Raw genomic sequence first — 56,610 nt, 5'->3', positions numbered from 1 at the left:
CGTACGGTGCACGCGTCGCCCACGGCCTCGACCGCGGAGGCGGCGAGCGCGTCGTTGGTGCGCCGGGCCCGGGCCTCGAACGCGCGGACGTCGGCGTTCATCTTCGCGAGGATGCGGCGCGGGTCGGGCAGGGGCGGCGGGTTCGGCGGTGTCGTCACGCCCGGCAGCCTAGGTCAGCGGGGGCGCAGCCAGCGGGGCGGACGCGACGCATATCCGCCGCGGGCCAGGTCGGCCGCGCGCTCGAACGGGTTGTGGGCGGCGCGGTCGCCGCCGACGGCGACCGAGGCGATGACCGCGAGTCCATAGAGGGGGAGGAACGGCAGCCCGAGGCAGGCCATCCACTGCCACGCGTGCTCGTCCTCGTGGCGCAGCGCGTCGGGGTGCCAGCGGGCCAGCGCCGCCAGGTCGCCGCGCACCACGACGACGTTGCCGACCGTGAAGGCCCCGGCGTACGGGAAGGGGAGCCGATAGCCCTCGGCGATCAGGAGGCCGCGCGGACCCGGGCGTACGCGGGCCCCGCCCGCTCGCGCCACCAGCAGCCCGAACGGGGTGGCGAGGTTGAGCAGGTTCGCGGCGCGACGCGCGCGGAGCGGGAGGGACAGGTGGGTCACGGGGCCATTCTGGTCGCCCCCAACTGTTTGCACTCGCAGGGGGCGAGTGCTAAAAATGGGGTTAGCACTCCCCAGTGGAGAGTGCCACCGTCAAGTGGGGTGAGGCGCCAGTGCGCCGTCCGTCGCGGGCATCGCCTTGGCGTACGACATGTTGACCACCGGGGCCACAGGCCCCCGAGGGAGGACTCCCGGAACACCATGGCAAAGCTCATCGAATTCAACATCGAGGCCCGCCGCGGGCTCGAGCGTGGCATGAACACGCTCGCCGACGCGGTCAAGGTCACCCTCGGCCCGAAGGGCCGCAACGTCGTGCTCGAGAAGAAGTGGGGCGCCCCCACCATCACCAACGACGGCGTCTCCATCGCCAAGGAGATCGAGCTGGAGGAGCCGTACGAGAAGATCGGCGCCGAGCTCGTCAAGGAGGTCGCCAAGAAGACCGACGACGTCGCGGGTGACGGCACCACCACCGCGACCGTGCTGGCCCAGGCGATGGTGCGCGAGGGCCTGCGCAACGTCACCGCCGGCGCCAACCCGATGGGCCTGAAGAAGGGCATCGAGACCGCCACCAAGGCGATCTCCGACCAGCTCCTCGCGATGGCCACCGACATCGAGACCAAGGAGCAGATCGCCGCCACCGCGTCGATCTCCGCCGCTGACACCACCGTGGGCGAGATCATCGCCGAGGCGATGGAGAAGGTCGGCAAGGAGGGCGTGATCACGGTCGAGGAGTCGAACACGTTCGGCCTCGACCTCGAGCTCACCGAGGGCATGCGGTTCGACAAGGGCTACATCTCGCCCTACTTCGTCACCGACGCCGAGCGCATGGAGACGGTGCTCGACGACCCCTACATCCTGATCGTCAACTCGAAGGTCTCGGGCCTCAAGGACCTCCTGCCGGTGCTTGAGAAGGTGATGCAGTCGGGCAAGCCGCTCGTCGTCATCGCCGAGGACGTCGAGGGTGAGGCGCTGGCCGGCCTGATCGTCAACAAGATCCGCGGCACCTTCAAGTCGGTCGCCGTCAAGGCCCCGGGCTTCGGCGACCGCCGCAAGGCCATGCTGGGCGACATCGCGATCCTCACCGGTGGCCAGGTCATCTCGGAGGAGGTCGGCCTCAAGCTCGACGCCGTCACAGTCGAGCTGCTCGGCCAGGCGCGCTCGGTGCTCGTCACCAAGGACGAGACCACCATCGTCGAGGGCGCGGGCGACTCCGACCAGATCCAGGGTCGCGTCCAGCAGATCCGCAACGAGATCGAGAACAGCGACTCCGACTATGACCGCGAGAAGCTGCAGGAGCGCCTCGCCAAGCTGGCCGGCGGCGTGGCCGTCATCAAGGTCGGCGCGGCCACCGAGGTCGAGCTCAAGGAGCGCAAGCACCGCATCGAGGACGCCGTCCGCAACGCCAAGGCGGCCGTCGAGGAGGGCATCGTCCCCGGCGGCGGTGTCGCGCTGATCCAGGCGGCCAAGAAGGCCGACGTCTCCAGCCTCACCGGTGATGAGGCCGTGGGCGCCCAGATCGTCTTCACCGCGTGCTCCGCGCCGCTGAAGCAGATCGCCATCAACGCCGGCCTCGAGGGCGGCGTCGTGGCGGAGAAGGTCGCCGGTCTCGAGCCGGGCCAGGGCCTCAACGCCGCGACCGGCGAATACGTCGACATGCTGAAGGCCGGCATCATCGACCCGGCCAAGGTGACGCGCTCGGCGCTGCAGAACGCGGCGTCCATCGCGGCCCTGTTCCTCACCACCGAGGCCGTCATCGCCGACAAGCCGGAGAAGACCCCGGCCATGCCGGCCGGCGCCGACGGCGGCATGGGTGGCATGGACTTCTGAGTCCGGCACCACCAGCGAAACCAGGAGGCGGTCCCCGACAGGGGGCCGCCTCTTTTCGCGCTAGCGTGCGGCCATGGAGCTGACCACCGCCGAGCGCCGCGCCGTCGACGCGATCGACCACGAGGGCCTCATCGCGACCCTCGTGGATCTCGTCCGCATCCCCTCGGTGACCGGCACCGACGCCGAGTCCGACATCCAGCACGACCTCGCCGAGCGCCTGCGTCGGCTCGACCTGGACGTCGACGCGTGGAAGATCGACCTCGGCGAGGCCATGGGCGACCCGGGCTTCCCCGGCACCGAGGTGGACCGGAGCGAGGCGTACGGATTGGTGGCGACGGCGGGGGAGGGCGACCCGGCGCTGGTGATGCAGGGCCACGTCGACGTCGTGCCGATCGGCGACCCGGCCAAGTGGGGCGGGGCCGACCCGTTCGCCGCGCGGATCGTCGACGGCGTCCTGCACGGTCGCGGCGCCTGCGACATGAAGGGCGGGCTGGCGGCGATCCTCGCGGCGACGAAGGCGCTTCAGGCCTCGGGGCTCCGGTTCGAGCGGGCGCTCGCCGTGCACTGCGTGGTGAGCGAGGAGGACGGCGGGCTCGGCGCGTTCGCGACGCTGCGCCGCGGACACGGCGGCGAGGCCGCGATCATCCCCGAGGCGACGAGCAACCGAATCGTCACCGCGACGGCCGGCGCGCTCACGTTTCGGCTCGAGGTGCCCGGTCGGGCGGCCCACGGATCGGCCCGGCTGGAGGGTGTGTCGGCGGTGGAGGCGTACTGGCCGCTGCACCTCGCCATGCGCGAGCTCGAGGCGCGGCGCAACCAGGACATCGACCCGCTGTTCGCGGGAAACCCCTTGCCCTATGGCATTTCCGTCGGCCACGTGCACGCGGGCGACTGGGCGTCGTCGGTCCCGGACCTGCTGGTGGCCGAGGGGCGCTACGGCGTGCGGCTCGGCGAGGACCCGGCCGACGCGCGCCGGGACTTCGAGGAGGCGATCGCGCAGGCCTGCGCGCGCGACCCGTGGCTGAGCGAGAACCGCCCGCGGCTGACGTGGCCGGGCGGCCAGTTCGCGCCGGGGCGTACACCGGACGGGCACGGGTTCATCGAGGAGACGAGCGCGGCGATCGAGACCGTGACGGGGCAGCGGCTGGAGCGCGCGGCGGGCCCGTACGGGTCGGACCTGCGGCTGTACGCGGGCGTCGGGGGCATCCCGACGCTGCACTTCGGGCCGGGCGACGTACGCATGGCCCATGCGCCGCGCGAGCAGGTGCCGCTGGACGAGGTGGCGCGGACGGCACAGGTGTTGACGGTGCTGGCGGTGCGGAGGCTGGAGGGGCACGTGTGAGGACGGCCGTGGGCTGGGGAGGGCGTTGGCTGAGCGAGCGCCAGCGAGTCGAAGCGCCCCCCGTGGTCATGGCGGCCCGAGGGTCCGTCGGCGCAGTCAGCGCAGGGACGTGACCTTCCCATCGGCGTCCGCCTCCCCGACCAGCCGGCCGAGCGGGGTCTCGGCAGTGAGCTGATAGCCGAAGGTGCCGCGGGTCATGGTGCCGCGGGCGGAGAAGTAGCGGGCCAGTGGGTGCTTGTGCAGCACTTCGAAGGTGATGCGCATCAGGGCAGCGCCGGTCACGAGGTGACTGGGGAAGGACTCCCCGCCGCTGCCCTCGGCCGGCGCTGTGTGGAGGGGGAGGGATTCGGCTTCGATCCAGCGGACACCCGAGATGGCGTCCATGGACATGACGATGTCGAACTTCTCGTTGACCACGAGCTGGCGCAGGTCGAAGGCGAATCCGTTGATGGTCGGCCCCGAGGCTCGGGCGAGTTCGGCGAGTCCGGATGTCAGTCCTGCGGGGGAATCGAGTCCGTGAGGCGCAAAGCTTCGCCATCCCGTCAGCCACGTCTCCTGCACATCCGCCACGACCTCGTTCGACAGGTCCAGCGACGCCAGCCCCGTCCCGAACTGGAGCGCAGGCCCCTCCACGGTCACGGTGCGGACCATCGCCTGTCGCCCCGGCTCGGCGCGCAGGCGGCGGCGGAGTTCTGGGAGCGGGAACGCGCCCAGGTCGAACGGGGTCCTGCTGCCGTAGGGGACCATGACCGCGTTGTCGGTGAGCCGCTCGACCGCGCCGCCGCGGAGGCGGTGGGCCGTGCCACGAACATCGCGGACGAACAGCGACTCGCCGTCGATCAGCAGCAGACCGACCTGGTCGCCGACGGCCTCCCGCAGCGTCGCGGTCTCGGAATCGTCGTCGGCGTGGCGGGCCCTGCCCAGGGGAGTCGGCCTCGGGTGGGTGCGGGCCGGCCGGGGGTCTTCGCGCCCGTGCCGGTGCAGCCGACGACCGCCAGCGGGGCCAGCGTCAGACCCGACAGCAGGGCGCGTCGGCCGATGAGTGTCATGGGGTGAGCGTACGAGTCGCGCGGTGAGCGCGTCCGAGGCGTGTCGGATCGCACGCTCGATGAGGCCCGGAGGCGCCTGGGGTGCTCGAGACCGCATCGAGCGTGCGATTCCGCACGCTCCTCCTGAGCCCCGATCGTGACCTGCCCGCCCTGTGCCAAGGTGGGGCCATGGAACTCATCGGCATCGTCGACGGACACAACGACCTCCCCTGGGCCCTGCGGAAGGGCTATGGCTACGACCTCGAGGCGTGCGACGTGGGAGCCTCCCAGCCCCAGCTGCACACCGATCTCCCGCGGCTGGCCGAGGGCGGCGTACGCGGCCAGTTCTGGTCGGTGTTCGTGCCGGGCGTGCATGTCGCGCCGACCACGGGATCGTTCGCCGGCGACACGCTCGAGCAGATCGACTGCGTCCACCGCCTCGTCGAGCGCTATCCCGACCGGCTGCGCCTGACCACGACGGCCGACGGCCTCGCATCGCTGTGTGAGCAGGGATCCGGGCCCATCGCCTCGCTGCTCGGCGCCGAGGGCGGCCACTCGATCGACAACTCCCGGGCGGTGCTGCGGTCGTTCCACCGGCTCGGGGTGCGCTACATGACGCTGACCCACAACGAGAACAACGACTGGGCCGACTCGGCGACCGACGAGCCGCGCCACGGCGGGCTCACCGGCTTCGGCCGCGCGGTCGTCGCCGAGATGAACCGCATCGGCCTGATGGTCGACCTGTCCCACACCGCGCCGTCGACGATGCACGCCGCGCTCGACGCCTCGCGGGCCCCGGTGATCTTCAGCCACTCGTCGGCGCACGCCGTGAATCCCCACCCACGCAACGTTCCCGAAGACGTGCTCCAGCGCATGGCCGCCGGCGGCGGCACCTGCATGGTCACCTTCGTGCCGAAGTTCGTCTCGCCCGACGCGGCCGCGTGGTCGGCCGAGCTGATGGCGGCGGCCGAGGCCGAGGGGCTCGCGTGGGGCGACCCCGCGTACGACGCCTTCACCGAGAAGTTCACCGCCGCCAACCGCAAGCCCGAGGTGACGATCGACGATGTCGTGGCCCACGTCGAACACGTGCGCGAGGTCGCGGGCGTCGACCACGTGGGTCTGGGCGGAGACTACGACGGCGTCGCGAGCCTGCCGACCGGCCTCGAGGACGTCGCCGGCTATCCGCGCCTGATGGCGCGGCTGGCCGAACGCGGCTGGAGCCGCGACGACCTCGAGAAACTCGGGTGGCGCAACATCGTCGCCACCTTCCGCCGTGTGGAGGAGGTCAGTGGCACACTCGTGCCATGACGGGGTTGTTGGAGGTCATCGCCCTCCATGCCGATGACGCGCGCCGGGCCGAGGCCGGGGGCGCGGACCGCGTGGAGGTCGTCGGCACGATGGAGAATGACGGGCTGTCGCCCACGCCCGACGTGGTGGCGCAGATCCGTGCGGCCACGTCCATCGAGGTTCGCGTGATGCTGCGGCTCCGCGAGGGGTTCGGCACCGACGGCGGCGAGTTCACCCGCCTCCGCGGGCTGGCCGCGAGCTATGTCGACGCGGGCGCCGACGGCCTCGTCCTCGGCTTCCTCAACGGCCACGGCGAGGTCGACCTCGAGGTCTGCGGCGCCCTGGTCGCCGACGGCGAGTGGCCCTGGACCTTCCACCGGGCGGTCGATTCCGCGTTCGACACCGACCGCGCCTGGCGGGCGCTGCGTACACTGCCGCGGCTCGACCAGGTGCTCACCGCGGGCTCGGCGCGCGACGTCGACCACGGGCTGGACGACCTCGTGGCGCGGGCGAAGGCGTCGCCGCAGGAGGCGGGGTTGGTCATGGCCGGTGGGGGACTGCTCCCCGAACACGTGCCGTGGCTGGCGCGGTCCGGCGTCCGCGCGTTCCACATCGGCTCGTCCGCGCGGCCGCAGCGGTCGTGGAAGGCCTATGTGGACAGCGATCTCGTGGGTTCGTGGCGCTCGCTCGTCGACGCGGTGGCGCGGTGACCGAGCCCTGTGACCTGTCGGCCGACGAGCTGGGTGCGGCGTACGCGAGCGGAAGCTTGGACCCGCGCGAGGTCGCGGAGTCTGTCCTGGCCCGGGTGGCCGAGCGTGACGACGAGCTGAATGCGCTGTGGCGCTGCGAGCCCGACCGGGTGCGGGCCGAGGCCGATGCCGCATCGCTGCGGTGGAAGAAATCGCGACCGCTGTCGCGCCTCGACGGCGTGCCGGTGACCATCAAGGAGAACGTCGCGCGACGGGGCTGGCCGCTGGCTGCGGGGACGGCGCTGCCCGACCCGCTGATCGCCACCGCGAACGCGCCGATCGTCGACCGACTGGAGGAGGCGGGCTGCGTCATCGTGGGCTCGACGACCATGCCGGACTGGGGCATGTTGAGCTCGGGCGTCTCCTCCCGCCACGGCATCACCCGCAACGCGCTCGATCCGACGCTCACCGCGGGCGGGTCGTCGGCCGGGGCAGGCACGGCCGCGGCCGCGGGCTATGGGCCGATGCACGTCGGCACCGACATCGGCGGGTCCATCCGGCTTCCCGCGACGTGGCAGGGATTGGCGTCGCTCAAGCCGTCGGAGGGGCTGGTGCCGCTCGACGTGCCCTACGTCGCACGGGCGGCCGGACCACTCGGGCGTCGCGCCGGTGACGTGGCCGCCCTGATGGAGGTCATCGCGGTGCCCGACGCGCGCGACCACAGCGCGCGGCCCTATCCGCCGATGGACTGGAACCGTGCGTTCGATCCCCGCGGCGTACGCGTGGGCCTGCAGCTCGACGGCGGTCAGGGGACGCCGCCGGACCCGGGAATCCTCGCGGTGGTGGAGAACGCGGCGGCGGTGCTGCGTGCGGCCGGGGCCGTCGTCGAGCCGGTCGGGCCGTTCCTCACCGAACGGGTCCTCGCCGGCATCGACGCCTTCTGGCGCGTGCGTTCCCTGGCCGACCTGCGGCGGCGTACGCCTGCGGAGCAGGACCTCGTGCTGCCGTGGGTGAAGGAGTGGGCCGAGGGTGGTGACGGCATCGACGGGCCGACGACGGTCGACAACCTCGCGTGTTTCGGCGAGCTCGCGAAGGCGACGCGGGCGGGAACGGAGGCGTACGACCTCGTGCTGTCACCGGTCGCCCCGATGGCCGCATTCCCTGCGGAGCAACCGATGCCGTTCGACGACGTGACGCTGCCCATGCAGCACATCGCGTTCACCGTGCCCCACAACGCGGCCGGCCAGCCGGCCGGCACGGTGGACGCGGGCGCCCTTCCCGACGGTCGGCGCGTCGGCGTCCAGGTCGCCGCGCCGGTGGGCGCCGACGACGGGGTCGTGGCGGCGCTGCGGTGGCTGGAGGCCGCGCTCAGGGGCGGATGATCGCCATCTTGGTCACGGTGAACTCCTCCATGGCCCAGCGGGGTCCCTCGCGGCCGATGCCGGAGTCCTTGACGCCGCCGTAGGGCATGACGTCGGAGCGGAACCCCGGGATCTCGTTGACGACCACGCCGCCGACGTCGAGGCGATCCAGCACGGCGAAGGCGGTGGCCAGCGAGGCGGTGTACACCGACCCCTGCAGGCCGTAGCGCGAATCGTTGGCGACGTCGATGGCCTCGTCGACGCTCGCGACGGTGCGTACGCAGACCACGGGTCCGAACACCTCCTCGCGCCACAGGTCGGCGTCGCCGGGGACGTCGGCGACCAGGGTCGGGCGGAACGCGCCGGTGCCCTCCGAGCCGTCCTCGCCGGCGATCACGCGGGCGCCGGACTCGACCGCCGCACGGACCCAGGACTCGATGCGGCGCCGCGACTTCTCGTCGATCACCGGGGCGACGCGCGTGGCGGTGTCGCGCGGGTCGCCGACGACGACCTCGGGCAGCCGCTCCTCCAACCGGGACAGGAAGTCGGCGGCGACGGCGTCGTGGACGAGCAGTCGCTGCACCGAGATGCAGGCCTGGCCGTTGGCATAGAACCCGCCGCGCACCACGGCGTCGACCGCGCGGTCGAGGTCGGCGTCGTCGGCGACGATGAGGGCGGTGTTGGACCCGAGCTCCAGCAGGGCCTTGCGCGGAGCGGCGTTCTTCGCGATCAGGTGGCCGACGGTGGCCGAGCCGGTGAACGACACGATGGCCGCGCGCGGGTCGGTGACGAGCGCGTCCCCCACCTCGACGCCGCCGGTGACGAGCTGGCAGGCCGACTCCGGCAATCCCTGCGCGGCAAGGGCCTCGCGGACGACGCGGGCGAGCCACAGGGTGGCGAGCGGGGTCTGGGGGGCGGGCTTGCCGATCACCGGGCAACCGGCGCCGATCGCGGGGGCGAGCTTGTGGGAGGCGAGCAGCAGCGGATAGTTGAACCCCGCGATGCCGACGACGATGCCCGCCGGGCGTCGCGTGTAATAGCCGACCATGCCGGCGCCGGCCGGCTGGAGGTCGAGCGGAACCGTCTCTCCCACGAGGTGGGAGACCTCGTCGGCCGCCGCCTCCCACGTCGACAGCGTGCGCGCCACCTCGACGCGGCAGTCGACCAGCGGCTTGCCGGTCTCGAGGACCAACAGCTGTTCGAGGGCGTCCACGTTGTCCCGCACGGCGGATGCGACGGCCTGCAGCACGGCCCGGCGTACGCCGACGGTGGCCTTCGCCATGGCCGGGCGGGCGGCCTCGGCGGCGTCGAGGGCCGCGTACGCCTGCTCCGTGGTGCCGACGGGCGCCTCGGCGACGGTGGAGCCGTCGAACGGGAAGGTGACCGGCGCGGTCGTGGGCGTGGTGACCCAGTCATCGCCGACGGGGAGGCCGGACGGGAGGTTGTCGATCAGGGCGTTCATGGTGCCGAGCGTAGGCCGCGCGGACGGGGGAGGGGAATCGTCTTGGGGGTGGTGGCGCGAGCGATGTGGTTCATGGCCTTCCGAAGCGGGTCGGCAGCACGAAGGTGGGTGGCTGCCAATCGGGACGCAGGAGGGTGATTGCCCTCACGGCGCGCCGACGATTGGGGAGTGGTGACAACGACCACGCTTCCACTCGCTCCAGGCCGACGATGAGGCGATTGACGTTGGATCGCATTGACTTGGAAAGTTCGAGTGTGCGGCCATCGCTACAGGCGAACAGAGTGACGCCGTCCTGCAGGTGCCGCACCACGTTGTGCGACGGCTGACCGTAGGCAGCCCCTTTCAAAGAGAGTGCGGAACCCAGATCCGGAAGGCGTAGGGCGACGTGACCGGGTGCGGAGTAGTCCACAGTGCGTTTGAGCGCCGATCGTGAACCGGGAACAGACACCACCGGTCGTCCCGCAAATCGAACGGACTGTTGTTCCGGCGCCATGAGATCGACATGCTCTCCCTCAGCCCGTGTGAAGCGGTGGAAGGGTGACCTATGGTCCAGTGACGTGTGTTGCCGGTAGCCGAGCCTCTGGATTGTTGCCGCTGCTGCGTCGTAGCTGCCAGCTTGGAGTGCCACGACGAGGTCGGCGTCGTCGGTGGGGCGATTGTGGACGACGCCAGCTTTGAGGGCGTGGCAGTGGACCATGAGTCCACCCACCAGCATCCAGCGGCTCGAGGGAAGCGCCTCGGCGATCTCATCAAGCCGGTCGAAGGGGTCAGAGGTCACGGGCGCGTTCCTCGAGAAGCGAAGCGGCCGCAGCACTGGATCTCCCGTCTCCCAGGAGATAGGTGTCCAGGAGGACTCGGGCCCACCTGAGGTCACTGGCTCCACGTTCGAGAACTCCCAGGTCACCATCGGCGTCGAGCATGACGTCGTGGGACATCTCGAAGTCGTCCAGATCGGGGACGGCGAGGAACGACATCCATGATGCTCCCTCGACTATTCCCAGTTCTTGGAGCGAGGCGCTGCTGGGACCCACGGGTACGCCTGAAACCTCGCCGTGCTTTCGATAGCGCGCCCACCGTCCCAATCCGCCGCTCGCGTGGGCCATCCGGGCTGCGGTCATCGTCCTGAGGCTAGACCGGAGTCGGGAGAGTTCAGACCCGACGAGTGCGGTGGTGGTCCTGGTGGTCAAGAGGTCGAGGGCGGCCTCTCTCGTTCGAGTCATCCACGCGCGTCCACGCGTGGATGAGCGCGACCACGCGACCGCAGCCACATCATCGATCACGATCTGCCGTCCGACCAGGCGCAGTGGTGATAGCTGCCCTCCGGCAATCGACCGCTGCACAAGGCGCACGCTGCGGTCGTACTGCTGCGCGACCTGGGCGATTGTCATCTCCATACACATATGTTCGCCAGTGCGAACATATGTGTCAACATGGGCTATTGGAGAATCCTCGGACTGGGCGGGTGGTCGTGGCTCGACGAGCGTGCAGCGGCCTAGGCACCCAGCTCGTCGGGCAGGTCCTGCCCGTGCAGCACCACCAGGGACGTGACCGCGCGGGTCAGGCAGACATAGAGCCGGCGCAGCCCCGTGACCCGGTCGGGTTCGCCCGCCACGATGGCCGCCGGCTCGACCAGCACCACGTGGTCGAACTCGAGTCCCTTCGCCAGTGACGCCGGCGCGACCTGCACGTGGGAGGTGAACCCGTCGTCGGCGCCGAGCAGCTCGTAGGTCACTCCCGCCGCCTCGAGCGCCGCCCGCGCCGCGGGCACGTCGGCGTCGGCGACGATCACCCCCACGGTGCCCTCGGCGGCGTCGAAGCGCCCGGCGGCGGCGCCCAGATTCGCGTACGGATCGCCGGGCCGCAGGTCGAGCTCACCCCGCGTACGCCGGATCGAGTGGGGCGGCGTCAGCCCCGGCGCGATGACCGGCAGCAGCCGCGCGGCGTAGTCGATGACCGCCCCCGGTACGCGGAATCCCGCGACCAGCTCCTCGACGTCGGCCTGCGGCTTTCCGAGGTGGGACAGGGAATCCGCCCACGTCGTCGTCGCCCACGGCGTGGTCGCCTGCGCGAGGTCGCCCAGCAGCGTCACCGACCCGGTCGACACCCGCCGCCCGATCGCCCGCAGCTGCATCGCCGACAGGTCCTGCGCCTCGTCGATGATCACGTGGCCAAGGCTGGGCGTGCGGGACAGCACGTCGGCCGCCTCGTCGATGAGCACGACATCGGCCGGCGTCCAGGGCGCGGTCTTCACCGAGCGTGCGGGCTTCGTCATCAGCAGGGCCGCCTGCTCGTCGTCGGTGAGCACGCCATTCGCAGCACTGGCAAGGAAATCGGCGTCCGTCAGCAGGCGCAGCACCAGCTTCGCGGCGTCGACGACCGGCCACACCCTGTCGATGTACGCCTTCATGGGTCGCGTCCGCGCCACGGCGTTCTGCACGCGGTCGTCGGGGGAGTCGCCGGCGGCCTCCATCTTCAGCAACACCTCGTGGGCCAGGCGTTGCGGCAACAGGTCGCGCCCGGCCGCATACCGCACGCCGCGGTCGCGGATCGCCGCCATCGCCTCCTCCGCGACGTACGCGGGCACGCGCCACTGGTGGGCTCCGCGCGGCACGACCAGCGTCGTCGTCGGCTGCGCGAGGTGGGACCACACGGCGTTGGCGATGACGGTGGCCAGGCGCGGATCGCCCTTGAGCACGGCGATCGCGGGGTTTTCGTCTGTCCGGGCGGTCACCCCGGTCGCTCGCTCCACCAACGACGTCACGGTTTCGGACCGCGCGTCGATCTCGCCGAGCGCCGGGAGCACGTCGCCGATGTAGCCCAGGAAGGAATCGTTCGGTCCCACCACCAGCACGCCCGACCGCGCGAGCTGCGACCGGAACGCATAGAGCAGGTACGCCGCGCGGTGCAGCCCCACAGCCGTCTTTCCGGTGCCGGGGGCGCCCTGGATGCACAGCGACCGGGCGAGGTCGGCGCGCACGAGTACGTCCTGCTCCGGCTGGATCGTCGCCACGATGTCGCGCATCGGACCCGTGCGCGGGCGCTCGATCTCGTCGTCGAGGATGTGGGAATGCCCTTGCTGGGCGGGGTTCGCGAGGTTCTCGTCCTCGTACGCCGTCAGCTCGCCGTGGGAGAAGCCGAACCGCCGGCGCCGGCGTACGCGCATGGGCTCGCCGGGGCGCGCGCGATAGAACGGGAGCGCCATGCCGGCGCGCCAGTCGATGACCAGGGGCTCGCCGCCGGCCTCGCCGACGACGTGGCGACGGCCGATGTAGAGCCGCTCGTCATGGTCGGCGCCCAGCGCGACGTCATAGTCGAGGCGCCCGAAGAACAGGGGTACGCCGGGGTCGTCCTCCAGCGCGCGCATGCGCCGCCACAGGGCCTCCTGCAGGATCTCGGTCGACACGCGGTCACCGCCGTCGGCCTTCAGGCGCGTGGCGGATTGGCGCATGCGCTGCAGGGTCGCGCGCGACTCGGTCAGGTGGGCGCGTTCGTGCGCCAGTTCGGGGTCGGTCATGGGGACTGCTTCCATCCGCTCGACACGTGACAGCGTGCCGACGCCGGGGAACCGGCGGGTCCAGCAGGGAGAGGGGCGACTCTAGCAGTCCGCGGGGGTTGGGGACGCAGCGTTCTCCGAGCGAGGCGGCCGGGGCCGAGACGGCTCCTCGACTCGCTGGCGCTCGCTCGGAGAACGTTCGGGGTGCGGTGCTCGCTCGGAGAACGTTCGGGGTGCGGTGCTCGCTCGGAGAACGTTAGGGGTGGGCGGCGCTCGCTCGGAGAACGTTCGGGGTGGGCGGCGCTCGCTCGGAGAACGTTCGGGTCAGCGGCGCTTGCCGCCCCCCATGCCGCCCATGCCCCCGGCCGGGGCCTGCATCGCCTGCACGGTCGCGGCCGAGGTGCCGTTGACCTTCACCTCATAGGACGCTCCCGTCTTCACGTCGGGGGAGCTGAAGATCACCGACGAGAACGCCTTGGGCGCGGTGTAGGTCGCAATGACGCTGCCGTTGCTGACCACCTCGACCTTCGCTCCCGCCTGACCCTGGGCCGTGGCCGCGATCCAGGCCTGGCTGGACGTCGTGGCGGGCGCCGTGACCATGCCGGACGACCCCACGGCCAGCAGCGTGCCGCCGGTCGTGGTGAACGAACCGTCGACGTCGGTGGCGGCGTTCCCGTTGTCTGTCGGTCCGGCGACGGTCACCGTGCCGCCCGAGATGATCGCGGACCCGTTCGCGTCGAGTCCGTCGCCCGCGGCGTCGACCGTCACGGTGCCGCCCGAGATCTTCAGCCACTGGCCGTTGTCGACTGTCGAGGCCTGACCGGGCCGGCCGCCGCCCCCGCTGGAGTTCGCCGCGCCCGAGACGGTGATGCCGTCGTCGGCCGAGACCACGTTGATCGTGCCGCCACCGAGCAGGATGGTCGCTGATTCGACACCCTCGTTGGACTTCCGGACGTCGACGGTGCCGTCGTCGATCGCCAGCAGCGTCTCGGAGTGGAGGCCGTCATCGCCCGCCGTCACCGCCACGCTGCCCCCGCTGACGAGCAGGTCGGTGAACGCCTGGACGCCGTCCTGGCCCGCGGTGATGTCGACGGCGCCCCCACTGACGAGGACATAGCCGCGCTCGACCACCTCCTCGTTGTCTGACTTGATGCCGTCGCCGCTGGCCTTCGCCGTCACGGTGCCGCCCGTGACGATCACATAGTCCTTGCCTCGGATCGCGTCGTCCTTGCCGGTCACGGTGACGTTGCCCGACTCGATCAGGACGCCGTCGGCGCCGTTGATCCCGTCGTTGTACGCGCCTGTCACCGTCAGCGCACCGGTGCCGGTGACCGTCAGGTCGGCCGCGGTCCAGAGGGCCGCGTTCGGCGCGCCCTCGGCCGTGTTGGCGTACGCGGCGCCGTCGGTCAGGCTGTTCGTCGTTCCCTCGGCGATTATCACCGAGACCTCGTCGGCCTTGTCGACCTGCAGCGCGGGCCCGGTGGACGAGCTGATCGACGCGTTGTCGAGGACGACCTTGACCGTCCCCTCGGCCTCGGAGGCGACGACGACCCGGCCGTCGGTGAGCGATCCGGACACCACGTAGGTGCCCGGGGCGGTGATCGTGACCACGCCGCCGTTCGCCGTGGCGCCCTGGCCCGTGACCGTGGCCGCCGATCCGGTCAGGGCGATGGTGGTGCGGGTGGCGTCGAGGGCCGAATCCTCGGCCGACGCGTGTGACTTCTGGTTCTGGGCCAGGGCATCGGCGACCGACGTGGCGGTGCCGCTGGTCCCGGACTGGGTCGAGGTGACGACGGAGCCCGACGTCGAGCCGGTGGTCGACCCCGCCCCGGTCAGCACTCCGGTGGAGCAGCCGGTCAGCGTGGCGGCGAGGGCGAGGGCGGCGAGGGACTTGCGCAGGGAGAACATGGGATTCCTTCGGTGGTGGGGATCGCGGTGATGGAGGTCGGTGGTGGATGGGGGAGATTCAGGCGGAGAGCCGTCGCAGCGTTCGCGCCCACCGCGCGTGCGGCAGGTCGCCGTGGAGCGCGGCGAGTCCCGTCGCGTACTTCGAAACGCGGACCGGACGGTGTCCGTGCGCCCACAGGGCGCGATCGGCGGCTCCCGGGGCAGTGACGGTCTTGGTCTCGACGATGGCGACGTGGCTGGCGCCCAGCGCACCGCCGGTGCTGCGATGGCTTCCCCAGCACAGATCGCGGTCGATGGTGACGCGTCCGCCCGAACCCGGAAGGAGCAGCGTCGAGCGACGGTAGGTGGTGGTGAGGACCGGCTTCAGGCCCGAGGGCACCTCGTCGATGCCGGCGGCCGCCAGCGCGCCGGTCACGAACGCGAGACCGTGGCCGTCCAACCGGCCCCCCGCCATGGGAGTCCGCTGCTTAAGTGTGCGTCCGTGGCGCGTGGTCTTCACCTCGAGGTACGCATGGCCCGAGTCCGCGTACGTCCGCACGCGGACCTTCCACCGCCGGCGGCGGCCGCGGGCCGCCAGCAGATAGCTGTCGACGCCGTCGGTGTCGTAGTAGCGGGAGTGGTAGCCGAACCCGCGTACGTCGTCGATCTCCAGGACCCGGGTGTCCCCGGGAAGCATTCCCAGGAAGGAATCGAGGTCGGCGAGGTCGACCAGATATTTGCGGTCGGTGCGCTCCTGCAGGGAGGCGCGGGCGTCGAGCTCGGCCAGTCCCACCGGTGCGAAGTGACGCAGCAGGTCGGGTGCGGTCACGGTGGTCACGCCGCCTCCACGAGCTCGGTGCGCGTGCTCCCGGCCCCGCGCGGCGGCGTCGGGGTGTGGCGGACCTCGATGGTGGTGGTGTCGTTGACGTGGTCGATGCGCTGGACGGTCACGCCGTCGATGCGAGCGCCGAGGCGTTGGGCGAGGTGGGCGCTGAGCGCGGCTTCGTCGTCCCACGCGCGGTCGAGCACCATGATCGTACGCCGCGTCGTGCCCAGCACCGATGGATGGTCGACGGCGAACATGACCAGGACCAGCAGCCCCATCAGCGCGAGACCCAGCCAGGCGGGGTTGGTGCCGAGCCCGCTGAGCAGTCCGATCGCGAGGGCCGCGAAATAGTACGCGACCTCGCGCTGGGACAGTTCGTCGGAGCGCAGGCGGATGATCGACAGGACGCCGAACAGGCCGAGGCCGAGGCCTGCTGCCACCGTGGCGTTCGCGAGCGCCGCGGTGACCCCCATGACGCCGACGTTGACGCCGAAGTAGGCGACCACGAGGTCGCGCCGGCGGTGACGGGGGTAGTAGACGCCCAGGGTGAGGACGGAGATCGCGACGAGGTCGGCGACATAGGGGAGAAGGTTCATGCGGGGCTCCTTGGCTGCGGTGATGTCCTCACTGAATCGGGCGCCGCTGTCCGTTTCCTGTGAGCGGATCCTGACCTCTCTGTGAAGGGGGATCGGGCTACGGTGGACTCATGAGCACCGGCTCCGAGAACCCGAACGAACCCTTCCGCGACCGCCGCTATGTGCCCCTGCCGCCGGAGGACCGGCCCCACAAGGTGCGCACCGCCGTACGCATCGTCGTGCTCGCCGGCGAACGCGTCCTGCTGTTCGCCGACTCCGACCCCGGCCTGCCGGAGCAGGGGTGGTGGGTCACGCCCGGCGGCGGCATCGACCCGGGCGAGACGCCGGCCCGGGCGGCCGTACGCGAGCTCCAGGAGGAGACGGGCCTGGTCATCACCGAGGACGAGCTCATCGGGCCGGTCGCCCGCCGCGTCGCGGTGCACGGCTATTCGGACCAGGTGCTCGAGCAGGCCGAGGACTTCTATGTCGTGCGCACGCACGAGTTCGAGGTCGACGAGGCGGGCCACACCGAGGACGAGAAGCTCACGCTGCAGGGCAGCCGCTGGTGGCCGCTGAACGAGCTGGTCGACACCGACGAATGGATCTGGCCGAGCTACCTGCTGGAACTGATCGAGCTCGCGGACGACCCGGAGGCATGGGTTGTGGACAAGGGCCGCGAGGTGGACGAGTCGACGCTGGGGGTGTGAGCGCCCACAGGGTTGTGGACGATGTGCAGAGATCGGCCGTCAGGAGGCCCAGAACGGGGTTTGCGAGCCGATCTCTGCAGATCGTCCATAGTGACCACTCGGATGGCGAGCAGATGCCGGGAGTACGCGGCACCGGGTCGCCACCCGGGCGGTCAGGACGGCGCAAACCCGGGCAACCCCCGCCTGATCCAGCGAACCCCCAGAACTGTGGGGGTTTCGTCGCCCGAATGGGGGTTGCGTCAACGAACCCGGGGTTGGGTGGCTTCGACTCGCTGGCGCTCGCTCAGCCAGCGTGGAAGCGCTCCTCGTCTCGCTGGCGCTCGCTCGGAGAACGTCCCCGGCGCCACCCACCGCCGGCGAGCGTCGGTGCGGCGCGCCCCCTGTCTGGAGGACCACCAAGGAGACGGACCGCGGACGGCCCACGCAACCACCCGCGTACGCGCCCGCGGTCCGTCGACGACTGGTCCGAAGCCAGGGGTAAAGCGCCGCGCGCGAGCCGGCCCTAAGGAATGTCCACGATCACCAGCGGGTTGATGCCCTCGTCCGACACCACGAACAGCGTCTGGCCCGGCGGCATCTCGATCGACACCCAGCCCGTCACCGGCTGCTGGCCCGGGCGTACCTCCCCGTCCGGGATCGGGTCCTTGCCCGACCCGATGCCGGGGAGGTATTCCTTCTTGGCCAGGTCGTAGGCCGCGTACTGGTTCTTCGACAGCGTCAGGATTCCCTCGCTGCAGTCGTAGCGCAGCTCGACGTTCAGGTAGCGCTTGCCCTCGCCCGGCGGCAGGTCGCCCTTGTCGGACCACTCGGTGCGGGTGATCATGACCGATCCCTTGCCATACAGGCCGACGATGTTGGTGCGCTGGCCGACCTTGACCTCCTGGACGGGGGCGGGCGTGCCCGAGCGCGGCGTCAGCGTCGGGGTCGGGGTGGCCTCGGGCCCTTCGAGGCGCTCGGTCGAGCCGCCCGAGAACCGCCACAGCAGCAGCCCCACGAGCACCCCGATCACGATCAACGCAGCACCGGCCGCCGCGACGATCGTCGGGATCTTCCCGCGTCCGGCCGCCCGCTGCGGGGCGGCGTCGGCCGGTTCGGGCTCGGCCACTCGGCGGGCGGGTTCGTCGCGTCCGAAGCCGCCGTCGCCTGCGTCGACGGGCTCGAAGTCGGGTCCGGGGGTGTGGGTCACGGCGAAGATCCTACGCGCCGTCGGTCGACTGGGCTCCCACCTCGGGGAGGTCGTCGGCGTCGACGATGCGGTACGCGTACCCCTGCTCGGCGAGGAATCGCTGGCGGTGCTGGGCGAAGTCGGCGTCAGAGGTGTCGCGGGCGACGACCGCATAGAAGCGTGCGGTGATGCCGTCCTTCGGCCGCAGCAGACGGCCGAGGCGCTGGGCCTCCTCCTGGCGCGACCCGAAGGCGCCCGACACCTGGATCGCGACCTGGGCGGTCGGCAGGTCGATCGAGAAGTTCGCGACCTTCGACACCACGAGCAGGTCGATCTCACCGGACCGGAACTGGTCATAGAGCTTCTGGCGCTGCTTGTTGGTCGTGTCGCCCTTGATCAGCGGCGCGTCCAGCCTCGCGGCCAGTTCCTCGAGCTGGTCCACGTATTGCCCGATCACCAGCCGCGGGACGCCCGCGTGGAGGCGTACGAGGTGTTCGGTCACCTGCGTCTTCGACTCGGCGGTGGCCGCGAGGCGATATTTCACGTCGGTCTCGCCGGTCGCGTACGCGAGCCGCTCACCCTCGGTGAGCGTGACCCGCACCTCGACGCAGTCGGCGGGCGCGATGTAGCCCTGCGCCTCGATGTCCTTCCACGGCGCGTCATAGCGCTTCGGCCCGATGAGGGAGAAGACGTCGCCCTCGCGGCCGTCCTCGCGCACCAACGTCGCCGTCAGCCCCAGGCGACGCCGCGCCTGCAGGTCGGCCGTCCGCCGGAACACCGGCGCCGGCAGCAGGTGGACCTCGTCATAGATCACCAGTCCCCAGTCGCGGGCGTCGAACAGCTCGAGGTGCTGGTGTACGCCGCCGCGCCGGGTCGTGATGACCTGGTAGGTCGCGATCGTGACCGGGCGTACCTCTTTGCGGGCGCCCGAATATTCGCCGATCTCGTCGGCCGTCAGGCTGGTCCGCCGGATCAGCTCGTCGCGCCACTGGCGGGCCGACACCGTGTTGGTCACGAGGATGAGCGTCGTCGACTTCGCGAGCGACATCGCCGTGGCGCCCACGATGGTCTTGCCAGCGCCGCAGGGGAGGACGACGACTCCAGATCCGCCGTGCCAGAACGACTCGGCGGCCTGTTTCTGGTAGGGCCGCAGCTCCCACGGCTTCGCGCCGGGGTCGGATCCCGAGGTGTCGAGATCGATGTCGTGGAGTTCCCCGTCGACATAGCCCGCGAGGTCCTCGGCCGGCCAGCCGAGCTTCAGCAGGACCTGCTTCAGGTGGCCGCGCTCGCTCGAGTGGACGACGACGGTGTCGTCGCCGATCTTCTCGCCCAGCAGGCCCTTGACCTTGGCCGAGCGCGTGACCTCGGCGAGCACGGGCGCGTCGGTCGAGATCAGCACCAGCCCGTGGGTGGGGTGTTTCTCGAGCCGGAGCCGGCCGTAGCGCCCCATCGTCTCGGCGACGTCCACCAGGAGCGACCCCGGCACGGGATAGCGCGAATAGGTCATCAGGGCGTCGACGACCTGCTCGGCGTCATGGCCGGCGGCCCGCGCGTTCCACAGCCCCAGCGGCGTCAGCCGATAGGTGTGGATGTGCTCCGGAGCGCGCTCGAGCTCGGCGAAGGGGGCGATGGCGATGCGGCACGCGTCGGCGTCGGGGTGGTCGACCTCGAGCAGCAGCGTCCGATCGGACTGGACGACGAGGGGACCGTTCATCGGGTGTCGGACACGGCGCGGGCGCGGGCCTCGGCGCCACCCATGGGGGCGCGATAGTCGACCGTGATGGTGCCGGCCTCGGACTGGCGCACGCCGGTGTCGTCCTCGCCGACCACGGTGAATGTCATGGCGCCGGTGGCGGTCGGGCACGACAGGGTGGCCGCGTTCGTGGTCGTGGTCACCGTGCTGCTCAGGCCCGCGCCGCTCACGCTGACCTTGTAGTGCGCCGCCGGCGCCACGGGGCTCCACGTCAGCGTGAAGCTGGTGCGCTCGGTGTTGCACACCTCGTTCAGCTGCGGGTCATGGACGGTGACGGTGTATTTCTCGATGCCGTGGGTGGGCGTCGCGCTCGGGGTGGTGGCTGGCGAGGTGGAGGGACTCGGCGTGGCCGACGGCGTCAGCGACGGCGTCGCCGGCGGGGTCACGGGGGTGGCGCTGGGCTCCGGCGAATAGACCGGGCCATAGACGGGGCCGGTGGGCTGACCGGCGCGGGGTGTGGCCGCAGCGCGCTGGGACCGGGTCGGGGTCGTCGTGGGCCGTGTCGTGGAGGGGCGAGGGCTGGCCGACGGCGTGGGGGAGGACGACGCCGACGGGGTGACCGTCGGCGCGGCGGACGTGGTGGGGGCGGGCGGCGCGTGTGAACCGGCCTGCGTGGAGATCTGGGGCCGCGGGGCCGCGGGCGCCCCCGCCGGCCCGGACGCCGGCACCGAGGCCGTGCCTCGGCCGAGGACGAGGGCAAGAGCCAGCACACCTAGGCACGTTCCGCACCCGGCGACAAGTCGACGAATTGTCCTCGGCTCCACGGACCTCACCCTACCTGACTGCGGGCATCATGCCCCGGACGTCGAATCCGCGTCCTCGACCTCGATGATCCGCGCGAGCGGCAGCGTCAGGGCCTCGCCGGCCCCCACGAGGCGGGCCATCCCCGCCCCCAGGTGGACCGGCACGAGGCGGCGCCGGTCGCGCAGGCCGGTCCCGTCGACGAAGGCGATGTCGACGGCCCGCCCCGTCTCGAGCGCCGCCTGCAAACGGGTGAGCGTCGCCGCGGTGTCCCCCCGACGGCGCGAGGCATGCCGGGCGCGCTCCGCGAGTCGGGCCGCCACCTGCCCCGGGTCGGGCGGGGCGGGTTCGCTCGACGCGCGCGCCGGCGTACGGGTGGGGGAGGGGGCGTGCAGGACGCCGCCCGACGCGTCCTCGGCGGCCGGGGCGAGGCCGAGCGCGCGCAGCAGCGCCACCACCTCGTCGGGGTCCGCATCGGCGACCAGCGCGCCCGGGCCCACCTGGCGCAGCCCGAGCGTCGCCGCGTCGGGGTGGCCGAGGATGCTGGGCACCTGGGCGTGGTCCTCGACCCGGACGTACGCGGACGCGCGGCCCACGCGGATCGCGCCGTGGACGCGGCCCACGTCGCCGATGAGGTAGGCCAGCGGCTGCGGCACGCCGGTCGTCGAGTGGTCGGCGAGCCACCGCTCGATGGTCTCGGCGTCCCAGCCGGCGTCGAAGGCGCGGCGGACCGACGCGGCGGTGAAGCGGAACACGCCCGCCCCGCCGCGCGACTCCTGGTCGGCGAGCAGGCGCAGCACCCGCCCGACGCCGTGCTCGAGGGGGCCGCCCGCCACGGCGGTCAGGTCGGCCTGCACGACGAACCGGTCGACGGCGCCCGGGAACAGCGCGGCGACGTCGTCGGGCAGCGGCGCGTCCCGCAGGGGCGCGAGGAGTCGCGTGACCGTCGAGAGTGCCACGACGCCGAGCGCACCCAGCTCGCGGCCGACGGCCGACACGACCGCGTCGGGGGCAATGTGGCGGACGAGGCCCGGGCGGGCGTACGCGATGGTCTCGGCCCAGGTCTCGGCCTCGGCGCGACGGCCCGGTTCGAGCGCCGCGAGCGCGACCGCGCGCGCCTCGGTCGCCCAGCGCACGTCGCCGGCCTCGCCGAGCGCACGGCCCTCCAGGGCGGCCGCGGGCCAGCGGCGCGCGTCGCGCCACGCGCGGGCGAGGGTGAGCCAGCGGTCGACCGGGGCGGCGGACAGCCAGGCGTCGTACGCCGTGGTCGCCGTGACGCGCCCGCCCGAGGTCGACGCGAGGGCCGCCGCGACGGCCAGTTCGACCAGAAAGGCGGCGCGGTCGCCGTCGAGCCCGTGGCGCCGGGCGAGCTGGGCGAGGTCGCGGGTGCCGAGGCCCCCGCTGCGCAGGAGGGCGGGTTGGGTGCCGCCGAGGTCGTCGACCACGGCCTCGACGTCATGGACGAGCTCGTACGCGGCGCCGGCCCCGGCGTGGTCGACGAGCCGCGCGCCGTGGGTGGCTTCGGGCAGGGGTGGGGGCGTACGCAGGGGCTCGCGCAGGAAGCCGCCGCGTGCCCGCAGCGCGACCTCGCGGGGGAGCACGACGGTCTCGGGTCCGCTGGCCCGCAGCAGGCCGGCGGCGAGCAGGTGCTCCACGGGCGAGCGTTGGTCGGCCGGCGGCAGGGGGCGGTCGGCGCCGCGGACGGTGCCGGTCGGCGGGCCCCACTGCAGGCGCTCGAGCACCGAGCGGCCCGCAGGAGCGACGCCGGCGAGGGCCCGGTCGACGGCCTCGGGGGAGAGGGCGGCGTGACCCGGGTGGGCGAGCCCGCCGGGCCAGGGCCCGAAGGCCGACCGGACGGCGCGCAGCACGTGGAGTTGGTCGTCGACGCCCCAGACCAGCGCGGCGTCTCGGAGGGCCGCGACACACTCCGCGGCCTCGGCCGGGGGGAGGCCGACGAGTTCGGCGACCTCGGGGACCGACGACGGGTCGCCGAGCGCGGCCAGCCCCTCGGCGACCGCGAGGTGGCGGCGGTCGAGGCGGTCGAGGGCACGGCGGGCGGAGGCCTCGGTGGCGGCGCGGGTGGCGAGGTCGGCCACGTCATGGGGCGCGGGCAGGCACAGGTCGGGGCGGCGGCGCAGCAGGCGTTCCAGCGAGGGCGCGTCGCGGGCGGCGATGGAGGCCGCGAAGGTCTGGGGCTCGGGAGCCGGAGAGTCGGGGGTCGGCGTGTCGGCGGTCAGGGCGTCTTGCCCCTCACTGCTCGGGCTGTTCGCCGCGGGCGAGGCTGAGCCCCACGGCGGCTGCGATGGCGGCCAGGGTCAGCCAGCAGACGACGAGCGACACCTTGCCCAACAGGTCCCAGGTCGCCCAGAGGTCACCGCCGCTCATCACGGCTCCGAGCACAGCGGCCACGCCCAGCATGCCGGCGCCGACCATGACGGCGTTGCGGACCCACTCGGAGCGCTGCCGCACCTGCCACGCCGACCACGCGGCGCCGGCGAAGCAGAGCGGCGAGATGATGAAGAACAGGCCGCCGAGCGCCAGCAGCGCGACCGTGGCGGGCTTCATCGCGTTCAGCCAGCCACCCGCGGTGAAGCGCACGGGCTCGGGCGGGGCCCACATCGGCGGGCCGCCGGGCGCGCCCGGCGCGGGCATCGGCGCGCCCTGGGGTGGCGGGAACGCGGGCCCCTCCCCGGGGCCGCGACGACCCTGGGTAAGGGTGATGGGGCTCATGGGGTCCGCCTGGGGCGGGCCGATGACGGCGTCCGGGTGGGGGACGGCCTGGCCCGGCCCGGCGACGACGGGGGCGCCGCCGGGCGGCGCGAAGCTCGCCTGGCCGGACGTCTGGGCGGCGGCGCGGTGGGCGACGGCGCCCCAGGCGGTCTCGGCGCCCCCGGCGCCCCCGGACTGGGTGGTGGCCCCGGAGTCGAGCCCGAACATCGAGTCCTGCTCGGTCATCACGCTGCGAGCCACCTCGAACGCCTCGTGGGGGTCGCGGGTCGGGCCCGTCTCGGGGGCATAGGTCGTGAGCGGCGGCAGCGGCTCCTGGCGGAAGTCGGGCGCGACGGCGGGCGCACCGGCCGAGGGCTGCGGGCGCGGCGGCGCCGCGTCCAGCGGCGCGACGTCGGGGGAGTCGAACCCGGCGGGGCGCTGCCTGGGCGCGTACTCCGGTCCGTCCTCCCATGTGGCCATGCGCCCCATCGTAGTCGCCAGCCGGCCGGGCGCGGGGCCGAGACTAGGCTGGAGGGCATGACCTCGGACGAGCCCGACCCCGGCGTACGCGCGCTGCTGGAGCGGCTGGCGGCCCTCCCCGGGCTGGTCGTCACGTTCTCCGGCGGGGCCGACTCCGCCTTCCTGCTGGCCGCGGCCGTACGCGCCCTCGGGTCCGACCGCGTGCTGGCGGTCACCGCCCACTCCGACTCGCTGCCGGCGGTCGAGCGCGACCCCGCAGCGGCGTACGCGGCCTCGCTCGGCGTCGCCCATCGCGTCGTCGAGACCCACGAGATGGACCGCGAGGGCTATCGGGCCAACGCCGGGGATCGCTGCTATTTCTGCAAATCCGAGCTCATCGAGGTCGTCGCCCCCGTCGGCGACGAGCTCGGCTGGCCGGTGGCGACGGGCACGAACGCCGACGACGTCGTGGCGGGGTTCCGCCCCGGCATCCGGGCGGCCGCCGAGCGCGGCGCGCTCACACCGCTGGCCGACGCCGGCCTCGACAAGGCGACCGTGCGCGCCCAGTCGCGGCGCTGGGGCCTGCCCACGTGGGACAAGCCGGCGGCGGCGTGCCTGAGCTCGCGGGTGGCGTACGGGCTGGCGATCACGCCGGCGCGGCTGGCGCGGGTCGAACGCGCGGAGGCCCGCGTACGCGAGGCCCTGGCCGACACCGGACTGCGCGACCTGCGCGTCCGCGACCTGGGGGAGGGGCGCGCGCGGGTCGAGGTGGACGCGGCGACGCTCGCCCGGCTGGCCGAGCCGGGGGCCGGGGCCGTCCGGGACCGCGTGCGTGCCGAGGGGTTCGATGTGGTTGAGTTGCAGGCGTTCCGCTCGGGGTCGATGAACGACGCGTTGGCGACCGATCCGACCCGCTGAGCGACCAGCACACAGCGATGGCTGAGCGAGCGTCAGCGAGTCGAAGCCTCGGCAGAAGTCAGAAAGCCTTGGAGAGAAGGAGATCCCGGTGGAGGTCATCGTCTGCGAGTCGGTCGACGACGTCGCGCGCGTGGCGGCGGCGAAAATGGCGCGCGTGTGCCGCGACGTGGTCGGCGAGGGCAGGCCCCAGCCGGTGCTGGGCCTCGCGACCGGCTCGTCGCCGCTCGGCGTCTATGCCGAGCTGCGCGGCATGGTCGAGGACGGGTCGCTGGATCTCTCGCGTGCACACGGATTCGCGCTCGACGAATATGTCGGGCTGCCTGCCGGCCACCCCGAGAGCTATGCGCAGGTGATCCGCCGCACCGTGACCGACCCGCTGCAGATGGACCCGGCCCGCGTGCACGTCCCCGACGGGTCGGCCGACGACGTGCCGGCGGCCTGTGAGCGTTATGAGGAAGAGATCCGCGCCGCCGGCGGTGTCGACGTGCAGATCCTCGGCATCGGCGCGAACGGCCACATCGGCTTCAACGAACCTGGCTCGTCGTTCGGCTCCCGCACGCGCATCAAGACGCTGGCCACCGGCACCCGGCTGGACAACCAGCGGTTCTTCGCGAGCCTCGACGAGGTGCCGACCCACTGCCTGACCCAGGGGCTCGGCACGATCGCCGACGCCCGCGAGGTCGTGCTGGTGGCGCAGGGCGAGAAGAAGGCCGAGGCCATCGCGGCGATGGTCGAGGGCTCGGTCACCGCGATGTGCCCCGCGTCGGTGCTGCAGTTCCACCGCCGCGCCACCGTGGTGATCGACGACGCGGCGGCGTCACGGCTGCGGCTGGCTGACCACTACCGCGAGGTGTATGCGGGAAAGCCTGCCTGGCAACGATTCTGAGGGTTCGCCACACTCAGCGCGTCGAGTGCACGATGTGCACCATCGGCGCGAACCGGTGGCGGCGCACGGCCAGCGTGAGGTGGGACTGATAGGCCATGCCGATCGCGCACACCGAGCCGAAGATGATCACCGCGAGGCCGTTCATCATCATGCCGATGCGGGCGCCGTACGCGTCCACGATCTGGCCGACCAGCAGGCCGCCGATCGTCTGGCCGCCCAGCAGCACCAGCACATAGACGCTCATGATGCGGCCGCGCACGTGTTCGGGCGCCGCCATCTGCACGAGGCTGTTGGCCGACAGCAGGAACGTCAGCGTGAGCACGCCGACGGCCACGAGCAGGGCACAGAAGACGACGGGGTTCGGCGCCATCGACGTCACGACGAACAGACCGCCGAGCGCCGCGATCACCAGCGTGAGCTGGCGAAGGCGCATCGTCGTGCGGCGGCGGGCGCCCACCAGCGCGCCGGTCACACAGCCCACAGCCACCAGCGCGTTGAACGTGCCATAGCCGGAGACGCCCGTGCCGAACTCGAGGGTCGAGAAGGCCGTGAGCAGGACGGCCATGTTGCTGCCGAAGATGCCCATCACGGCCACCAGCGCGATCGACCAGGCGATCTCGGAGGTGCGGAACACGTGGCCCAGACCCTCCTTCAGCTGGGCCACCTGGCTGGGTCGCTGGACGTCGGCCGCCACGGCCGCGCGCGCCGGCGTACCGGTCCTCATGAGGGCGCAGGCGGCCACGACCACGGCGCAGCTGACCATGTTGATCACGAAGCACCAGCCGAGGCCGAGGGTGTGGATGACCACGCCCGCGAGCAGCGGGCCCACGAGGCCGGCCGACTGGAAGGCGGTCGAGTTGAGGCCGAGCGCGCTGCGCAGGCGCGACATGCCGACGAGCTGGGTCACGAGCTGCAGGCGCGCGGGCTGCTCGACGACCGAGCACAGACCGATGCCGAGCGCGAGCGCATAACAGGACCACACCGTGGCGGTGCCGGTCAGCACCATCACCCCGAGGGCGGCGGCCATGAGCGCGGCGATCGTCTGCGAGATGGCGAGCAGCCGGCGGGGGTCGAACCGGTCGACCAGCACGCCGCCATAGAGGCCGAACAGCAGCACGGGGGCGAACTGGAGCGCGACCGCCACACCGACGGCAGAGGCCGATCCGGTGAGCTGGAGGACGAGCCAGTCCTGGGCGATGCGCTGGACCCAGGTGCCGAGGCCGCCGAGGAACAGCGAGGCCACATAGACGCGGAAGTGCTTGCTGGTCAGCGCGACGAGACCGATGGGAAGCTTGGTGGGGAAGGGATTCTGCTGATCTGCAGTGCCTGCAGGCATGACGAACTGATCACCGTTTCAGGTGTTGGATGATGGATTGAGGAGCGGGCAGCGCTGCCGGGAAGCAACTCTAGGTCGGACTCCCTCATTTCCGCGCGCTATGGTGGCTATATATTCGATAACGCATCGTGATGACTGGGTGAGGTGGGCCACATGGCGCCGACATTCTACGATCCCTCGCTGCTGCGGACCTTCCTCGCGGTGGCCGACACGCTGAGCTTCACGCGCGCCGCCGAGACGCTCGGCATCACCCAGCCCGCGGTGTCCCAACACGTACGCCGGCTCGAGACCGCCGCCGGCCGCCAGCTCCTGGTGCGCGACACCCGCTCGGTGTCCCTGACCGACAACGGCGAGGCCATGCGCGGCTTCGCCCGCCAGATCATCGCGGCGCAGGACGAGGCCACGGCGTACTTCTCGGGCAAGGCCATGCGCGGCCGCCTGCGGTTCGGCGCGGCGGACGAGTTCGCGCTGTCGGAGCTGCCGCGCATCCTCCGCGACTTCCGCGTGCTCTATCCCGGCATCAACCTCGAGCTCACCGTCACCCAGTCGGGCGTCCTGCAGCGCCGACTCGAGTCGAACCACCTCGACCTGATCTTCATCAACCAGCCGCCCGACACCGACGAGGGCCGGCTCGTGCGCCGCGACCGGCTCGTGTGGGTCGGGCTCGAGGGCACGTCGGTCGACCCCAACCAACCCGTGCCGCTGGTGACCTACCACGCCCCGAGTTTCTCCCGCACGGCGGCGATCGACGCGCTGGGTGGGGTGGAGCGCAGCTGGCGCATCACCTGCAACACGCGCGAGATCAACGGCATCCTCGCGGCCGTCCGCGCGGGCCTCGGGGTCTGCGTACTGTCCCAGTCGCGCGTGCCCGCCGACCTCCGCGTACTCACCGGGCGCTTCGGGCTGCCGGAGCTGTGCGACATCGAGATGGCGCTCCAGTCGAACCCGCGCGCGGCCCGCGAACCGGTCGAGGCGCTCACCCGGGCGATCATGAACCTGCCGATCGCGGCGATCCGGCGCTAGGATCGGGTGTCCCGTCGTCGCGGCGGGGCCCGATCACGAACGAGCGAGGTTGCTGTGCCGGTGGGCAAGGTCCGCTTCTATGACGCGGAAAAGGGATTCGGCTTCCTGACCAAGGACGGCGGGGGCGATGTCTATGTGCGCGCGAACGCGCTGCCCGCGGGCGTGACGGCGCTCAAACCCGGCCAGAAGGTCGAGTTCGGCGTGATCGAGGGCCGCAAGGGCGAGCAGGCGCTGTCGGTGACCGTGCTGGAGACGCCGCCGTCGCTGTCGAAGGCGACGCGCAAGAAGCCCGAGCAGATGCAGCTGATCGTCGAGGACCTGATCAAGATGCTCGACCACGTCGGCAACGGCTATCGCCACGGCCGCCACCCCGACCCCAAGAACGCCGAGAAGGTCGCCCAGGTGCTGCGCGCGGTGGCCGACGAACTGGAGCTGTGATGCCGCCCCTGAAGATCGATCCGGCCTGCGCCGACGCCGTCGACCTCGCCCGCGAGGCGGCGCTAGAGGCGTCGTCGACCGACCAGTCGGTGGGTGACCACCTCGGGGCCGTCGCCGAGGGCGACCGCGTCGTCACCCACCAGTTCGCCTGCACCCACCCGGGCTATCGGGGCTGGGTCTGGTCGGTGACCGTGGTGCGCGCCTCGCGCGCCAAGAAGGTCACGATCAACGAGGTCGTGCTGGTGCCCGGCCCCGAGTCGCTGCTGTCGCAGCCGTGGGTGCCGTGGGCCGATCGCATCCAGGGCGGCGATGTCGCGCCCGGCACCCTGATGCCGACCCCCGACAACGACCCGCGCCTCGAGCCGGGCTTCACCGGCGGCGAGCACGCCACCGACACCGACCCGGCCGAGGCGTCCCAGATGAGGGCCGTCGTGGCCGAGCTGGGCCTGGGGCGCGAACGCGTCCTGTCGGTCGCCGGACGCGAGGACGCCGCCGAGCGCTGGCTCGCGTCCGACGCCGGGCCCGACAACGAGATGACCCGCCAGGCGCCGGGCCACTGCCACACGTGCGCCTATTTCGTCCGCCTGCAGGGCAACCTCGGCATGCTGTTCGGCGCCTGCTCGAACCAGTGGTCGCCGTCGGACGCGTCCGTCGTCTCCATCGACCACGGCTGCGGGGGGCATTCCGACGTCGTCGCCCCCGAGCGCGGCGTCGAGCTGCCGGCGCCGGTGTTCGACACGATCTCGGTGGACGAGGGCCTGTTCGACTGACACTAGGATCTCGCCCATGAGTTCCACCGCACCTGACGTCGTCCCTGCCGGCCCCCTCGATCGCTGGTTCGACATCAGCAGGCGCGGCTCCACCGTCGGCCGCGAGGTGCGAGGCGGCCTAGTGACGTTCTTCACGATGGCCTACATCATCGCGCTGAACCCGCTGATCATCGGCACGACCGCCGACCGCAACGGCATGTTGATCTCGGGCCTGCCGAAGACCGGCGAGAACATCGGCACGACCATCGCGATGGTCGCCGCCGCGACCGCGCTCATCGCCGGGCTGATGACGATCCTCATGGGTGTCGTCGGCCGCTATCCCCTCGGCCTGGCCACCGGACTCGGCCTCAACGCGCTGCTCGCCTTCGTGATCGCACCCAAGATGACGTGGCCGCAGGCGATGGGCCTCGTCGTCTGGGAGGGCGCGCTGATCACGCTGCTGGTGTTCACCGGCTTCCGCACCGCGGTGTTCAAGGCGGTCCCGCGCTCGCTGCGTGCCGGCATCGCCGTCGGCATCGGCCTGTTCATCGCCTTCGTCGGCCTCATCGACGCCGGCATCGTCCGCAAGCCCAAGGGCGCGCCGCCCGTCGAGTTCGGCCTGAACGGCTCGCTGCTGGGCTGGCCGATGCTGGTGTTCGTGATCGGGCTGGTGCTCGCCGCAATCCTGTACGCCCGCCGCGTCCCCGGCGCCCTGCTCGTCTCGATCACCGTGACCACGGTGCTCGCCGTCATCATCGAGTCGGTCGCCCACGTCGGCGCCATGACCAACGACAAGGGCGAGGTAGTGAACCCGACGGGCTGGATGTTGAACGTCCCGACCGTCAAGGACCTCATCGCCCTGCCCGACCTGGGCCTGCTGGGGCGCGTCGACCTGTTCGGGGCCTTCACCCAGTACGGCGCCGGGTTCGCCGGCGCGCTCACCCTCGTGCTGCTCGTCTTCTCGCTGCTGCTCGCCGACTTCTTCGACAGCATGGGCACCGTCGTCGCCGTGGGCGCCGAGGGCAACCTGCTTGACGAGGACGGTACGCCGCCCCACCTCACCTCGATCCTCGCCGTCGACTCGGTCGCCGCCATGGCGGGCGGGTTCGGGTCGGTGTCGTCGAACACCTCCTACATCGAGTCGGCCGCGGGCGTGGCCGAGGGCGCGCGTACGGGTCTCGCGTCGGTCGTGACCGGCGCCGCCTTCCTGGTCGCGGTGTTCTTCGCGCCGCTGGTGAACGTGATCCCGTCGGAGGCCGCCACCCCGGTGCTCGTGTTCGTGGGCTTCCTGATGATGGCCCAGGTCACCGGCGTCGACTGGGACAACATCGAGGAGGGCCTGCCGGCGTTCCTCACGCTCGCGCTCATGCCGTTCACCTATTCCATCACCGTCGGCATTGGGGCCGGCTTCATCACCTTCGTGCTGATGAAGGTGGCGCGGGGCCGCGCCCGCCACGTCCACCCGCTGATGTGGGTGGTGTCGGCGCTGTTCGTCATCTATTTCGTCCAGGGCCTGCTCACGCGGCTGGCGGGCTGAGGCGTACGCGGGGGATGGACGCACGCGCGCGGGCCCGCGTACGCGGACACCTCCCGCCGTGTCGGACCCAGCCGCTAGCCTCGGGGCCATGTTCTCCAAGGTCCTGGTCGCCAACCGTGGCGAGATCGCCGTCCGTGCCTTCCGCGCCGCCACCGAACTGGGGGCGCGCACCGTCGCGGTGTTCCCCTACGAGGACCGCAACGCCGAACACCGCATCAAGGCCGACGAGGCCTACCTGATCGGCGAGGAGGGCCACCCGGTCCGGGCCTACCTCGACGTGGCCGAGATCATCCGGGTCGCGACCGAGTGCGGCGCCGATGCGGTCTATCCGGGCTACGGCTTTCTGTCCGAGAATCCCGACCTCGCCGAGGCCTGCGCCGCGAACGGGCTGACGTTCATCGGCCCGCCGGCCGAGGTGCTCGAGATGGCCGGCAACAAGGTGCGCGCGCTCGAGGCGGCCCGCCGGGCCGGCGTGCCGACGCTGAAGAGCTGTGCGCCGTCGACCGACGTCGACGCCCTCGTCGAGGCGGCCGACGAGATCGGCTTCCCCGTCTTCGTGAAGGCCGTCGCCGGCGGCGGCGGGCGCGGCATGCGCCGCGTCGACGAGCGTGACCAGCTGCGCGACGCGCTCGGCGCGGCCATGCGCGAGGCCGAGGGCGCGTTCGGCGACGCCACGGTGTTCATCGAGCAGGCGGTGCAGCGCCCGCGCCACATCGAGGTCCAGATCCTCGCCGACGCCGCCGGCAACACCATCCACCTGTTCGAGCGCGACTGCTCGATCCAGCGGCGCCACCAGAAGGTCGTCGAGATCGCGCCGGCGCCCCACATCTCCGACGAGTTGCGCGCGCGCCTGTGCGCCGACGCCGTGGCGTTCGCCGAGTCGATCGACTATTCGTGCGCCGGCACCGTCGAGTTCCTCCTCGAGACCGAGGGCGAGCGCGCCGGCGAGCACGTCTTCATCGAGATGAACCCCCGCATCCAGGTGGAGCACACGATCACCGAGGAGATCACCGACGTCGACCTGGTCCAGTCGCAGATGCGCATCGCGGCGGGGGAGACGCTGGCCGACCTGGGCCTGGCGCAGGAGGACCTGCAGATTCGCGGCGCGGCCCTCCAGTGCCGGATCACGACGGAGGACCCGACCAACTCCTTCCGCCCCGACACCGGCATGATCACGACCTACCGCTCGGCCTCGGGCGCCGGCATCCGCCTCGACGGCGGCACCGTCGGCACCGGCGTCGAGATCAGCCCCCACTTCGACTCGCTGCTGGTGAAGCTGACCGCCCGCGGGCGCACGTTCGACATCGCGCGGGCGCGGGCGAGGCGCGCGCTGGCGGAGTTCCGCGTACGCGGGGTCGCGACGAACGTCGCGTTCCTGCAGGCGGTGCTGGCCGATCCCGACTTCGCGGCGGGCAACCTCGCGACCGACTTCATCGACGCGCGGCCCCAACTGCTGACGTCGCGGACGCCGGCCGATCGCGGCACGCGCATGTTGCGGTGGCTGGCCGACGTGTCGGTCAACAAGCCCCACGGCGAGGCGCCGACGCGGCTCGACCCGCGCGCCAAGCTGCCCGACATCGACCTGTCGGTTCCGGTGCCCGACGGCAGCCGCCAGCGGCTCGAGGCGCTCGGCCCCGAGGGGTTCGCGCGGGCCCTGCGCGACACCGCGCACGTCGAGGTCACCGACACGACGTTCCGCGACGCCCACCAGTCGCTGCTCGCGACCCGCGTACGCTCCCGCGACCTCCTCGGGGTCGCGCCCCACATGGCGCGGCTGCTGCCGGGCACGTTCTCGGTGGAGTGCTGGGGCGGCGCGACCTACGACGTCGCGCTGCGGTTCCTCGGCGAGGACCCGTGGGAGCGGCTGGCGCGGCTGCGGGCGGCGATGCCGAACCAGGCGCTCCAGATGTTGCTGCGCGGGCGCAACACGGTGGGCTACACGCCCTATCCGACGGCGGTGACGCAGGCGTTCGTGGCCGAGGCGGCGGCGACCGGCATCGACATCTTCCGCATCTTCGACGCCCTCAACGACGTGGAACAGATGCGGCCCGCGATCGACGCGGTGCGCGAGACCGGCACGAGCGTGGCGGAGGTGGCGCTGTGCTACACCGCCGACCTGACCGACCCGCGCGAGCAGATCTACACGCTCGACCACTGGCTCGGCCTCGCCGAGCGCATCGTCGACGCCGGCGCCCACGTCCTCGCGATCAAGGACATGGCTGGCCTGCTGCGGCCGCCGGCGGCGCGCACGCTGGTCACGGCCCTGCGCCGCGAGTTCGACCTGCCGGTCCACCTCCACACCCACGACACCGCAGGCGGCCAGCTCGCGACGCTGCTGGCGGCGATCGACGCCGGGGTCGACGCGGTCGACGTGGCGTCGGCGGCGATGGCCGGCACGACGTCGCAGGTGCCGGCGTCCGCGCTGGTCGCGGCGCTGGAACACACCGAGCGCGCCACGCGCCTGACGGGCGGCGACGGGTCGGACGACCTGCGCCGCACGATGGACATGGAGCCCTACTGGGAGGCCGTGCGCCGGGCGTACGCGCCGTTCGAGTCGGGCCTCCCGGCGCCGACCGGCCGCGTCTATGACCACGAGATCCCGGGCGGGCAGCTGTCGAACCTGCGCCAGCAGGCCATCGCGCTCGGGCTGGGCGACCGGTTCGAGGCGATCGAGACGATGTACGCGGCCGCCGACAAGATCCTCGGCCGCCCGACGAAGGTGACGCCGTCGTCGAAGGTGGTGGGCGACCTGGCGCTGCACCTGGTCGCGGTGGGGGCCGACCCGAAGGAGTTCGAGGCGAACCCCGGGCGCTTCGACGTGCCCGACTCGGTGATCGGGTTCCTGGGGGGCGAGCTGGGTGACCCGGCGGGCGGCTGGCCCGAGCCGTTCCGCACGAAGGCGCTGGCCGGCCGCACCGTGCCGAAGCGCGAGGAGACGTTGGCCGCTGAGGACGAGGCGGCGCTGGCCGAGGGCGGGCGTACGCGGCAGCAGACGCTGAACCGGCTGCTGTTCCCGGGGCCGACGAAGGAGTTCGAGGCGGCGCGGGAACAGTACGGCGACCTGTCCGCGCTGCCGACGCTCGACCACCTCTATGGCCTCGAGCCGGGGGAGGAACACACGGTCGAGCTCGAGAAGGGCGTCACGCTGATCGTGACGCTGCAGTCGATCGGCGAGGCCGACGCGAAGGGCATCCGCCAGGTGATGTGCCAGCTGAACGGCCAGCTGAGGCCGATCCGCGTGCGGGACCGGTCGATCAAGGTCGAGTCGGTCGCGGCCGAGCGGGCCGACACGAGCAACCCGGGCCACGTCGCGGCGCCGTTCGCGGGGGCGGTCTCGGTGACAGTGGCCGTGGGCGACACTGTCGAGGCGGGCGGCCAGGTGGCGACGATCGAGGCGATGAAGATGGAGGCGGCGATCACGTCGCCGATCGCGGGGACGGTGGAGCGACTGGCGGTGAAGGGGATCCAGTCGGTGGAGGGTGGAGACCTCGTGGTGGTCGTGAAGGGTTGAGCGTGGTGGGTGGCGCGGGGTGGGTTGAGCGTGGTGGGTGGCGCGGGGTGCGTGTCCGGGAGCTTCGGCTTGCGGCTGGGACGCCGAGCCGTGAGTTCGTTGGTTGGGTTCGGTCCGCGGCGTCTTTACGCCGCTTCACCGAACTCCCGGACACCCACCCGACACCTCGCGTTCCCCCGGAGCGGGCGGGTCGATGAGCGGCGACCGGGTCGCTGAGTAGCTGACGTTCTCCGAGCGAGCGCCAGCGAGACGAGGAGCGGCGGCTGCCCGCTGACCCGTTGACGTGCTCCGATCGAGCGCCGGCGAGACGATGAGCGGCGGCCGCCCGCTGACCCGTTGACGTTCTCCGAGCGAGCGCCAGCGAGACGAGGAGCGGCCCCTTCCGCGTTTGAGTCCCGAAAGGTTGTTTGAGGCTGTTCGGACCGACTCGAACCACTTTTCGGGACTCAAACGTGACGGGGAAGGCGCGTTCGCGAACGCTCGTGCAGTTCGCGAGTCGGATTTGCGTTGGAGAGTGCTGCACCGTTCGCGAGGACAACTACCGTTCGCCAACTGCAGGACGGTTCGCCAACGGCACCCGCGGCCGTCATTCGGGGCCGTCATTTGCCTGACGGCCGCGTACGCGGGTGGCGGCCTGCATGCAGGCCGTCATCGGTACGCGGGGCCGCCATGTGGATGACGGCCTGGAATGACGGCCTGTGGGGCTCCTCGTCTCGCTGGCGCTCGCTCGGAGAACGTGACCCCGTCGATCCTCCTCGTGTCGCTGGCGCTCGCTCGGAGAACGTCCATGGCCAGCCGCGCCTGGACTCGCGCGCCCGGTGTCTGGAGGGCCGATGAGCGGCGCGGCCCTGCGGGCGAACCGCAGTGTTCGAGCCGAGCCGGGCCGCGTCGCGAGGAGTGTCCGAAGACACCGGATTGTGCGCGAGGGGCCGATCGCGCCGCGGAGCGGCGCAATGTACACAGCGTCCCGATCGCGCCGCGGAGCGGCGCAATGTACAGAGTCAGACCCCCCGCGCCGCCAGGGCCCCGCGTACCTCTTCCGCCACGCCCGCTCGCCCGCCCAGCGGGATCAGCGCGCCCTCCGCCGTCGCGCTGTCGCGCAGCTCCAGGTGGTTGTCGAAGAAGGCCGTCCGGTCACGCGGGACCAGCAGCAGACCCGCCTTCCCCGCCGCGTCCACCACCTCGACCCGCGCGAGCTCGCTCCAAGCGACGCGCGTGACGACCCGCGTCCAGCGTTCGACCACCAGTTCCTCGCGGTCCGCGACGACCCTCCGGGCGCGCCTGTCCGGGCCCCCCGCGAACAGCAGCGCGGCGCTGGCGACCGTGAGGACGGCGGCGGCGCCGACGCCGTGATAGGCGTGCGCGCCCACCTGCATGAAGACGGCGACCGCGACGGTCACCACGAGCAGCACGACAGCGAAGCGGCGGCGGTCGAACCCGCGCGTCAGCACCGTCGTCTCGGGGGTCCCGGCCGGCCGGGACGCCGCAGGGGTCGTGAATGCCACGCCGACAGCCTACCGGGCGCGTGCCCCAGTCAGCCCGTGAAAGCGACCAGGTCGGCGTCGGGCCACTGGCCGAACCCCGCCAGGAACGAACGCAGCCGATCCGCCAGCTCCCGATGACCGCGATCCGCGATGTCCAGATCCGCCAGCAGCGCGGCCCCGCGTACGGCATCGGTCCCCGGCAGATAGCACGCGCGGCGGCCCGGCGCGGGCGCGAGGCCCAGCCGTGCGTCGGCCCGCAACAACCGGCCCAATCCCGCCTCGGAGGGGGCCCCGGCGCGCGCGAGCGCATAGTCGAACCCCTCGACGGTCGCCGACTCCAGGTCGAGGTGCAGCTGGTCGCGGGCGAGCCGCCCCGTCAGGCCCTCCACCACCATCCAGGCGGCCCCGGCGCGGTCCGGGGTCGCGTACCGCCCCGTCAGCACGCCGTCGATGTCCTCCGGCGTCGGCGCCGCCGGGTCACGGTGCACGGGATCCGGCGTACGCCGCGTCAGGCGATTCCACAGGCCCGGGCGTGCGGGCGGGCTCCAGGGCCAGAGCTCGTCGGCGAGCGGACGCACCCGCTCGGCGGTCTCGGGGGTGGCGCCGATGAGGTCGCGGATCTCGTCGATGCCCACGGCGTACAGCGCCACGCGTCCCATGGGGCCAAGGTAATACGCGGCGTTTGGCCGAGGCCATAGGCTGGCCGGGTGAATCCGCGGAGTCGTCGCCTCATCGTGTCGGGGGTGTTGCTGGCGCTCCTGCTGCTGGCGGTCGGGGGCGCCATCTGGCAGGCGTACGGGCGATGAGCCCCCGCGCCGCCGATCGCGTAGGCTCCAGCGAGCACCAGACAGGGAAGTAGGGCATGGCAGGTCGGAGTGACGCGGTACGCCGGGGCGCGGTGGCGCTGCTCCTTGCCGCGACGCCTGCCCTGACCCTGACACCCGCCGTCGCGGCCCCCACGCCCACCCCGACGTCCTCCGCGACGAGCGGCACCGCGTTCACCCCCAGCGACGAGCGCATCACCGAGGCGTCCGGCATGGCCCGCGACGTCGGGCGCCAGCTGTACTGGATCACCAACGACTCCGGAGCCAGGGGCGTCATCTACGCGGTCGGCCCGGACGGGCGTACGCGGGGGACGCTGAACTATGCGGCCGAACCCGTGGACGTGGAGGCCCTCGCGATGCAGGGCACGCGCCTGTTCGTCGGCGACATCGGCGACAACACCGCGAAGCGCGAGAAGGTCTCGGTCTTCTATTTCGACGCCCCCGCGCCCGACGACGACCGGTCCGGCACGTTCCGCGGCTGGGACTTCGCCTATCCGGACGGGCCCCACGACGCCGAGACGCTGCTGGTCGACCGCACCGGGCGCATCTTCATCGTCACCAAGGAGGCCCAGGGCGGCATCTACGCCGCTCCGCGCCAGTTGCGGACCACCGGGGTGAACCAGCTGACCCGCGTGGGCGATGCCCCGGCGTTCGTGACCGACGGCACCTTCCTCCCCGACGGACGCATCGCCCTGCGCACCTATGTGTCGGTGGAGGTGCTCGACGGGACGCTCTATTCGCCGCTGGCCCGCGCCGAGGCCCCGTTCCAGCCCCAGGGCGAGTCCATGACGGTGTCACTCGACGGCTCGTCGCTGCTGTTGGGCAGCGAGGGCGTACGCGCGCCCGTGGTCCGGGTGCCGGTGCCGAACCAGCTGCTGCAGACCCCGGGCGGGGTGGCGACGCCGCCGCCCTCGCCGGTCCCCACCCCGAGCGCCACGCCGACCCCGGCCGCCGATGAGGCGGCCATCGCCCCGCGGAATCGCACGGGCACGCTCATCGCGATCCTGCTGTCCCTGGTGGCCTCGCTGGCCGCGGCGGCCGTGGTGTGGCTGCGCGACCGGCCGAAGCCACGCGACCGACCCACCGGAGACGCGCTGCAGGCGCGGAAGCCGGCGGGGGAGAACCCGGGCGACGCCCACGCGGCGTCCCAACCGACCCCGCCGCGACCCGAGACCCCTCGCCACGGGCCGCCGCCGGCCACCCCGACCACGCAACCCCCGCAACCCCCGCCGCCCGCGCCGTCGAAGCGACCCGGCCCGCGCCGCGCCATCGACTTCACGGCCGGCGACGACAAGGACGACGAGAAGACGATGCCCCGCGCGGTGCCGGACCACCTCTTCAGGGGGTCGCAGGCCAGGCCTCCGTCGGATCCTCCGACGACCCCGCGTCGGGCGGGTCTCCCGAACGACCTGTCGAAGGACCCGCAGGACCCGTTCTGGCGCGAGTGACGACCTACGCGCGCGCCAACCGGCCCAGCAGATAGTCGATCGAGCGCGTCAGCGCCGACACGTCCTCCGGGTCGACGGCCGGGAACAGCCCGACCCGCAACTGGTTGCGGCCCAGCTTGCGGTAGGGCTCGGTGTCGACGATGCCGTTGGCGCGCAGGGCCGACGCGAGCCTGGCCGCGTCCACGGTCTCGTCGAAGTCGATCGTCGCCACCACGGGTGACCGGTGTTCCGCCGCCACGAAGGGCGTCGCGTGGGCGTGGGCCTCGGCCCAGGCGTACAGGTGGTGGGCCGAGCGGTCGCTGCGCGAGCGCGCCCACTCCAGGCCGCCCTGCTCCAGCAACCAGCTGATCTGCTCGGCCATGAGGAAGAGCGTCGCGACCGCCGGGGTGTTGAGGGTCTGTTCCTTGACCGCGTTGTCGTGGGCGACCTTGAGGTCGAGGATCTCGGGGATCCAGCGGCCCGAGGCGCTGATGCGTTCCATGCGGTCGATGGCGCGGGGCGACAGGAAGGCGAACCACAGCCCGCCGTCGGACGCGAATCCCTTCTGGGGCGCGAAATAGTAGGCGTCGACGGCCTCGACGTCGTACGCCACCGTCCCCGCGGCCGACGTGCCGTCGACCAGCACCAGCGCGTCGCCGCCGCCCACGCGCTCGACGGGGGCGAGGGCGCCGGTGGAGGTCTCGTTGTGGGCCCACGCGTACGTGTCCACGCCCTCGGCCGCGGTCGGCAGCGCCACCCCGCCGGCCGCCACCTCCGTCACGACCGGATCGTCGAGGAACGGTGCCCTTGCCGCGGCCCGCGCGAACTTCGACGAGAACTCGCCGAACACCCCGTGGGCGCTGCGGCGCTCGACCAGCGAGCAGGTGGCGACGTCCCAGAAGGCGGTCGAGCCGCCGTTGCCGAGGACGACCTCATAGCCGTCGGGGAGGTCGTAGAGCATGCGGAGCCCCGAGCGGACGCGGGCGACGAGTTCCTTGACCGGCGGCTGGCGGTGGCTGGTGCCCAAGAGGTGGGGCGCTGAGTCGAGGAGCGCCGTGAGGGCCTGCGGGCGGACCTTCGCGGGGCCGCACCCGAAGCGGCCATCGCGGGGGAGGAGCATCGGCGGGATCTCGAGCGGCATGCCGCCATTGTCCCACGCCTGCCGCAGGGGCAGAGTGGGTTCCATGACCCGCGACCTCCACGCCGAGCGCCTCTCCTACGACACCGTCCGCCTGCTCGAGGACGAGGCGGGCGACGACCCGCTGGCGCTGTTCGACCGCTGGCTCGGGGAGGCGTTCACGCTGAAGGAGTCGGGCGCGATCCCGGAGCCCACCGCGATGACGGTGGCGACGGTCGCCGAGGGGCCCGAGGGGCCGCGTCCGGACGCGCGGGTCGTGCTGCTGAAGGAGTTCGACGGCACCGGATTCACCTTCTTCACCAACCGCCGCTCGGCCAAGGGCGCGGAGCTCGCGGCGGTCCCGCGCGCCACCCTCGTCCTGTGGTGGCAGCCCCTGTTCCGCCAGGTCCGCATCGACGGGCGGGTCGAGGAGGTCGGCGCCGAGGAGTCCTCGGCCTATTTCGCGGTGCGCCCACGCGGGTCCCAACTGGGGGCATGGGCCTCCGACCAGTCGAGCCCGGCCCCGTCGGCCGACGCGCTCGCGGAGGCGTACGCGGCGGCCGAGGAGCGCTTCGCCGACGGCGACGTCCCGCGACCCGACCACTGGGGCGGCTATCGGGTCGTGCCGGAGTCGATCGAGTTCTGGCAGGGCCGGCCGAGTCGGCTGCACGACCGGCTGCGCTATGACCGCGCGGGGGACGGCTGGGAGCGTACGCGCCTGCAGCCGTGATCCCCCTGCAGCGCGCGCCGATCAGGCCAGCGCGTTCAGCCCGATCGTCAGCCCGAGGAACTGCTCGGGGAAGGCCTTCAGCACCCGCAGGCGCGGATCGGGCGTCGGCCAGAACGGCGCGTTCTCGGCCAGTCCGACGAGCCCGCACAGCCTGCCGTCGGCCAACACCGCGGCGCACGACGGGCGGTCGCCGCCGAGCACCAGGTGGTCGACCTCCTCGAGGCGCGGCAGCAGGGTCGCTGCGGCGTCGTCGGCCGCGTCGGCGTACGCGCTCCTCGCCTGGTTGGCGCGCCGCCGCGCATAGCGTTGCTGCGACCAGCCACCGGCCTTGGTCCGGCCCTGCACATAGCCGTAGCCGACCTTCGAGGCCACCAGGGTGGACCCCGAGAACAGGCCGACGGCGTGACCGCCGCGGCGGACCAGCAGGACCGCGACGCTGCGGTTGCGGGCGACGTGGTCCGCGAGCCCGGCGAGGGGTGCAGTGACGTCGTCGACCACCATGGGGCCGAACGGCACCTCAATGTGCGCCTCGGCGCCGTCGGGCGCGACGAGGGTGACGACGTCGGCGGTGGCGGTGGTCACGGGATCGCCGTGGCGGGCCGCGAAGCCGTCGGTCCAGGGGATGAGTCGCTCGCGCGGGATGCGCACGCTGCGGTCCATGGCGCCACCCTAGCCATGACAGCCGGGAGGCCGGAAGGTAGGTTGGCACCGCCCCTGTCCCGGACGAGGAGTCACCATGCCGTTCCTGACCGACGACGAGATCATCTCCCAGCCCGAGTGCTGGGAGACCGCCGGCGCGCTGGCCGCCGACGTGGCCGGCCTGATGCCGGCCGACGGTGAGAAGGTGGCGTTCGTCGGCACGGGAACCGCGTGGCTCATGGCCCAGTCGATCGCCGCCCTGCGCGAACGCGCGGGACGCGGGGAGTCGGACGCGTTCACGGCCTCGGAGATGCCGCGCGAGCGGCGCTATGACCGGCTCGTCGTCCTCACCCGCTCGGGTGCGACCACCGACCTCAACCGACTCCTCGACGACCTGCGAGGCGTGATGCCCACACTGGCGTTCGTCGGCGACACCACCACCGCCAGCGCCGAACTGGCCGACGAGGTCGTCGACCTGTCGTTCGCCGACGAGGCGTCGGTCGTGCAGACCCGCTTCGCCACCACGGCCCTGGCGCTCGTGCGCAGCTGGCTCGGCCACCCGCTCGACCGCATCATCGCCGACGCCCACGACGCCCTGCAGTTCCGCCTGACCGAGGAGATGGCCGACACCGAGCAGGTGACCTATCTCGGGCGCGACTGGACCGTCGGTCTCGCCCAGGAGGCCGCGTGGAAGTTCCGCCAGTGCAGCCAGTCGTGGGCGGAGGCCTATCCGGTGATGGAATATCGCCACGGCCCCATCGCCGTCGCCGAACCCGGGCGCCTCGTGTGGATGTTCGGCGAGGCACCCAGGGGACTCGCCGACCAGGTGGCCGCCACGGGCGCCACGTGGGTCGACCACCACCGTGACCCCATGGCCGAGCTGATCATCGCCCAGCGCCTCGCCGTCGGCCGCGCCATGAAGCTCGGCATGTCCCCCGACCAGCCCCGCAACCTCCAGCGTGCCGTCGTCCTGGAGGACTGAGTTGGCGCGCGACACCCTCCCGGCCGTCGCCGCCGTCGACGTCGGCGGAACCACCCTGAAGGGCGGGCTCGTCGGCCCCGGCGGCACGCTGGAGGCCATCACCCGCGTCCCCACGCCCCGTGACGGGGACGGCCAGGTGGACCCCGACGGCGTCGTCGACGCCATCGGGCAGCTGCTGGCCACGCTGAGGGCCACCGGCGAGGGTCGTGTCGTCGGCTTCGGCGTCTGCACGCCCGGCATCGTCGACGGCGAGGCCGGCGTCGTGCGGGCCGCGGCCAACCTCGGCTGGCGCGAGGTCGCGCTCCGCGAGCGCCTCCGCGCCGCGACGGGCCTGGACGGCGCCGTCACCCACGACATGCGCGCCGCCGGCATCGCCGAGTGGCGCCTGGGCGGCGCCCGTGGCCTGCACGACTTCTGCTTCATGGCGCTCGGCACCGGCATCTCCGCCGCCCTGGTCGTCGACGGACGCGTCGTGCAGGGCGGCGGATGGGCGGGGGAGATCGGCCACGCGTCATTCCCCGCGGCCGCCGGCGTCGCGTGCCCGTGCGGCGGCACCGGCTGCCTCGAGACCGTCGCCTCCGCCTCGGGCGTACGCCGGACCGCGGCCCGCCTGCGCGGCACGGCCGTGGCCGACGAGCCGAGCACCGAGGCGCTCGCCGACCTGGCGCGCTGCGGCGACGACGTGGCCCGCCGGGCCTTCGACCTCGCGGGCCGGGCGCTGGCCGAGGCGTCCGCGATGCTGGTCACGCTGCTCGGCCCCGAGCGGCTCGTGTTCGGCGGCGGCATGGCCCAGGCGCTCGACCTGGTGACCGGGCCCATCACGACCACGCTGGCGGCGCTGCCGTTCCAGCGGCGCACCACGCTGGCGCGCGCCGAGCTCGGGCCCGACGCGGGCCTCCTCGGCGCCGGTCTGGCGGGGGCGGAGGCGAAGGGGGAGAGGTTCTGGTGAGCGAGCACATCGAGGTGGCGTACGCCGTCACGCCCGACGCGGTCGTCGAGGGCGCCCGCATCGTCGTCGAGGGCGACCGGATCGCCGCCGTCGAACCGACCGGTCGGCGCGGCGGCGACGCGGGGGAGTGGGCCCTGCCCGGCTTCGTCGACACCCACACCCACGGCGCCGTGGGCCACGACTTCGGCGACGCCGATGCCGACGGCGTCCGCGCGATGCTCGACTTCCAGCGGTCCCGCGGCGCCACGTCGGTGTTCGCCTCGTTGGCCACCAACACGCTCGATCACCTGGAGCGCCAGGTGGCGCTGCTCGCGGACTTCGTGGAGGCCGGTGAGCTCGCCGGGATCCACCTCGAGGGTCCCTTCCTCGCGGCCGAGCGCAAGGGGGCCCACGCGGCCGAGCTGCTCCGCGACCCCGACCCGGTCTCGGTCGCCCGCCTCCTCGAGGCGGGCCGCGGCACGGTCGCCATGGTCACCCTCGCCCCCGAGCGCGACCACGCCACCGAGGCCATCGCCGCGTTCCGCGCGGCCGGTGTCCGCGTCGCGTTCGGCCACTCCGACGCCGACGCGGCCCTCTGCCGCAGCGCCATCGACGCGGGCGCGCGCGTCGCGACCCACCTGTTCAACGCGATGCGGGGGATCCACCACCGCGAGCCCGGCCCGGTGCCCGCCCTGCTCGACGACCCCCGCGTGGCGGTCGAGCTCATCTGCGACGGCGTCCACCTCCACGACGACGTGATCCGCCTGGCCGTCGCCGCCGCCGGGCCCGAGCGGGTCATCCTCATCACCGACGCGATGGCCGCGACGGGGCTGTCGGACGGCGACTACACCCTCGGCGCGCTCAGGGCCCGGGTGGTCGGCGACGTGGCGCGCATCCTGGAGGAGGACGGTTCGCTGGGGGCCATCGCCGGGTCGACCCTCACGATGGACCGCGCGGTCGCCCACGCCGTCCGCCTCGGCACGCCCCTTCCCGCGGTCGCCGCGATGGCCGCGTCGACGCCCGCCCGCGTCCACGGTCTCGGCGACGTCGGAGCGCTCGTCCCGGGGCGGTACGCCGACCTCGTCCTCACCGACGCCGAGGGCCGCCCGCACCGCGTGATGCGACGCGGGCGCTGGCTCACCCCCGCAGGGTAGGGTTCACGCGTGAGCGACCTCATCGACACCACCGAGATGTATCTGCGGACCATCTTCGAACTCGAGGAAGAAGGCATCGTCCCGCTGCGGGCACGCATCGCCGAGCGCCTCCACCAGAGCGGCCCCACGGTGTCCCAGACGGTTGCGCGCATGGAGCGCGACGGCCTGCTGACCGTGTCGGGGGACCGCCACATCGAGCTCAGCGAGACCGGCCGCGACCTCGCCATGAAGGTGATGCGCAAGCACCGCCTCGCCGAGCGCCTCCTCATCGACGTCATCGGCCTCGACTGGGACCTCGTCCACGACGAGGCCTGCCGCTGGGAGCACGTGATCTCCGAGGAGGTCGAGCGCCGCCTCGTCACGATCCTCGCCGACCCGGTCGAGTCGCCCTACGGCAACCCGATCCCCGGCCTGACCGAGCTCGGCGGCCGGTCGACCGAGGACTTCCGCGCCAACACCGCGCCCGTATCGGAGCTCGTCGCCGACGGGCCCGTCCGGCTGAGGCTGCGGCGGATCTCGGAGAACATCCAGGCCGAGACCGACATGCTGGCGACCCTCAAGGACTCGGGCGTCGTGCCCGGCGTCGTCGTCACCGCCGAACTGGGCGGCCTGGGCGTACGCCTGGTCCCCGACGGCGGACGCGGCTGTGAGATCGCGCTCGACGCCGCCACCCACCTGTACGCCGTGGCGGAGGACTGATGCCGGAGCGCGCCGTCGTCGGCCTGCTCACCGGTCATTGGTATGACGCGATCGCGGCGCTGCTCCAGGCCTCGCTCCCGGGCGACGGCGGGCCCAAGAACCTGCGCCAGGCCCGCGACCTCGCGGGCGCGGCGAAACGCGTGCTCGACCTGGACGCGGAGGACTTCGCCACGGTGGCCAGCGGGTTCTCCGCGCCGTGGGCCCACCGGCTCGCCGAGTCGTGCTTCCCGCTGAAGCCGAAGGACCGCCAGCGTGGCGCCCTCGGCTCGCTGGTGCCGCTCTATGAGCTGATGCTCGAGGTGATGGAGCTGCGTGCGCTGCGCCACGAGCCGCTGCAGGTCGTCGTGACCGCCCACCTGATCGGCGAATACCTCTGCCAGCTCGCCTGGGAGTCGCGTCTCGGCCACGGCGGCGACCCCCTGCAGCTGGGCCGCCAGGTCGGCGAGCGGTGGGGGACCGACGACCCCGAGTGCCCCCACTCGTCGGCGCTGCGGGCGACCGCGAAGCGCTCGCTGAACGCGTGCAACGGCGACCAGGCGGGTTACACGGCCTATCTCGACCGCTTCCACTCGCGGCTCGGCGACGCGCTGGCCGTGTGTGCGATGAACCACGAGACCGTCGGCGCCGGCGCGCGCCCCGATGCGGGCGACACCTGCCCGAACCCCTGCCGGTTCGCGACCCGCGGTGACCTCGAGGAGCGGCGCGACCTCGACGCCCGCGTACGCCTGGCCCTGCTCTATGTGGACTCGCCCATCGTGGCGCTGCGCCACCACGCCCCGGTTGGCCACTTCTTTGGCGTGCCGTCGACCGCCGAGATCTCCGAGGCGTGGCTGCGCACCTGGGAGCGCGTGACCCAGCCCTGGAACGACGGATCGAACCCGTTGCTGGCCGGCACGGTGCCGGACCGTCCCGATCCGAACGAGGCCCTGCCCGGCATGAGTGCGCTGATCTCGGCCGTGGCCGGCCGCACGGTGGGACCGGGCCGCGTCATCCGCGACATCGGCGCCGACATCGCCCGCAGCATGGGCGCGCCGGTGCCCGGGATCACGGTGCAGGCCGCCGCGGCGGAATAGCCGCGGCCCGAACGTCGTTGAACCAGTCGAACACGCCCGGGCGAAAGCCCAGCCGAACTGCTACGGAGGAGAGCCCAATGGCACCCATCGAACTGACGACCGAGAACTTCACCTCGACCATCAAGGACAACGACTTCGTCCTCATCGACTTCTGGGCCGAGTGGTGCGGCCCGTGCAAGCGCTTCAGCCCCGTCTTCGAGAAGGTGTCGGAGAAGCACCCCGACGTCGTGTTCGCGAAGCTCGACACCGACGCCAACCAGCAGATCGCGGGCAGCCTCGGCGTCCAGTCGATCCCCACGGTGATGGCCTTCAACAAGGGCAACCTGGTCTTCAACCAGGCCGGGGTCATGAACCCGGGCCAGCTCGACCAGCTCGTGTCCGCGGTCAAGGAGATGCCGGCGGAGTGAGGCGTACGCGCCCCTGGACCTGACGCGGTCCAGGACGGACGAAGCGAGGCCCGGACCAGGTGGTCCGGGCCTCGCTGTGTCCTGCGTGGTCCGCTGTGGCGAACCGCGCCGGGAGATGACGAGAGCGTCAGTGAACGGGCTCACGCACCATGTCTACCCACCCCCAGGAGACATTCACTGACGCTCTCTGTGATCAAGGTTAGGCGATGTTGCACGGCGGTCAAACTCCGTTCACCTTCAATTACTGGATTCGTGGTGATTGTGAGGGGATTCTCATGTGGCACGGGCGGATCGGCACGCGGTCGGCTACTCTGGTCCGGCGCCCGGCGCCGCACGCGACGGGGGTGCAGGGCCCCATAGCTCAGGGGATAGAGCAGAGGTTTCCTAAACCTTGTGTCGCAGGTTCGAATCCTGCTGGGGCCGCCACACTGACGACGTCGACGAGGGGGAGTGGTGCGAGGAGCCGCCACCATCGCCGGACCGACCCTCGCCGCTGTGTTCGGGCTCCTGTTGGCGCGGCTCGCGATGACCGGCGAGCACACCCACTACGTGAAGGCGTCCATGGGTCCGTGGATCCTGCTCACCGGCGCGTTCTTCCTGTTCCTCGGCCTCTGGTCGCTGCCGCGCCAGATCAACGGCGACCACCACCACCACCACCTGCCGCGGGCGGCCTGGTTCCTGGCGATTCCCGTGCTCGTCGTGGCGCTGCTGAACCCGATGCCGCTCGGCGCCTTCTCGGCCCGGTCGGCGGTCGCGGGCCCGGCGCCCGGGGTGCAGGTCGCGCCGCTGCCGCCGGGGGAGGACGTGGTCACCATGCGCGCCGACCACTACGTGATCCGCTCGATCTACAGCGACCCGACCCCGCTGCGCGAGCGGCGGTTCCGCATCATCGGCTTCGTCACCCACCCCAACGGCCCCGAGGCCGACTGGGACCTGACGCGGCTCGCCGTGATGTGCTGCGCGTCGGACGCGGGCGCCTACCGCATCACCGCGCGGGGCGCCGAGCAGCTCCCCGACGACACGTGGGTGGAGGTTGTGGGCGCGTACGCACCGCCGGGCGAGCTGTCCGCGGCCCTGCGGGTCGAATCCGTACGCCGGATCCCGGCGCCCGCGGAGCCCTACCTGTGAGGGCTCCCACGACGTCGTCGACGAGGGCTCCGGCCTGGCAGTGGGCCGTGCCGGTGGCGGCGCTCGTCGTGTTCGTGGAGCTGACGCTCGGACGCGACGTGCTGTCGCGCGCCTTGCCGCTGCCGGACGCGGTCAACGCCTGGCTGGTGGTCGTCGTGGCGATCTGCGTCCAGGCGGCGCCGTTCCTGGCCCTCGGCGTCATCGTGTCGGGGCTGGTGACGGCCTTCGTGCCGGCCCGCGTGCTCGACCGGATGATGCCGCGCCGCGCGGTGCTGGCCGTCCCGGCCGCGGGCGCCGCCGGCATGGTGCTCCCGGGCTGCGAGTGCGCGTCCGTCCCGGTCGCCAACTCGCTGATGCGGCAGGGGGTCTCGCCGGCGGCCGCGCTGACGTTCCTGGTGGCCGCGCCCGCCATCAATCCGGTCGTGTTGATCGCGACCGCCGTGGCGTTCCCCGGCCAGCCGATGATGGTGCTCGCCCGGTTCGCGGCGTCGCTGCTTGCGGCGCTGGTGATCGGCTGGCTGTGGGTGGGGCTGGGCCGCGAGCAGTGGCTGGCCGGCGGCGACGGCCACGCCCATCCCGGCGGGTCACGCTGGGACCTCTTCCGCGCCACGGCGCTGCACGACTTCCTCCACGCGGGCGGCTACCTGGTCGTCGGGGCCGCGGTGACCGCGACGATCAACGTGCTGGTGCCACGGTCGGTGCTGCGCGTGGTCGCCGAGAACTGGTGGGTGTCGATCCTCGCGCTGGCCGTGCTCGCCGTCGTGGTGTCGATCTGCTCGGAGGCCGACGCGTTCGTGGCCGCCTCGCTGACGGCGTTCTCGCCCACGGCGCGGCTGGTGTTCATGGTGGTCAGCCCCATGGTCGACATCAAGCTGTTCGCCATGCAGTGGGGCACGTTCGGGCGTGACTTCGCGCTGCGCTTCGCCCCGGTGACGTTCGTGGTGTGCGTGCTCAGCGCGGTGCTGGTGGGCGGGGCGCTGCTCTAGACTCCCCGCATGGGAGACCGCCGCGACTTCAGCGATCGGGCGCTCGGCGGGCTCGACGATCGCCTCGCCGAGGGCCAGGAGCGTCGGCGCACCTTCCTGTCCGCCATGGACTCGGGGCTCGCCATCAGCCTGCCGCTGACCTGCCTGATCCTCGCCGCCGGGCTGGGTTGGACGTACGCGTACCTGCCCCACGCCGCCCTGCTGGGCGGCGCCGCCTGCTTCGCCGCCGCGGCCGTCACGGGGTTCGTCGGGCTGCGGCGCGACAGGGGTCCGCTCACGGCCGGGCTGCTCGTCGTCACCGCGGTCCTCGGGGTCGCCGGCATCGTCCTGCTGGGTGCCGGAGTGAACTGACCGCGGCCACTAGACTCGCGGCCATGAGCCCTGAAGGACGTCAGAAGGCCCGCGACAAGATGACCCGGGCCGGCGTACACGCGTCGGCGATCGAGGTCTTCAGCCACTACTACGACGAGCTCGAGGCCGGCCGCACCGGCCTGATTCCCGAGGACACCATCGAGCCCCTGGCCGACCCCGATCGCCTGGCCGACGCCGAGGTCGACGAGGCCGCGGCGCGCGAGGCGTTCGCCCAGACCGCGATCATCAAGCTCAACGGCGGCCTCGGCACGTCGATGGGGATGGCGAAGGCCAAGTCGCTGCTGCCCGTGCGCGACGGGCGCACGTTCCTCGACCTGATCGTCGCCCAGGTGCTGGCGGCGCGCGCGGAGCACGGCGTACGCCTGCCCTTGGTGCTGATGAACAGCTTCCGCACCCGCGACGACTCGCTGGAGGCACTGGGGGCGTACGCCGACCTCGCCGTCGACGGGCTGCCGCTGGACTTCCTGCAGAACCAGGAGCCGAAGCTGCGCACCGACACGCTCGAGCCGGTCGAGTGGCCGGCCGATCCGAGCCTCGAATGGTGCCCCCCGGGCCACGGCGACATCTACACCGCGCTGTGGGGGTCGGGCCTGCTCGACCAGCTGATCGAGGCGGGCTTCCGCTATGCGTCGGTGTCGAACTCCGACAACCTCGGCGCGGCGCCCGACGCGCGCATCGCCGGCTGGTTCGCCTCCACGGGCGCGCCGTACGCGGCCGAGGTCTGTACGCGGACCGCCGCCGACCGCAAGGGCGGCCACCTCGCGGTGCGCCGCAGCGACGGCCGGCTGATCCTTCGGGACACGGCCCAGACGCCCGACGAGGAGATGGACTTCTTCACCGACGAGCACCGCCACCCGTTCTTCCACACCAACAACCTGTGGTTCGACCTGGAGCAGGTGCGGGCGGTGCTGGCCGAGCGGAACGCGGTGCTGGGGCTGCCGCTCATCCGCAACACCAAGACCGTCGACCCGGGCGATTCGTCGTCGCCCGAGGTGTTCCAGATCGAGACCGCGATGGGCGCGGCGATCGAGGTGTTCGAGGGGGCGACGGCGATCACCGTCGGCCGCGAGCGGTTCCTGCCGGTGAAGACGACCAACGACCTGCTGGTGCTGCGGTCGGACGCGTACGACGTCGACGAGGCCGGCCGCCTCGCGCTGCACGGCCGCGAGAAGGCGCCGCTGGTGTCGCTGGATTCGAAGCACTACAAGAAGATCGGCGACTTCGACGCGCGCTTCCCCCACGGGGCGCCGTCGCTCGTCGGCGCCGACTCGCTCGGCGTCGAGGGGGAGTGGACCTTCGGCCGCGACGTCACGGTGACCGGCGCGGTCACGTTGGCGACCGACGACCCCCAGACGGTGGCCGACGGCACCCACCTGTCGTGAGCCCGGATTCGACGGGTGGGGGTGCGTGGCACTCGGCGTTGGCGTACGCGCTGACCGGCGTCGAGGTCGACCTCGGAACGCAGGCCTCGCCGGACGTGGCGGTGCTGGCCGCCGAACTGGCGGCCCGCGGGCTGCGGCCTGACGGCCGACGCCGCGCGATCCCGGCCCATCTGACGGCGGGGCTGGGCTTCGCCCAGCTGGCGGCGGCCGAGCGCGCGGCGCGCCAGGAGCTCGGCGTCACTGGCCTGGTCGCCCAGGCGCCGAGCGGGCGTACGCGGTTGGACGCCGACGAGCGGCGGCTGATGGCCGACCGGCCGCCGCACTGGGGTTGAGTCGGGCCACGCGCGCGACGCCACCACGGCGAAGGCCCCCGCCACGTCGTCGTGGCGGGGGCCTTCGGGCCTGTCAGGGGTGGCTGCCAGGCGAAGCGGCTGAGATCGGGGGTCAGCGGCCGGCGAGCAGGTCGCGGATCTCGGCGAGCAGCTCGGTCTCGGTGGCGGTCTTCTCGTCGGTGATGCCGCGCATCTTCTTGTACTGCTCGTACGGCTTGACGACCGCGACGTAGAGGACGAAGGCGGTGACGAGGAACGCCAGGGCGGCGCCCAGGAACTCGCCGATGTTGAGGCCGAAGACGGTGGTCCCGGTGAACGACTTGGTCGGATCGAAGCCCGCGAGGCGCGCGACGAGGTTGATCAGCAGCTCGGCGAAGCTCTTCACGACGGCGGCGAAAGCCGAGCCCATGATGAAGGCGATGGCGAGTTCGATCAGGTTGCCCTTCAGGAGGAATTCCTTGAAGCCCTTCATAAACTTTCTCCTTGGTTTCGTCGCCCGTCTCACTCTGAGCAGGCGGCAGCGAAGAATGTAGCAGCCGGTTACCGCAAGGTCGGAAATCTGTCGGCGTGTCGCTGACCGCGGGTCGGGCCACCGTCGGGGTTGGTCGTTCGCCCCACTCAGGTGCCGCGCAGGATGATCGACAGCCTCGTCATTGAGGCCGCCTGCGCCAGCGCCGGCGCGGCCTCGTGGTCGACCTCGAACAGGATCGTGGCGCTCGCCGAGCCGTCGTCGCCGCCCAGCGGCCCCGGCGGCGCCGACCGGCCCGGCAGCGCGGCCACGCGCGCCCCGCGGGCCACGACCTTCGCCGGCTGGCCGTCGGTCGGGAGGGCGAGCACGTCGACCCGGTCGCCGGGCCGGACCAGTTGTGTCGTGGTGGGGTCGGCCAGCCGCACGGGCACGAGGGCGCGGCCGGGCGAGGCGCGCAGCGAGTCGGGGGACACCACGGTCGCGGCGGTCACGGGGGAGCCGGGGGCCAGGCCGGTCACCGCGGGCCGGCCGACCAGGCGGGCGGGGTCGGAGATGGCGTCGGCGGGGCCGAGACCGGTCGGGTAGTGGGCGATCATGAGGTCATCGGCGGCCAGCGCCGCGCCCGCGGTGACGGGGCGCGCGGCCACCACCACGGGGTGGGTGGGCGGCGGCCCCGGGCTGATCGCGCCGACGGCCGCGGCCACCGACAGGCCGGCTGCCAGGGCGGCGAGGGCCCGTCGGTGGCGGGCGATCACGCGGGCGGGGGCGCGGAGCGGTGACGAGGGCGCCGGTCGCCACGGGCCCTGACCCCGGGCGGGGGTGGGCGTACGCGACGGCTCAGGACTGCGGAACAGGTGGGTCATGCCGCCACCATGGCGGCGGAACCGGCCGACGGTTCACGGTCGGCCGGTTGTCCACAGGGCTATTCGTTGTCCACAGGCGACGGGGTGTCCAGGGCGACGGGTGACCAGGTCAGGTCGTCGAGCCGCTGCCCGTGGACGACGCGGCCGCGGGCTTGGCGTCCGCCTTCTTCGCGCCGGAGTCGGACGGCTTGGCGTCGGGCTTCTTGGCGCCCGACTCGGACGATCCCGTCTTCGGGGCGGACGACGCCTTGGAGTCGGTGCGATAGAACCCCGAGCCCTTGAAGTGGACGCCGACGGCGTTGTAGACCTTGCGCAGCGCCTCGGCCCCGCAGGACGGGCAGGTGGTGAGGGCGTCGTCGGTGAACTTCTGGACGACCTCGAGGTCGGACGCGCATTCCTTGCAGCGGTATTGATATGTCGGCATGGGACTCCGTCGGCGGCGGTTCGGGTTGGCACTCAAGCATACCGACTGCCAGCGTGATCGGCCGATTCGTGCACTGCGGCGGCTAGCATGCAGCGCATGCGTCACATCCCCCGCGGTCTCATCGGCGTGGTCCTCACGCTCGTCCTCGCGCTCGCGGCCATCGCGAGCCTCGCGGTGGTGACCGTGCGCGAGTCGTTCCCGACGACCGCGGGCGAGGTGGTGGTGCAGCCGCTGGGCCACCCCGTGCGGGTGGTCCGCGATGCGAAGGGCGTCGCCCACATCTATGCCGAGACCGCCGAGGACCTGTTCGCGGCACAGGGCTACGTCCACGCCCAGGAGCGCTTCTTCGAGATGGATGTGCGCCGCCACATCACCGCGGGGCGCCTGTCGGAGATGTTCGGCGCCCCGACGGTCGAGACCGACGCGTACGTCCGCACCATGGGCTGGCGGCGCGTCGCCGAGCGTGAGCTCGGGCTCCTGTCGTCGCGGAGCCGGAGGTTCCTGGACGCGTACGCCGCGGGCGTGAACGCGTACGCCGGCTCGCGCTCGGCGCCGGAGCTGTCGCTGGAATACACGCTGCTGGGGTTGCAGGGGAACCAGGTGCGGCCGGCGCCGTGGACCGCGGTGGACTCGCTGGCGTGGCTGAAGGCGATGGCGTGGGACCTGTCCGGCAACCGCCTGCAGGAGGTCGAGCAGGCCGTGATGGCGCCGCTGGTGGGCCAGACGCGGGCCGGCGACCTGGTGCCCAACTATGACCCGCACGTCTTCGAACCCGTCGTGACCGACGGCGCCGTCGTCGACGGGAGGTTCGACCCGAACGCGACCGGCCAGGCCCGCCCGGCGCCGCCGAACGCCGCCCCCACGGCCGAGGCGCGCGAGGCGCTGCTCGCCGCCGCACAGGCCGATCGGGCGGTTCCGGACCTGGTCGCCAACCCGGCGCTCGGCGGCGAGGTCGGTTCGAACTCGTGGGTGGTCGCCGGCAACCGGTCGGCGACCGGGAAGCCCATCCTGGCCAACGATCCCCACCTCGCGACCTCCATCCCGTCGATCTTCCAGCAGGTCGGGCTGCACTGCACGACCATCAGCGAGGCGTGCCCGTTCGACGTGACGGGCTTCTCGTTCTCCGGCATGCCCGGCGTCATCATCGGACACAACACGCGCATCTCGTGGGGGTTCACGACGCCCTACCTCGACACGCAGGACCTGTTCGTCGAGCAGCTCGTCGGCGACCGATATCGGCGCGGTGACGACCTGGTCGACATCGAGGAGCGATCGGAGACGATCAAGGTGGCCGGGGGACCCGAGCGACAGATCACGGTGCGGGAGACGGTCCACGGGCCGCTGCTGTCCGACGTCGACCGCCAGCTGAAGGGGCTGCCGGTCAGCGCTCGCGACGGCGCGACCGACACGGCGGTGGCCCTGGGCTGGACGGCGCTGACCCCCAGCGCGTCGATGGAGGCGATCTTCGACCTGAACCAGGCCGGCGACTTCGCGGCGTTCCGGAAGGCGGCGTCGCAGTTGCACGCGCCGTCGCAGAACCTCCTGTACGCCGACGTCGACGGCAACATCGGCTACCAGCTGCCGGGCGACGTGCCGATGCGGCGGCAGGGGACCGGGGTGACGCCGTTGGACGGGTCCGACCCGGCGAACGACTGGGCGGGATACATCCCGTTCGAGCAGCTGCCGTACGCGTACAACCCCGACAAGGGCTACATCGTGGCGGCGAACCAGCAGATCATCGACGGCTATCCGCACGTGCTCGGCAACGACCCGTCGGTGGGCTGGCGCTCGCAGCAGCTGGTCGACCTTCTCAACCAGCACACCGGACCGTTGACCGTCGACGACGCGACGCGGCTGCAGGCCGACACCACCGTGCGGTACGCCAACCTCATCGTCCCCGGCCTGCTGCGCGCCGCCCCGGGCCGCGACTGGGTGGCCGACGGCCAGCGCGTGCTGGGGGCCTGGGACTACCGCTCCGACGCGTCGTCGGCCGGGGCGGCGTTCTTCCACGTGGCGATGGCGAAGATCCTCGAGCTGACGTTCGACGACGAGATGCCGGAACCGCTGCGGCCCGTCGCGTCCGATCGCTGGTACGGCGTGATCGCCGAGCTCATGCGCGACCCCAACAACAAGTGGTGGGACGACACGACGACGCTCGCGGTGGAGAACCGCGACACCATCCTGTCGCAGGCCCTGACCGAGGCCCGCAAGGAGATCACGGTGCTGATGGGCCGCGATCCCGACACGTGGGAGTGGGGCCGACTCCACCGCCTGAAGCTCGAGCACAAGACGCTCGGCACCTCGGGAATCGCCGTGGTGGAACAGATCTTCAACCGGGGCGACCTGCCGGTGGGCGGCGGCACGGCCGTGGTCGAGGCCTTCGCGTGGGACGGGGCGAAGCGCGGATTCGCGGTGACCAACGGGCCGACGATGAAGATGGTGGTCGACCTGGCCGACCTGGACAACTCGCGCTGGGTCAACCAGAGCGGGAATTCCGGCCACGCGTTCCATGAGAACTACGACGACCAGCTGCCGCTGCTGGCCCGCAATCACTATGTGCCGTGGCGATCCTCGCGCGCCCGCGTCGAGGCGGAGGGTGTGACGACGCAGACACTGAGCCCGCCGGGGTGACCCGTGGCCTGACACGTGGTCGGGGGCGTAGGTTGGTCGCATGGCCATGTCTGTGCGCGAGCTCTTCGCCCTCGATTCCCTGTTGTCCGACACCGAACGCGCCGTCGCCGACAGCGTCCGCGCGTGGGGGCGTACGCACGCCGCCGACCACGTCGGCGACTGGTTCGACCGTGGAGAGGTCCCCGTCCGTGAGCTGACGCGTACGCTCGGCGACCTCGGGGTGCTCGGCATGCACCTCGAGGGCTACGGGTGCCAGGGCGCGAGCGCCGTCGAATATGGCATGGCGTGCTTCGCGCTCGAGGCGATCGACTCGGGAATCCGTTCCCTGATGTCGGTCCAGGGATCGCTGGCGATGTTCGCGATCCACCGCTTCGGGTCGGAGGAGCAGAAGCAGGAGTGGCTGCCGCGCATGGCGGCGGGCGAGGCGATCGGCTGCTTCGGGCTGACCGAGCCCGACTTCGGGTCGAACCCGGCCGGCATGCGCACGCGCGCGGTCCGCGACGGCGACGACTGGGTGCTGAACGGCACGAAGATGTGGATCACCAACGGCTCGGTCGCGGACGTCGCGGTGGTGTGGGCGCGCACGGACGCCGGCGTACGCGGGTTCGTGGTGCCGACCGACACGCCGGGGTTCGCGGCGACCGCGATCCACCGCAAGATGTCGCTGCGGGCGTCGGTGACCAGCGAGCTGGTGCTGACCGACGTACGCCTGCCCGCGGCGGCGGAACTTCCGGAGGCGCAGGGATTGCGCGGGCCGCTGACGTGCCTGAGCGAGGCGCGGTTCGGCATCGTGTTCGGGGTCATGGGCGCGGCCGACGACTGCCTGGAGACGGCGCGGCGCTATGCGATGGAGCGGGAGGTGTTCGACCGGCCGCTGGCGTCGTTCCAGCTGACGCAGGCCAAGCTGGCGGACATGGCGGTGCAGGTGGGCAACGGGATGTTGCTGGCACTGCACCTGGGGCGGCTCAAGGAGGGGCCGGGGCTGCAGGCGGCGCAGGTGTCGCTGGGCAAGCTGAACAACACGCGGACGGCGATCGCGGTGGCGCGGGAGTGCCGGACGATCCTCGGGGCGAACGGCATCTCGCTGGAATATCCGGTGATCAGGCACGCGAACAACCTGGAGTCGGTGTTGACCTATGAGGGCACGGCCGAGGTGCACCAGCTGATGATCGGGCAGGCGCTGACGGGGGAGTCGGCGTTCAGTTGAGTGGAGTGTCGTTGGGGGTGGTGAGGTCGCGAAGGGCGAAGGAGGGGGACGTTCTCCGAGCGAGCGCCAGCGAGACGAGGAGCGTACGCGAGCGCGAACCCTGGGGTGAGTGAGGGGGACGTTCTCCGAGCGAGCGCCAGCGAGACGAGGAGCGGTGGGCGAGCGCGAACCCTGGGGTGCGTGAGGGGGACGTTCTCCGAGCGAGCGCCAGCGAGACGAGGAGCCGTACGCGAGCGCGAACCCCGAGGTGAGTGAGGGGGACGTTCTCCGAGCGAGCGCCAGCGAGACGAGGAGCGTACGCGAGCGGGAACCCTGGGGTTCACCGCGAACCCTGCAACGTCGAGCGCGAACCCTGGGGTTCAGCGCGAACCCCGCATGTGGGGTGCGTCCTGCACCGTGGGGTTCGTGGTGGAGGGGGTACGCGAGGGCGAACCCTCGGGTTCAGCACGAACCCTGGGGTGTCGCTAAAGGTGCGTGAGGGGGACGTTCTCCGAGCGAGCGCCAGCGAGACGAGGAGCGTACGCGGGGGCGAACCCCGGGGTTCAGCGCGAACCCTGCATGTGGGGTGCGTCCTGCACCGTGGGGTTCGTGGTGGAGGGGGTACGTGAGGGCGAACCCTCGGGTTCAGCACGAACCCTGGGGTGTCGCTAAAGGTGCGTGAGGGGGACGTTCTCCGAGCGAGCGCCAGCGAGACGAGGAGCCGTACACGAGCGCGAACCCTGAGGTTCACCACGAACCCTGCAACGTCGAGCGCGAACCCTGGGGTTCAGCGCGAACCCCGCATGTGGGGTTCGTTCCTGCGGGGGTGTCAGATGGTCTGTGTAAGTGGGGGTCTCCGATTGAAGGAGATTGACTGTGTCTATGACCAAGCCGAAGAAGGGCGCCGAGGACGAGCCTGAGGCGCGCCTGTTACGTCGTGAGCTGTTCGACGACGCGATGCTCGACAAGTTGATGGCCGCGACCGGTGAGCGGGGCGTGGCGTTGACCGGGGAGGGCGGATTCCTGCCCGAGATGATCAAAGCCGTCCTCGAACGC

At 72.2% G+C, this 56,610-nt stretch carries 51 protein-coding genes and 1 tRNA gene (1 of these 52 only partly in view); 29 read left to right on the top strand and 23 right to left on the bottom strand.

Translation table 11 applies throughout. The features are described from left to right. Window positions 1-158, bottom strand: partial view of a hypothetical protein gene (locus tag ACYVAG_RS13835; protein ID WP_460770570.1) — the 5' portion only. It extends 721 nt beyond the left edge of the window; only the first 158 of its 879 coding nucleotides appear in the window; its start codon is at window positions 156-158; its stop codon lies off the left edge, out of view. Window positions 159-173: 15 nt separating this feature from the next. Further along, complete coding sequence (locus ACYVAG_RS13830) at window positions 174-611, bottom strand: hypothetical protein (RefSeq protein WP_460770569.1); 438 nt, start codon at window positions 609-611, stop codon at window positions 174-176. 198 nt (window positions 612-809) lie between these two features. Between ACYVAG_RS13830 and groL the strand changes: the two genes are divergently transcribed. Continuing rightward, window positions 810-2,435 (top strand): chaperonin GroEL, encoded by a 1,626-nt coding sequence (groL, locus tag ACYVAG_RS13825; protein ID WP_460770567.1) that lies wholly within the window; start codon window positions 810-812, stop codon window positions 2,433-2,435. Window positions 2,436-2,508: 73 nt separating this feature from the next. Further along, window positions 2,509-3,777 carry an ArgE/DapE family deacylase gene (locus tag ACYVAG_RS13820; RefSeq protein ID WP_460770566.1) on the top strand — a complete coding sequence of 423 codons (1,269 nt, stop codon included), beginning with the start codon at window positions 2,509-2,511 and terminating at the stop codon, window positions 3,775-3,777. A 96-nt stretch (window positions 3,778-3,873) separates the two neighbouring features. On the opposite strand, the gene ACYVAG_RS13815 is transcribed toward ACYVAG_RS13820, so the two are convergent. Beyond that, window positions 3,874-4,923 (bottom strand): hypothetical protein, encoded by a 1,050-nt coding sequence (locus tag ACYVAG_RS13815; protein ID WP_460770564.1) that lies wholly within the window; start codon window positions 4,921-4,923, stop codon window positions 3,874-3,876. Between the two features lie 71 nt (window positions 4,924-4,994). Here ACYVAG_RS13815 and ACYVAG_RS13810 point away from each other — a divergent pair, with 71 nt between their 5' ends. From ACYVAG_RS13810 to ACYVAG_RS13800, 3 genes are read left to right on the top strand one after another with little or no spacing between them, the layout of a single operon-like run. After that, window positions 4,995-6,113: a dipeptidase gene (locus ACYVAG_RS13810; protein ID WP_460770562.1), complete on the top strand. Its 1,119-nt coding sequence runs from the start codon at window positions 4,995-4,997 to the stop codon at window positions 6,111-6,113. Further along, entirely contained in the window at window positions 6,110-6,802 is a 693-nt protein-coding gene (locus ACYVAG_RS13805) for a copper homeostasis protein CutC (protein ID WP_460770560.1), read from the top strand. The genes ACYVAG_RS13810 and ACYVAG_RS13805 overlap by 4 nt, the downstream gene beginning before the upstream one ends. After that, window positions 6,799-8,163, top strand: a complete 1,365-nt coding sequence (locus ACYVAG_RS13800; RefSeq protein WP_460770558.1) for an amidase — start codon at window positions 6,799-6,801, stop codon at window positions 8,161-8,163. The genes ACYVAG_RS13805 and ACYVAG_RS13800 overlap by 4 nt, the downstream gene beginning before the upstream one ends. Here the strand turns inward: ACYVAG_RS13800 and ACYVAG_RS13795 are convergent. The 7 genes from ACYVAG_RS13795 to ACYVAG_RS13765 all read right to left on the bottom strand — a co-directional run bounded on the left by ACYVAG_RS13795 (window position 8,150) and on the right by ACYVAG_RS13765 (window position 16,406). After that, the gene (locus tag ACYVAG_RS13795) at window positions 8,150-9,604 is read right to left on the bottom strand and encodes an aldehyde dehydrogenase family protein (protein WP_460770556.1); all 1,455 of its coding nucleotides are present in this window, start codon (window positions 9,602-9,604) and stop codon (window positions 8,150-8,152) included. The two genes, ACYVAG_RS13800 and ACYVAG_RS13795, sit on opposite strands and share 14 nt — an antisense overlap. A 70-nt stretch (window positions 9,605-9,674) precedes the next feature. Then, complete coding sequence (locus ACYVAG_RS13790) at window positions 9,675-10,382, bottom strand: hypothetical protein (RefSeq protein ID WP_460770554.1); 708 nt, start codon at window positions 10,380-10,382, stop codon at window positions 9,675-9,677. Further along, a complete protein-coding gene (locus tag ACYVAG_RS13785) occupies window positions 10,372-10,998 on the bottom strand; it encodes a hypothetical protein (protein WP_460770552.1) in 627 nt (208 codons plus the stop codon). Before ACYVAG_RS13785 ends, ACYVAG_RS13790 begins: the two co-directional genes overlap by 11 nt. A gap of 98 nt (window positions 10,999-11,096) precedes the next feature. Beyond that, window positions 11,097-13,118 (bottom strand): HelD family protein, encoded by a 2,022-nt coding sequence (locus ACYVAG_RS13780; RefSeq protein WP_460770550.1) that lies wholly within the window; start codon window positions 13,116-13,118, stop codon window positions 11,097-11,099. Window positions 13,119-13,421: 303 nt separating this feature from the next. Further along, on the bottom strand, window positions 13,422-15,005 hold the full coding sequence (locus ACYVAG_RS13775; protein WP_460770549.1) for a carbohydrate-binding domain-containing protein: 1,584 nt from the start codon (window positions 15,003-15,005) through the stop codon (window positions 13,422-13,424). A 58-nt stretch (window positions 15,006-15,063) separates the two neighbouring features. After that, entirely contained in the window at window positions 15,064-15,822 is a 759-nt protein-coding gene (locus ACYVAG_RS13770) for a polyphosphate polymerase domain-containing protein (protein ID WP_460770547.1), read from the bottom strand. Further along, window positions 15,819-16,406: a DUF4956 domain-containing protein gene (locus ACYVAG_RS13765; RefSeq protein WP_460770545.1), complete on the bottom strand. Its 588-nt coding sequence runs from the start codon at window positions 16,404-16,406 to the stop codon at window positions 15,819-15,821. Before ACYVAG_RS13765 ends, ACYVAG_RS13770 begins: the two co-directional genes overlap by 4 nt. Before the next feature lie 110 nt (window positions 16,407-16,516). Here ACYVAG_RS13765 and ACYVAG_RS13760 point away from each other — a divergent pair, with 110 nt between their 5' ends. Further along, the gene (locus ACYVAG_RS13760) at window positions 16,517-17,092 is read left to right on the top strand and encodes an NUDIX hydrolase (protein ID WP_460770543.1); all 576 of its coding nucleotides are present in this window, start codon (window positions 16,517-16,519) and stop codon (window positions 17,090-17,092) included. 502 nt (window positions 17,093-17,594) lie between these two features. Here the strand turns inward: ACYVAG_RS13760 and ACYVAG_RS13755 are convergent. The 5 genes from ACYVAG_RS13755 to ACYVAG_RS13735 all read right to left on the bottom strand — a co-directional run bounded on the left by ACYVAG_RS13755 (window position 17,595) and on the right by ACYVAG_RS13735 (window position 23,940). Further along, window positions 17,595-18,278, bottom strand: coding sequence for a hypothetical protein (locus ACYVAG_RS13755; protein WP_460770541.1), 684 nt, complete (start codon window positions 18,276-18,278; stop codon window positions 17,595-17,597). 10 nt (window positions 18,279-18,288) lie between these two features. Beyond that, the gene (locus ACYVAG_RS13750; RefSeq protein WP_460770539.1) at window positions 18,289-19,971 is read right to left on the bottom strand and encodes a DNA repair helicase XPB; all 1,683 of its coding nucleotides are present in this window, start codon (window positions 19,969-19,971) and stop codon (window positions 18,289-18,291) included. After that, a complete protein-coding gene (locus ACYVAG_RS13745) occupies window positions 19,968-20,720 on the bottom strand; it encodes a hypothetical protein (RefSeq protein ID WP_460770538.1) in 753 nt (250 codons plus the stop codon). Before ACYVAG_RS13745 ends, ACYVAG_RS13750 begins: the two co-directional genes overlap by 4 nt. Window positions 20,721-20,801: 81 nt before the next feature. Then, window positions 20,802-22,847, bottom strand: coding sequence for a helicase-associated domain-containing protein (locus ACYVAG_RS13740; RefSeq protein WP_460770536.1), 2,046 nt, complete (start codon window positions 22,845-22,847; stop codon window positions 20,802-20,804). 154 nt (window positions 22,848-23,001) lie between these two features. Then, a complete protein-coding gene (locus ACYVAG_RS13735; protein ID WP_460770534.1) occupies window positions 23,002-23,940 on the bottom strand; it encodes a hypothetical protein in 939 nt (312 codons plus the stop codon). Window positions 23,941-23,997: 57 nt separating this feature from the next. On the opposite strand from ACYVAG_RS13735, the gene larE reads away from it, so the two are divergent. Together larE and nagB are read left to right on the top strand one after the other, a co-directional pair. Continuing rightward, window positions 23,998-24,837: an ATP-dependent sacrificial sulfur transferase LarE gene (gene larE, locus ACYVAG_RS13730; RefSeq protein ID WP_460770532.1), complete on the top strand. Its 840-nt coding sequence runs from the start codon at window positions 23,998-24,000 to the stop codon at window positions 24,835-24,837. An 88-nt stretch (window positions 24,838-24,925) separates the two neighbouring features. Continuing rightward, window positions 24,926-25,723, top strand: a complete 798-nt coding sequence (gene nagB, locus ACYVAG_RS13725) for a glucosamine-6-phosphate deaminase (RefSeq protein WP_460770530.1) — start codon at window positions 24,926-24,928, stop codon at window positions 25,721-25,723. A 13-nt stretch (window positions 25,724-25,736) separates the two neighbouring features. Here nagB and ACYVAG_RS13720 read toward each other — a convergent pair whose 3' ends face one another. After that, complete coding sequence (locus ACYVAG_RS13720) at window positions 25,737-27,059, bottom strand: MFS transporter (protein WP_460770528.1); 1,323 nt, start codon at window positions 27,057-27,059, stop codon at window positions 25,737-25,739. A 153-nt stretch (window positions 27,060-27,212) separates the two neighbouring features. On the opposite strand from ACYVAG_RS13720, the gene ACYVAG_RS13715 reads away from it, so the two are divergent. From ACYVAG_RS13715 to ACYVAG_RS13695, 5 genes are all read left to right on the top strand, one after another. Further along, a complete protein-coding gene (locus ACYVAG_RS13715; protein ID WP_460770526.1) occupies window positions 27,213-28,082 on the top strand; it encodes a LysR substrate-binding domain-containing protein in 870 nt (289 codons plus the stop codon). A gap of 54 nt (window positions 28,083-28,136) precedes the next feature. Further along, the gene (locus ACYVAG_RS13710) at window positions 28,137-28,520 is read left to right on the top strand and encodes a cold-shock protein (protein ID WP_460770678.1); all 384 of its coding nucleotides are present in this window, start codon (window positions 28,137-28,139) and stop codon (window positions 28,518-28,520) included. Continuing rightward, window positions 28,520-29,290, top strand: a complete 771-nt coding sequence (locus ACYVAG_RS13705) for a DUF3027 domain-containing protein (RefSeq protein ID WP_460770524.1) — start codon at window positions 28,520-28,522, stop codon at window positions 29,288-29,290. Before ACYVAG_RS13710 ends, ACYVAG_RS13705 begins: the two co-directional genes overlap by 1 nt. Window positions 29,291-29,306: 16 nt before the next feature. Continuing rightward, on the top strand, window positions 29,307-30,806 hold the full coding sequence (locus ACYVAG_RS13700; protein WP_460770522.1) for an NCS2 family permease: 1,500 nt from the start codon (window positions 29,307-29,309) through the stop codon (window positions 30,804-30,806). An 88-nt stretch (window positions 30,807-30,894) separates the two neighbouring features. After that, on the top strand, window positions 30,895-34,317 hold the full coding sequence (locus ACYVAG_RS13695; protein WP_460770520.1) for a pyruvate carboxylase: 3,423 nt from the start codon (window positions 30,895-30,897) through the stop codon (window positions 34,315-34,317). A gap of 1,001 nt (window positions 34,318-35,318) precedes the next feature. Here ACYVAG_RS13695 and ACYVAG_RS13690 read toward each other — a convergent pair. Together ACYVAG_RS13690 and ACYVAG_RS13685 are read right to left on the bottom strand one after the other, a co-directional pair. Then, window positions 35,319-35,822 carry a hypothetical protein gene (locus ACYVAG_RS13690; protein ID WP_460770518.1) on the bottom strand — a complete coding sequence of 168 codons (504 nt, stop codon included), beginning with the start codon at window positions 35,820-35,822 and terminating at the stop codon, window positions 35,319-35,321. A gap of 29 nt (window positions 35,823-35,851) precedes the next feature. Continuing rightward, window positions 35,852-36,460 carry a hypothetical protein gene (locus tag ACYVAG_RS13685; RefSeq protein ID WP_460770516.1) on the bottom strand — a complete coding sequence of 203 codons (609 nt, stop codon included), beginning with the start codon at window positions 36,458-36,460 and terminating at the stop codon, window positions 35,852-35,854. 203 nt (window positions 36,461-36,663) lie between these two features. On the opposite strand from ACYVAG_RS13685, the gene ACYVAG_RS13680 reads away from it, so the two are divergent. Then, window positions 36,664-38,073, top strand: coding sequence for a hypothetical protein (locus ACYVAG_RS13680; RefSeq protein WP_460770514.1), 1,410 nt, complete (start codon window positions 36,664-36,666; stop codon window positions 38,071-38,073). Between the two features lie 4 nt (window positions 38,074-38,077). On the opposite strand, the gene serC is transcribed toward ACYVAG_RS13680, so the two are convergent. Next, a complete protein-coding gene (serC, locus tag ACYVAG_RS13675) occupies window positions 38,078-39,238 on the bottom strand; it encodes a phosphoserine transaminase (protein ID WP_460770512.1) in 1,161 nt (386 codons plus the stop codon). Between serC and pdxH the strand changes: the two genes are divergently transcribed. Next, window positions 39,237-39,899: a pyridoxamine 5'-phosphate oxidase gene (gene pdxH / locus ACYVAG_RS13670; protein ID WP_460770510.1), complete on the top strand. Its 663-nt coding sequence runs from the start codon at window positions 39,237-39,239 to the stop codon at window positions 39,897-39,899. The two genes, serC and pdxH, sit on opposite strands and share 2 nt — an antisense overlap. A gap of 21 nt (window positions 39,900-39,920) precedes the next feature. Here pdxH and ACYVAG_RS13665 read toward each other — a convergent pair whose 3' ends face one another. Beyond that, the gene (locus ACYVAG_RS13665; protein WP_460770508.1) at window positions 39,921-40,559 is read right to left on the bottom strand and encodes an acVLRF1 family peptidyl-tRNA hydrolase; all 639 of its coding nucleotides are present in this window, start codon (window positions 40,557-40,559) and stop codon (window positions 39,921-39,923) included. Window positions 40,560-40,635: 76 nt separating this feature from the next. Between ACYVAG_RS13665 and ACYVAG_RS13660 the strand changes: the two genes are divergently transcribed. From ACYVAG_RS13660 to ACYVAG_RS13605, 12 genes are all read left to right on the top strand, one after another. After that, on the top strand, window positions 40,636-41,520 hold the full coding sequence (locus tag ACYVAG_RS13660) for an SIS domain-containing protein (RefSeq protein WP_460770506.1): 885 nt from the start codon (window positions 40,636-40,638) through the stop codon (window positions 41,518-41,520). Between the two features lies 1 nt (window position 41,521). After that, window positions 41,522-42,469 carry an ROK family protein gene (locus ACYVAG_RS13655; RefSeq protein ID WP_460770504.1) on the top strand — a complete coding sequence of 316 codons (948 nt, stop codon included), beginning with the start codon at window positions 41,522-41,524 and terminating at the stop codon, window positions 42,467-42,469. Then, entirely contained in the window at window positions 42,466-43,602 is a 1,137-nt protein-coding gene (nagA, locus tag ACYVAG_RS13650; RefSeq protein ID WP_460770502.1) for an N-acetylglucosamine-6-phosphate deacetylase, read from the top strand. The genes ACYVAG_RS13655 and nagA overlap by 4 nt, the downstream gene beginning before the upstream one ends. A gap of 9 nt (window positions 43,603-43,611) precedes the next feature. Then, window positions 43,612-44,301 (top strand): metal-dependent transcriptional regulator, encoded by a 690-nt coding sequence (locus tag ACYVAG_RS13645; protein WP_460770500.1) that lies wholly within the window; start codon window positions 43,612-43,614, stop codon window positions 44,299-44,301. Beyond that, window positions 44,301-45,374 carry a hypothetical protein gene (locus tag ACYVAG_RS13640; RefSeq protein WP_460770498.1) on the top strand — a complete coding sequence of 358 codons (1,074 nt, stop codon included), beginning with the start codon at window positions 44,301-44,303 and terminating at the stop codon, window positions 45,372-45,374. The genes ACYVAG_RS13645 and ACYVAG_RS13640 overlap by 1 nt, the downstream gene beginning before the upstream one ends. 77 nt (window positions 45,375-45,451) lie before the next feature. Next, window positions 45,452-45,781, top strand: coding sequence for a thioredoxin (gene trxA, locus ACYVAG_RS13635; RefSeq protein ID WP_460770496.1), 330 nt, complete (start codon window positions 45,452-45,454; stop codon window positions 45,779-45,781). Between the two features lie 350 nt (window positions 45,782-46,131). Further along, a tRNA-Arg gene (locus ACYVAG_RS13630) sits at window positions 46,132-46,207 on the top strand. A 24-nt stretch (window positions 46,208-46,231) separates the two neighbouring features. Next, entirely contained in the window at window positions 46,232-46,909 is a 678-nt protein-coding gene (locus ACYVAG_RS13625) for a TIGR03943 family putative permease subunit (RefSeq protein WP_460770494.1), read from the top strand. After that, window positions 46,906-47,895: a permease gene (locus ACYVAG_RS13620; RefSeq protein ID WP_460770493.1), complete on the top strand. Its 990-nt coding sequence runs from the start codon at window positions 46,906-46,908 to the stop codon at window positions 47,893-47,895. Before ACYVAG_RS13625 ends, ACYVAG_RS13620 begins: the two co-directional genes overlap by 4 nt. Before the next feature lie 9 nt (window positions 47,896-47,904). Beyond that, window positions 47,905-48,246, top strand: coding sequence for a hypothetical protein (locus tag ACYVAG_RS13615; RefSeq protein ID WP_460770491.1), 342 nt, complete (start codon window positions 47,905-47,907; stop codon window positions 48,244-48,246). A 23-nt stretch (window positions 48,247-48,269) separates the two neighbouring features. After that, window positions 48,270-49,649, top strand: coding sequence for a UTP--glucose-1-phosphate uridylyltransferase (locus ACYVAG_RS13610; RefSeq protein ID WP_460770490.1), 1,380 nt, complete (start codon window positions 48,270-48,272; stop codon window positions 49,647-49,649). Beyond that, window positions 49,646-49,981: a hypothetical protein gene (locus ACYVAG_RS13605; protein ID WP_460770488.1), complete on the top strand. Its 336-nt coding sequence runs from the start codon at window positions 49,646-49,648 to the stop codon at window positions 49,979-49,981. The genes ACYVAG_RS13610 and ACYVAG_RS13605 overlap by 4 nt, the downstream gene beginning before the upstream one ends. A gap of 112 nt (window positions 49,982-50,093) precedes the next feature. On the opposite strand, the gene ACYVAG_RS13600 is transcribed toward ACYVAG_RS13605, so the two are convergent. The 3 genes from ACYVAG_RS13600 to ACYVAG_RS13590 form a co-directional block, all read right to left on the bottom strand. Then, window positions 50,094-50,453, bottom strand: a complete 360-nt coding sequence (locus ACYVAG_RS13600) for a large conductance mechanosensitive channel protein MscL (protein WP_460770486.1) — start codon at window positions 50,451-50,453, stop codon at window positions 50,094-50,096. 146 nt (window positions 50,454-50,599) lie between these two features. Beyond that, on the bottom strand, window positions 50,600-51,313 hold the full coding sequence (cpaB, locus tag ACYVAG_RS13595; protein WP_460770484.1) for a Flp pilus assembly protein CpaB: 714 nt from the start codon (window positions 51,311-51,313) through the stop codon (window positions 50,600-50,602). Between the two features lie 109 nt (window positions 51,314-51,422). Then, complete coding sequence (locus ACYVAG_RS13590; RefSeq protein ID WP_460770482.1) at window positions 51,423-51,737, bottom strand: FmdB family zinc ribbon protein; 315 nt, start codon at window positions 51,735-51,737, stop codon at window positions 51,423-51,425. 96 nt (window positions 51,738-51,833) lie between these two features. Between ACYVAG_RS13590 and ACYVAG_RS13585 the strand changes: the two genes are divergently transcribed. Together ACYVAG_RS13585 and ACYVAG_RS13580 are read left to right on the top strand one after the other, a co-directional pair. Next, the gene (locus ACYVAG_RS13585) at window positions 51,834-54,368 is read left to right on the top strand and encodes a penicillin acylase family protein (RefSeq protein WP_460770480.1); all 2,535 of its coding nucleotides are present in this window, start codon (window positions 51,834-51,836) and stop codon (window positions 54,366-54,368) included. Between the two features lie 40 nt (window positions 54,369-54,408). Next, window positions 54,409-55,575 (top strand): acyl-CoA dehydrogenase family protein, encoded by a 1,167-nt coding sequence (locus ACYVAG_RS13580; protein WP_460770478.1) that lies wholly within the window; start codon window positions 54,409-54,411, stop codon window positions 55,573-55,575. The last annotated feature ends 1,035 nt before the right edge of the window (window positions 55,576-56,610 follow it).

The sequence above is a fragment of the Mariniluteicoccus flavus genome, assembly GCF_054776655.1.
The sequence above is the reverse complement of the archived record's forward strand: the minus strand, read 5'-3'. Positions and strand labels throughout refer to the sequence as shown.

What these genes read in the sequence shown, in the direction of transcription:
- groL (WP_460770567.1), top strand. Translation starts at nt 810, where the DNA reads ATGGCAAAGCTCATCGAATTCAACATCGAGGCCCGCCGCGGGCTCGAG.
- ACYVAG_RS13765 (WP_460770545.1), bottom strand. Translation starts at nt 16,406, where the DNA reads ATGAACCTTCTCCCCTATGTCGCCGACCTCGTCGCGATCTCCGTCCTC.
- ACYVAG_RS13680 (WP_460770514.1), top strand. Translation starts at nt 36,664, where the DNA reads ATGGCAGGTCGGAGTGACGCGGTACGCCGGGGCGCGGTGGCGCTGCTC.
- ACYVAG_RS13665 (WP_460770508.1), bottom strand. Translation starts at nt 40,559, where the DNA reads ATGGACCGCAGCGTGCGCATCCCGCGCGAGCGACTCATCCCCTGGACC.
- ACYVAG_RS13715 (WP_460770526.1), top strand. Translation starts at nt 27,213, where the DNA reads ATGGCGCCGACATTCTACGATCCCTCGCTGCTGCGGACCTTCCTCGCG.
- ACYVAG_RS13735 (WP_460770534.1), bottom strand. Translation starts at nt 23,940, where the DNA reads ATGGCCACATGGGAGGACGGACCGGAGTACGCGCCCAGGCAGCGCCCC.
- ACYVAG_RS13700 (WP_460770522.1), top strand. Translation starts at nt 29,307, where the DNA reads ATGAGTTCCACCGCACCTGACGTCGTCCCTGCCGGCCCCCTCGATCGC.
- ACYVAG_RS13585 (WP_460770480.1), top strand. Translation starts at nt 51,834, where the DNA reads ATGCGTCACATCCCCCGCGGTCTCATCGGCGTGGTCCTCACGCTCGTC.
- ACYVAG_RS13785 (WP_460770552.1), bottom strand. Translation starts at nt 10,998, where the DNA reads ATGGAGATGACAATCGCCCAGGTCGCGCAGCAGTACGACCGCAGCGTG.
- serC (WP_460770512.1), bottom strand. Translation starts at nt 39,238, where the DNA reads ATGGAACCCACTCTGCCCCTGCGGCAGGCGTGGGACAATGGCGGCATG.
- ACYVAG_RS13590 (WP_460770482.1), bottom strand. Translation starts at nt 51,737, where the DNA reads ATGCCGACATATCAATACCGCTGCAAGGAATGCGCGTCCGACCTCGAG.
- larE (WP_460770532.1), top strand. Translation starts at nt 23,998, where the DNA reads ATGACCTCGGACGAGCCCGACCCCGGCGTACGCGCGCTGCTGGAGCGG.
- ACYVAG_RS13775 (WP_460770549.1), bottom strand. Translation starts at nt 15,005, where the DNA reads ATGTTCTCCCTGCGCAAGTCCCTCGCCGCCCTCGCCCTCGCCGCCACG.
- cpaB (WP_460770484.1), bottom strand. Translation starts at nt 51,313, where the DNA reads ATGACCCACCTGTTCCGCAGTCCTGAGCCGTCGCGTACGCCCACCCCC.
- ACYVAG_RS13685 (WP_460770516.1), bottom strand. Translation starts at nt 36,460, where the DNA reads ATGGGACGCGTGGCGCTGTACGCCGTGGGCATCGACGAGATCCGCGAC.
- ACYVAG_RS13705 (WP_460770524.1), top strand. Translation starts at nt 28,520, where the DNA reads ATGCCGCCCCTGAAGATCGATCCGGCCTGCGCCGACGCCGTCGACCTC.
- ACYVAG_RS13695 (WP_460770520.1), top strand. Translation starts at nt 30,895, where the DNA reads ATGTTCTCCAAGGTCCTGGTCGCCAACCGTGGCGAGATCGCCGTCCGT.
- ACYVAG_RS13750 (WP_460770539.1), bottom strand. Translation starts at nt 19,971, where the DNA reads ATGAACGGTCCCCTCGTCGTCCAGTCCGATCGGACGCTGCTGCTCGAG.
- pdxH (WP_460770510.1), top strand. Translation starts at nt 39,237, where the DNA reads ATGACCCGCGACCTCCACGCCGAGCGCCTCTCCTACGACACCGTCCGC.
- ACYVAG_RS13615 (WP_460770491.1), top strand. Translation starts at nt 47,905, where the DNA reads ATGGGAGACCGCCGCGACTTCAGCGATCGGGCGCTCGGCGGGCTCGAC.
- ACYVAG_RS13660 (WP_460770506.1), top strand. Translation starts at nt 40,636, where the DNA reads ATGCCGTTCCTGACCGACGACGAGATCATCTCCCAGCCCGAGTGCTGG.
- ACYVAG_RS13810 (WP_460770562.1), top strand. Translation starts at nt 4,995, where the DNA reads ATGGAACTCATCGGCATCGTCGACGGACACAACGACCTCCCCTGGGCC.
- ACYVAG_RS13640 (WP_460770498.1), top strand. Translation starts at nt 44,301, where the DNA reads ATGCCGGAGCGCGCCGTCGTCGGCCTGCTCACCGGTCATTGGTATGAC.
- ACYVAG_RS13815 (WP_460770564.1), bottom strand. Translation starts at nt 4,923, where the DNA reads ATGCGGTCTCGAGCACCCCAGGCGCCTCCGGGCCTCATCGAGCGTGCG.
- ACYVAG_RS13580 (WP_460770478.1), top strand. Translation starts at nt 54,409, where the DNA reads ATGGCCATGTCTGTGCGCGAGCTCTTCGCCCTCGATTCCCTGTTGTCC.
- ACYVAG_RS13760 (WP_460770543.1), top strand. Translation starts at nt 16,517, where the DNA reads ATGAGCACCGGCTCCGAGAACCCGAACGAACCCTTCCGCGACCGCCGC.
- ACYVAG_RS13820 (WP_460770566.1), top strand. Translation starts at nt 2,509, where the DNA reads ATGGAGCTGACCACCGCCGAGCGCCGCGCCGTCGACGCGATCGACCAC.
- ACYVAG_RS13780 (WP_460770550.1), bottom strand. Translation starts at nt 13,118, where the DNA reads ATGACCGACCCCGAACTGGCGCACGAACGCGCCCACCTGACCGAGTCG.
- ACYVAG_RS13805 (WP_460770560.1), top strand. Translation starts at nt 6,110, where the DNA reads ATGACGGGGTTGTTGGAGGTCATCGCCCTCCATGCCGATGACGCGCGC.
- ACYVAG_RS13610 (WP_460770490.1), top strand. Translation starts at nt 48,270, where the DNA reads ATGAGCCCTGAAGGACGTCAGAAGGCCCGCGACAAGATGACCCGGGCC.
- ACYVAG_RS13720 (WP_460770528.1), bottom strand. Translation starts at nt 27,059, where the DNA reads ATGCCTGCAGGCACTGCAGATCAGCAGAATCCCTTCCCCACCAAGCTT.
- ACYVAG_RS13795 (WP_460770556.1), bottom strand. Translation starts at nt 9,604, where the DNA reads ATGAACGCCCTGATCGACAACCTCCCGTCCGGCCTCCCCGTCGGCGAT.
- ACYVAG_RS13600 (WP_460770486.1), bottom strand. Translation starts at nt 50,453, where the DNA reads ATGAAGGGCTTCAAGGAATTCCTCCTGAAGGGCAACCTGATCGAACTC.
- trxA (WP_460770496.1), top strand. Translation starts at nt 45,452, where the DNA reads ATGGCACCCATCGAACTGACGACCGAGAACTTCACCTCGACCATCAAG.